The organism is Metapseudomonas otitidis (genome assembly GCF_900111835.1).
In the GTDB taxonomy this organism is placed as follows: Bacteria; Pseudomonadota; Gammaproteobacteria; order Pseudomonadales; family Pseudomonadaceae; genus Metapseudomonas; species Metapseudomonas otitidis.
On record NZ_FOJP01000002.1, the window covers coordinates 295,670 to 349,782 of the forward strand.

The window sequence follows — 54,113 nt, forward strand, 5'->3', positions numbered from 1 at the left end:
CGCCGCACCAGGGGGAAGTCCAGCTGCGGCAGGGGCGCGGCCACGGCTTCGTAGCGCTTGTGCACCTCGCGTTCGCGGAACAGCGCCTGGTAGTCGCCCCGCGTGCTCGGCTCGCAGGAGAACAGCACCAGCCCGGCGGTGTGCCGGTCGATGCGGTGGATGGGCACCAGGTGCGGGTTGCCCAGGCGCTTGGTGAGGCGCGCCTGGAGCGTCTGCTCGACGTATTCCCCGGCTGGCATCACCGGCAGGAAGTGCGGCTTGTCGGCCACCACCAGGTGATCGTCCTGGTAGAGCACGCGCTCCTCGAAGGGGATGTCGCGCTCTTGGGGCACCTCGCGGAAGTAGCGCACCAGCTCGCCGGCCCGGTACGGCGTATCGGCATCCAGCGCGTAGCCGTCGGCATCGGTTACCCGGCCCCGGGCCAGGCGGTCCAGCCAGGTGGCGCGGTCGATGGCGGGGAAGCGCGCGCACAGCCCGTCCAGCAGCGTCGACCAGGGGCCGGGCGGCAGGCGCAGGGTGCTGGGGCGTACGTTGGGGCTGGGCATGGCCGTCTCGGGGCGTCGGGGCGGGCGCGCATTAGGCCGCAGCCGCCGGCGCCGGTCAAACCCGGCGGACGGGCGCCGGGCGTGGGCTGCAGGACGCGCCGGCCGTGGGCCGGGTGTGATGGGCTGCGGTATTTCGCCCAAGGGGCTCCCGGCAGGGCGCCGGGCTCAGGCTACAATGCCCGACCCGCCGGGGAACGGCGGCCGTCGCAGCAGGTCGGATGCTCGCGCTCGGCGCCCGTCCCGGCCACCCGGATTCGGCTTTGCCTTCAACAAGAGGAACGCAGTATGTCTCGCACTTCCATCACCCTCGGCCTGGCCCTGGCGGCGGCCCTGCTGGCCGGTTGCAGCTCCACCAGCGCCCCGACCGACAAACCTGCCGAGACCAAGGCCGCTCCGGCCACCACCCAGGCGGACCCGACCACCGACGGCCGCTGCTCCTCGGCCCCGGCCCGCGCTCTGATCGGCCAGGCCGCCACCCCGGAGCGCGTCGAAGAAGCCCGCCGTGCCGCCGGCGCCGCCGACGTTCGCGTGCTGAAGCCGGGCAGCGTGATGACCCTGGAATACAACTCCCGTCGCCTGAACCTGGACACCGACGACGCCAACCTGATCAAGGGCGTCAGCTGCGGCTGACCCCGGGCGGCCCTGCACTGCGGGGCCGCTACCCCAGCTTCATCACCACCACGCCCATCGCGATCACCCCGCACGCCAGCAGCCGCACCGGCGGCATCGGCTCCTTGAGGAACACCCGCCCGATCAGCAGGGCGAACACCACGCTGGTTTCCCGCAAGGCCGAGACCATCGCCACCGGCGCCAGGGTCATTGCCCAGATGACGATGCCGTAGGCCAGCAGCGACATCGCCCCGCCCGCCAACCCGCTGCGCCAGTATGGCCCCAGCTGCCGCAACACCCCCGGCCCGCGCTGCACCACGATGGCCACCGCCATCACCGCCCCGTTCACCGCGAACAGCCACACCGCGTAGGACAGCGCATCGCCATTGCTGCGCGCGCCCTGGGCATCGGCCAGGGTGTAGCCGGCGATGAAGGCGGCGGTCAGCAGCGAGCAGGTCAGCATGCCCCGGCTCAACCCCACGCCGGTGCGCCCACCGCGCCAGGCCATCAGCCAGATGCCCGCCACCAGGGTCAGCAGCCCGGCCAGCTCCGGCAGGCCGAGGCCATCGTTGAGGAACAGCAGCGAGAGCAGCGCCACCAGCAACGGCGAACTGCCCCGGGAGATGGGGTACACCTGGCCAAGGTCGCCGTATTGGTAGGCGCGGGCGAGGAAGTTGTTGTAGCCGATATGCAGCAACGCCGAGAGCGCGATCCACGGCCACGCCGCCGCCTGGGGCACGGCGACGAAGGGCAGGGCGCAGAGCGAGATCAGCCCGGCGGCGAGCTGGATCAGCGTGGCGGTGAGCAGGCGATCGAGGCCGATCTTCAGCAGCGCGTTCCAGCCCGCATGCAGCGCAGCGGCGGCCATCACCACCAGGAATACCGAGGTGTCCAAGCGCGATCTTCCTTGTACCGACGAAGACGCAGCGCCCACCGGGGGCGCCGCCAGGGAGGCGCGATAGTGACACAGCACCTCAGCCCCTGTGAAACCGCCCCCGGCCTGATAGGCACCCTCCGTAGGATGCGGTGAGCTCAGCGAACCGCATCGCGCCCATGCCCTGCGCTGGCAGCACTCGGAGTGCGGGGCGCTCCCCGTAGCCCGGGCTTCAGCCCGGGAAGTCGGCATCAGGCGGGGCCCCGATGGTGGATGGAAAAAGCGCCATCCACCCTGCCGGAGCGGGCCACGGCGCTCGGCTTGATGGGCACGAACCGCATCACGTCCGTGGCCCGGCACCCCGTCTACTTGATCGGCAGCGCCACCGGGCGGATCGGGGCGGCGTCGGCGCCGCGGAACTTCAGCGAGGCGCCGATGAAGGCGAATTCGTAGACCTTGTCCCGCGACAGGCCTTCCAGGTCCACCAGCTCCATGATCGGCGCGCCCTGCTGGGCCAGCAGGTAGGTGTGCACGGGGATGTAGTTGTCCGGCACCTCGGTGGGGAAGGTCTCGAAGCTGAGGTTGTCCGCCCCCACCACCATGGCGCCGCCGTCCTCGACGAGGAATTTCGCCGCGTCCAGGCTCAGGCCCGGCGGGTTGGTCATGTAGCGCTGGGCGTCCTCGTAGGCGCGCATGCGCCCGGTGCGGATCAGCACCACGTCGCCCTTCTGCAGGCGCACGCCCTGTTTGCTCAATGCCTGCTGCAGGTCCTGGCGGGTGACGCGGTAGCTGTCCGGCAGCAGCTCCACGCCCTTGGCGGCGGGGATGTCGATCAGTACGCCACGGGCGACGATGGGCGGCAGCTTCTCCGCGCCGGTCACGTTCCAGCCGCGGTCGCCCAGGTGGTCGGCGGCGGCGTAGCCGTTCCAGATCTTGCCCTCCAGGCCGAAGTGGTTGAGCGCGTCGATGTGGGTGCCCATGTGGGCGTACATCGACACCGCCGAACCGGTGTAGCTGACGTGGCGGTTCATCGCCTCGCCGACGCCCATCGGGTCGGCCAGCAGGTTGCCGTGGGGCGTGTGGGTCATCCACATCTGGTAGGGCGGGTCGCCCGCCGCCTGCCAGCTGGGCATGCCGATGAAGTACTCCACGGCCAGGTCGTAGGCCTTGCCGCCGCTAAGGCGGCCGAGGATGGCGGCGCGGGACTCGGGGGTGATCAGGTTGAGGCGGCCGATCTCGTCCTTCGGCCCCCAGGGGCTCTTGCCGACTTCCTCAGCGGCGAGGGCGCCCTGGGCCAGGGACAGCAGCAGGGGCAGAGCGGCGAGGCGGGAAAGGGGGCGTGGCAGGTGCATGGCGGTATTCCTTGTGGGTGATGGATGCCGCGATGGTATTTGTCAGCCCTGAAGAGATAATCTCCGTCTCCACTGAAAGACATTCAACCCAAGGGAAAATATGGACCTGCTCGTTGCCATGCGGACCTTCCGCCGCGTCGTCGAACTCGATGGCTTCAGCAAGGCCGCCGTCGACCTGGGCCAGTCCACCGCTGCGGTGAGCAAGCAGGTGCGCCAGCTGGAGGCGCGTCTGGGCAGCCTGTTGCTGCTGCGCACCACCCGGCGCATGAGCCTCACCGACACCGGGCGTGCCTACTTCGCCGAGTGTTGCCGCCTGCTGGACGAGCTGGATGCCCTGGAGAACGCCACCGCCCTGGGCACCGGGGAGGTGAGCGGGCGCCTGCGGGTCAACGCGCCGCTGTCGTTCAGCCTCAAGGTGCTGTCGCCGCTGCTGGTGGAGTTCATGGCGCTGTACCCGCAACTACACGTGGAGCTGACCCTGGACGACCACCTGCTGGACCCGGTCTCCGAAGGCTTCGACGTGTCGCTGCGCATCCGCTCCAGCCTGCCCGACTCCAGCCTCATCGCCCGGCGCCTGGGCGAGGTGGAGCAGGTGATCTGCGCCGCCCCTGGCTACCTCGCGGCGCGGGGCACGCCCCGGCAGGTGGAGGACCTGTGCGGTCACGATTGCCTCGCCTACCGCCTGGCCGACAACCCCGGCGGCTGGCGCCTGGACGGCCCCAAGGGGCGCGGCGTGGAGCTGCGTACCCGGCTTTCGGCGGACAACAGCCTGATGCTCGGCGAGATGCTGGTGGCGGGCCTCGGCATCGGCGCGCTGCCGTCCTTCATCGCCAACCCGCTGCTTGCCAGCGGCCAGTTGCAGCGGGTGCTCCCGCAACAGCAACTGGCCCGGCGCACCATCTACGCCCTGTACGCCAGCAACCGCCACCTGCAGCAGAAGGTGCGGGTGTTCGTCGACTTCCTCGCCGAACGCCTGGCAGGCGAAACGTAGCCCGGGCTTCAGCCCGGGAAATCGGCGTCAGGCGGGGTCTCGATGGTGGATGGAAAGAGCGCCATCCCCCCTACCGGAGCGGGCCACGGCCCCCGGCCTGATGGCACGCCCCGTAGGATGCGGTGAGCTCGGCGAACCGCATCGCGCCCATGCCATGCGCTGGCACACATATCGCCTCGAAGCGTGGCGGGGCGCTCCTCGTAGCCCGGGCTTCAGCCCGGGATATCGGCGTCAGGCGGGGCCCCGATGGTGGATGGAAAAAGCGCCATCCCCCCCTACCGGAGCGGGCCACGGCGCTCTGCCTGATGGGCACCCTCCGTGGGATGCGGTGAGCTCGGCGAACCGCATCGCGCCCATGCGATGCGCTGGCACGCATGTCGCCTCGGAGCGTGGCGGGGCGCTCCTCGTAGCCCGGGCTTCAGCCCGGGAAATCGGCGTTAGACAGGGCCTCGATGTACCGGTGCAGGCGCCACGGCGCGATGCGGTGGTGTGCCGTCAGGCGTGGCCGAGCAGGAGGAAGACGCCGAGGGCGAGCCCCAGCAGGGCGATGCCGAAGTTGATCAGCGGGCCGGAGTTGACGCTGTAGCCCTCGGGGATCTCGATGGGCCTGAGGGTGCGCAGCACCTTGCGGTACTGCAGCGAGGACCAGCAGGCGCACCAGGCGCCGAGCAGCAGCAGGGCCAGGCCGACCCAGTAGGACGCGCGGTTCTGCAGGCTTTGGGCGTGCTCGGGCTGCAGCAGGTGCAGCAGCAGGCCGGTGCGCTCGATGGCGAAACCGAAGGCCATCAACGCGAGGCTGGTGCGGTTCCAGGCGAGCAGGGTGCGCTCGGCGGCGAAGAAGACGCGGGGGTCGTTGAGGTCGGACATCGTCACTCCAGGGCAAGACGGGACCGGGCAAGCCTGCCATGTCCGGGCCGCTACGGCGACCCGGCCGGCTTCAGCGCCGGTGCAGCCAGCTGAGGAAACCGCCCTTGCGGATGGCGGTGGGTTTCTCGGTCAGCAGGGACTGGCTGGCCTGGGTGCGGAAGGCCTGCAGCTTGTCGAGCGCGGTGCGCACTTCGCTGCGTTGCGCCAGGCAATCGCGGATCTCCGCTGCGTCGATGCGGTACAGCCGGCAGGAGGTGAGGGCGGTGAAGCGGGCGCTGGAGGGCGCGTCGCCGTTGATGCCTTCCTCGCCCATCACTTCGCCCGGGCCCATGCGCCCGGCCTCCAGCCAGCCGTCGCCGTCGGGCAGGGCGGCGGACACCACGCCGCTGCCGATCACCAGGAGCTGCCCGGCCACGTCGCCGCGCTCCAGCAGCACCTGGCCGGCGGGGTGGTCGCTGACGGTCATCAGCCGGGCCAGGCGCTCCTTCTCCTCGTCGCCCAGGGCGCGGAAGACCTTCACCTCGTCCAGCAGCAGGCGCTCGCGCGAGCGCGGGTGTTCGGCCGCTTCGCCCACCCGCTGCAGGCCGGCGGCCTCCAGGTTGCGGTGGGCCAGGTCGAACAGCAGGTTGCGCACGTCCACCTTGCTGGCGCCGGCGCCGATGAAGCCGCTGATCTCGTACTGGTTGACCTCCACGCCGGCGCTTTTCATCGCCACCTTGGGTGCGGGGGTGGCCAGCAGGTCGCGGCAGCCGCGCAGGGTGCGCTCCAGGGCGTCCAGCACCCGGCGCGGGCGGATGCTGGCGGGCACCTCCAGGGTGATGGCCACGCCATGGATCTCCCGGGGGCGGCTGTTGTTGATGATCTTCGCCTTGGCCGCCAGGGAGTTGGGGATCACGGCGGTGCTGCCCTGGCTGGTGAGCAGGTGGGTGGCGCGCCAGTCGATCTCGATGACCTTGCCTTCGAGGCCGTCGATGGCGATGGAGTCGTCCAGTTGGTAGGGGCGGGTGGTGTTGAGGATGATCCCGGAGAACACATCCGCGAGGGTGCTTTGCAGCGCCAGGCCGACCACGATGGCCATGGCGCCGGAGGTGGCCAGCAGGCCCTTGACCGGCAGTTGCAGCACGTAGGCCGCCGCCGCCACCAGGGCGAGCAGGAAGATCAGCGCGCCGAGCACGTCCTGCAGCAGTCGCCCGGTGTGGCCGCTGCGGCCGATCAGCACCAGGCCCAGCACCACGGTGAGGGTGCGGGCGCCGTACAGCCACCAGAGGATTTCCAGCGCGGTGCCGGCCAGGCCTTCGGCGCTGTCGGCCCCCGGAGGCGGCAGCAGCGGGCTGAGGCCGGCGCTGATCAGCACCCAGCTGTAGAGCAGGAACAGCCCCAGCCGTGCGGCCACGCGCCAGGGACGCGGGCTGGCCGGCAGCAGGCGCCAGGCGAGGATGTCGAGCAGCAACAGGGCGAGGCCGGCGATCAACGGATGGCTGGCGATGAGGGTGGGCATGGAGGTCTCGGGGCGATGGCGGCGGTGCGCCAAGATAGCAAGGGCGCCGGGGGTGACGGCAAGGGGCCAGCGTTTGACGTTGCCGGTGGGCTCCCCCAAGCTGCGCGCTTCTTTTTGCCAGCCAGGAACCCGACGTTTGATCCAGTCCCTTTCCCGCCTGCGCCGCCTGTGGCCCTTCGCCCTGGCTCCCTTCCTGTTGCTCGCCGGCTGCGACGACACCCCGAAACGCGAAGCCCCGGCGCTGCCGCGCTACCAGGGCGTGGCCTGGAGCGACCTGCCGCCGGTGAGCGATGCCGACCTGCTGGCCGGCTTCACTACCTGGCGCTCTGCGTGCGAACGCCTGGCCCGCGACCCGGTGTGGGGCCCGGTGTGTGCCGAGGCCGTGGGTGTCGCGGACGACCCGGCTGCGGTGCGCACCTTCCTGCAGGCGCGCCTGTCGCTCTACAGCCTGCGCTCCGGCGAGGGCGAGCGCGGGCTGATCACCGGCTACTACGAGCCCGTCTACCCGGGCAGCCTGGCCCGTTCCGAGCAGATGACGGTGCCGGTGCTGGGCGTGCCGGACGACCTGATCGTGGTGGCGCTGGAGTCCCAGTACCCCGAGCTGAAGGGCAAGCGCCTGCGCGGCCGCCTGGAGGGGCGTGTGCTCAAGCCCTACGACGATGCCGCCACCCTGCGCGAGAAGCCCGATGCCGGCCCGGTGCTGGCCTGGCTGGGTGACCCGATGGACCTGCAGTTCCTGCAGATCCAGGGTTCCGGGCGCATCCGTCTGGAGGACGGCAGCCAGATCCGCGTCGCCTACGCCGACCAGAACGGCCACCCGTACCGCCCGGTGGGGCGCTGGCTGGTGGAGCAGGGCTACCTGAAGAAGGAGGAGGTGAACATGGGCGCCATCCGCGACTGGGCCCGTGCCAACCCGACGCGGGTGCCGGAGCTGCTGGCGAGCAACCCCAGCTACGTGTTCTTCGTCACCCGCCCGGACAGCCCCGAAGGCCCCCGTGGTTCGTTGAACGTGCCGCTGACCGCCGGCTACAGCGTGGCCATCGACCGCAAGGTGATTCCCCTCGGCAGCCTGATGTGGCTGGAAACCACCCGCCCGGACGGCACCCCGGTCACCCGCCCGGTGGCGGCCCAGGACACCGGCGGTGCCATCGTCGGGGAAGTGCGTGCCGACCTGTTCTGGGGTACGGGGGATGAGGCGGGCGAGCTGGCCGGCCACATGAAGCAGGACGGCCGCCTGTGGCTGCTCTGGCCCAACGGTGTGCCGTTGCCCGAGGTGAAATAGACGCGGCAGGTAGAGTGAGCACCCCATCCCGCGCCAGGCGGGATGGGGCTGGGCTCAGAGGATGCGGCCGCGGCACTCGCCGAAGCCGATGCGGGGCAGGCCCTCGCGTTCGCACCAGGCCTTGAGGATCACTTCGTCGCCTTCCTGCAGGAAGGTGCGCTGCTCGCCGCCGGGCAGGGTCAGCGGCTGCTTGCCGCCGAAGGTGCTCTCCAGCAGGCTGCCGAAGGCATCCGGCTCGGGGCCGGACAGGGTGCCGGAACCGAACAGGTCGCCCGCTTGCAGCTTGCAGCCGCCCACGGCGTGGTGGGCCACCAGCTGCGCCACGGTCCAGTACATGTGCTGGGTGTTGGAGAGGGCCAGGCGCACCGGGTCGATGCCCTGCTCGCGCATGGCGGCGCTCTGCAGCAGCACTTCCAGCTTGATGTCGAAGGCGCCATTGGCCTGGTCGGCCGCGTCCAGCAGGTAGGGCAGCGGCTGCGGGTCGCCGACCGGGCGGGCCGGTTGCGGGGTGCGGAAGGGCTCCAGCGCCTCGGCGGTCACCACCCAGGGCGAAACCGTGGTGGCGAAGTTCTTCGCCAGGAAGGGCCCCAGCGGCTGGTATTCCCAGGCTTGCAGGTCCCGGGCGGACCAGTCGTTGAGCAGGCAGAAGCCGGCGATGTGCTCGGCCGCGCGGCCGATCTCGATGGCCTCGCCCATGGCGTTGCCCTGGCCGATCCAGATGCCCAGCTCCAGTTCGTAGTCCAGGCGCTTGCTGGGGCCGAAGCTCGGCACTTCGGCGCCCGGTGGCAGGGTCTGGCCGTTGGGGCGGTGCACCGGGGTGCCGGAGACGCACACGGTGGAGGCGCGGCCGTGGTAGCCGATGGGCACGTACTTGTAGTTGGGCAGCAGCGGGTTGTCCGGGCGGAACAGCCGGCCGACGTTGTTGGCGTGGTGGATGCCGACGTAGAAGTCGGTGTAGTCGCCGATGCGTGCCGGCAGGTGCAACTGGCAGTCGGCGGCCAGCGGCAGCAGCTCGGCGCCGAGGGCCTCCAGTCGGGCCTGGGCGGGGCTGCCTGCGGCGAGCAGTTCCTGCAGCTGGCGGCGCAGGGCGCGGCGGGCGTTGGCGCCGAGGGCGAAGAAGGCGTTGAGGTCTTCGCCGGCGGCGACGCGGGCGGCTTCGGCGGCCTCACCGTCGAACAGGCCGGCCGTGCTGGCGATCTTCAGGTCGAAGATGTGCGCGCCGATGGCGACGCCGCCCCGTGGGGTGCCGCCGGCCGGGCTGAAGATGCCCAGCGGCAGGTTCTGCAGGGGGAAGTCGGGGTGGCCGTTGGCCGATTCGATCCAGCTGGTGCGGGTGTCGTGTGAAGTCATCGATCAGATCCTGCCCTTGTCGAAGGTCTTGGCCATGCCGTCCCAGCAGGCATCGTAGTCGCTCTGCAGGGCGGCGCATTCGAGGGCGTAGCGGCTGGGGCGCAGCACGCGGCCGGTCTCGAACATGAAGGCCATGGTGTGGTCGAGCTTGTGGGGCTTGAGCTCGGCGGCGATGGCGGCGGTGGTGCTGGCGTTGTCCGGGCCGTGGGCGCTCATGCAGGTGTGCAGCGAGGCACCACCGGGGGCGAAGCCGTCGGCCTTGGCATCGTACGCGCCCTGGATGAGCCCCATGAACTCGTTCATCAGGTTGCGGTGGAACCACGGCGGACGGAAGGTCTTCTCGGCCACCATCCAGCGCGGCGGGAAGATCACGAAGTCGACGTTGGCCATGCCGGGGGTGTCGCTGGGCGAGGTGAGCACGGTGAAGATCGACGGGTCCGGGTGGTCGTAGCTGACCGTGCCGATGGTGTTGAACAGGCGCAGGTCGTACTTGTAGGGCACGTTGTTGCCGTGCCAGGCGACCACGTCCAGCGGCGAATGGCCGAGGGTGGTGGCCCAGAGTTCACCGAGGTACTTCTGCACCAGTACGGTGGGGGCTTCCAGGTCTTCGTAGCGGGCCACGGGGGCGAGGAAGTCGCGGGGATTGGCCAGGCCGTTGCTGCCGATGGGGCCGAGGTCGGGGATGCGCAGGGCCGCGCCGTGGTTCTCGCAGATGTAGCCCCGGGCACTGGCGTCCAGCAGCTCGACGCGGAACTTCATGCCGCGGGGGAGGACGGCGATCTCCAGCGGCTCCACCTCCAGCACGCCCAGTTCGGTGACCAGGCGCAGGCGGCCCTGCTCGGGGACGATCAGCAATTCGCCGTCGGCGTTGAAGAACACCCGCTCCATGGAAGCGTTGGCGCAATAGAGGTGCACGCTGACACCGCTGGCCTGCTCGGCATCGGCGGTGGCGACCAGGGTCAGCAGACCGTCGATGAAGTCGGTGCGGGCCTGGGGAATGGGGTGGGGGTTCCAGCGCAGGCGGTTGGGGTTGACCGGGCCCATCTCACGGCCGGGAATCTGCCGCTCCAGGCGCTCGAAGCGCGGGTGCGCGGCAGAAGGACGGATGCGGTACAGCCAGGTGCGGCGGGCTTCGGCGCGCGGCACGGTGAAGGCGGTGCCGGAGAACTGCTCGGCATACAGGCCATAGGGCGCGCGCTGCGGGGAATTCTGGCCGACGGGCAGGGCGCCCGGCAGGGCCTCGCTGGCGAACTCGTTGTTGAAACCGCTCAGGTAGTGCAGGTCGGAGGAGGGCAGCGCGGGTGACATGGATGGCCTCTGATTTTTGTAATTGAATTACGGATAACGTAATTTGAAAGGCGGAAGGGGTCAAGCTATAACAGCGGCCTCCTAAGCGAAGCGGGGCAGTGCATGGCCATCCAGAAGGACGACGCCGAGGCGTCCAAGCGACAGAAGGTGCAGGCGGCGGAAGTCGGCACCGAGATCCTCAAGGGGCTGGCCCAGCTGGCGCCGGCCACGTCGCTGTCACGGCTGGCAGAGCACCTGGGCATGCCGGCGGCCAAGGTCCATCGCTACCTGCAGGCGCTGATCGCCAGCGGTTTCGCCGCCCAGGACGCCACCACCAACCACTACGGCCTGGGGCCCGAGGCCCTGTTCGTCGGCCTGGCCGCCATCGGCGGTCTGGATGTGGTGCGTGCGGCCACACCGACGCTGTCGGCCCTGCGCGATGAACTCAACGAGACCTGCTTCCTGGCTGTGTGGGGCAACAAGGGGCCGACGGTGGTGCATGTGGAGCAGCCGCTGCGCGCGGTGACCCTGGTGACCCGCGTGGGCTCGGTGCTGCCGCTGCTGGGCTCCTCCACCGGCCTGGTGTTCGCCAGCTACCTGCCGGAGGCGGAATTCGCGCCGCTGCGGGACGAGGAAGCGCACCTGCCCGGCGTACCCGATGCCAAGGCCCTGGCGGCCCAGGTCGCGGAGATCCGCGCCAGCGGCCTGCACCACGTGCACGGCTTGCTGATGCCGGGGGTCAACGCGCTGTCCGCGCCGGTGTTCGCGGTCGGCGAGCAGATCGCCGGGGTGATCACGGTGGTGGGCGCCGCCAGCGGCTTCCATGCCGAGACCAGCGGCCGCGCGGCAGCGTTGCTGAAGCAGGCGGCCGAAACCATCACCGCGCGGATGGCGGGGGTTCGTCCGGCGTGAGCGAGGGCGTCCGGTAGGCCGCGTGCAGTTGTAAGGGCGAAGCGCTTTCGCGGTTGAAACCGCTCCCACAAACCGGCGCGGCGCCGTTCGGGCGTAGGGGCGGTGCCTGGATGGCAGTCATGAAAAAGCCCGCTTGATGCGGGCTTTCTCGTTAGGGCGATGGCTCACTCGGTGGCGAGCACGCCCCGGCGGATCTGGTCGCGTTCGATGGATTCGAACAGGGCCTTGAAGTTGCCCTCGCCGAAGCCGCTGTCGCCCTTGCGCTGGATGAACTCGAAGAACACCGGGCCGAGCAGGGTCTCCGAGAAGATCTGCAGCAGCAGCCGGCGTTCGCCGCCTTCGGAGGTGCCGTCCAGCAGGATGCCGCGGGACTGCAGGGCGTCCACCGGCTCGCCGTGGTTGGGCAGGCGGCCTTCGAGCATCTCGTAGTAGGTGGTGGGCGGTGCGGTCATGAAGCGCATGCCCAGGGCCTTGAGGTTGTCCCAGGTGCTGATCAGGTCGTCGGTGAGGAAGGCCACGTGCTGGATGCCCTCGCCGTTGAACTGCATCAGGAACTCCTCGATCTGCCCGGCGCCCTTGGAGGATTCCTCGTTGAGCGGGATGCGGATCATGCCGTCCGGCGCGGTCATGGCCTTGGAGGTCAGCCCGGTGTACTCGCCCTTGATGTCGAAGTAGCGGATCTCGCGGAAGTTGAACAGCTTCTCGTAGAAGTCCGCCCAGTAGGCCATGCGACCGCGGTACACGTTGTGGGTGAGGTGGTCGATGATCTTCAGGCCCGCGCCCTTGGGGTTGCGGTCCACGCCTTCGATGAACTCGAAGTCGATGTCGTAGATCGACGAGCCTTCGCCGAAGCGGTCGATCAGGTACAGCGGCGCACCGCCGATGCCCTTTATCGCCGGCAGGCGCAGTTCCATCGGCCCGGTGGGAATCTCGATGGGCTGGGCGCCCAGGGCCAGGGCACGGGCATAGGCCTGGTGGGCGTTCTTCACGCGGAAGGCCATGCCGCACACGGAGGGCCCGTGTTCGGCGGCGAAGTAGGCGGCCTGGCTCTTGGGCTCGTTGTTGAGGATCAGGTTGATCTCACCCTGGCGATACAGGTGCACGTCCTTGGAACGGTGGGTGGCCACCTTGGTGAAGCCCATGGCGGCGAACACCGGCTCAAGGACGTTGGGGGTGGGGGAGGCGAGTTCGATGAACTCGAAGCCCATCAGGCCCATGGGGTTTTCAAAGATGTCGGCCATGGCATGGCTCCTCGGATCAGGTTGCGGTCGCGCCGCGAAAGGTTGAAGGCGTCTGTCGGTCGATCAAACGCTTCGCGGCGGCGCGCAGGACACCCCGCGCACGCTGCGCGCGAGGTGATCGCCGATGGTGACCTTGAAAGCGAGGCTCTGCATGGGTGCGCTCCTCAGGCCGGCTTGTCGGCCTGGGCGTCCGGGTGGGCGGCGCGGAAGGCGGGGTGCTCCAGCGCCAGGCGTTCGACCCTCAGGATACGCGGGTAGCCGGAGAGGTCCACGTTGAAGCGGCGGGCGGCATACACCTGCGGCAGCAGGTAGACATCGGCCATGCCCGGTGCGTCGCCGAAGCAGTAGCCGGTGTCGCCGATCAGCGCTTCCACCGCCGCCAGGCCCTCGCCGATCCAGTGGGCGATCCAGTCGTTGACGGTGGTTTCATCGGCGCCCATCTGCCGCAGGCGGTTGAGCACGGCCACGTTGTGCAACGGGTGGATGTCGCAGCCGATCAGCGCTGTCACCTGGCGCTGGCGGGCGCGCTGCAGCGCATCGCCGGGCAGCAGGGCGGGCTCGGGGTAGTGTTCGTCGAGGTATTCGAGGATGGCCGGGGACTGGATCAGCACCGCGCCTTCGTCGGTACGCAGCGCGGGCACGCGGCCCTGGGGGTTGATGGCGCGGTAGGCCGGCTGGCGGTGTTCGCCGCCGTCCTTGATCAGGTTGACCGGGAGCATGTGGACCTCCAGCCCCTTCAGTGCCAGGGCGATGCGCACCCGGTAGGAGGAGGTGGAGCGGTAATAGGTGTAGAGGTCCATGGCAGGCTCTCGCAAGGTCACGCGCCAGTCGGGGAGACCGCCGACGCTGTTGTTTTCATAATCTATTTACACTCTGCGTAATTTTTCCCGTGACGGCAAGCCCGACGTTGCACCGATCGCCAGGCTTGCCGCCCCGTCCTCATTCGAGGTTCACGCGTTGGCGATGTTCCGCCACCGAGGCCGACCAGCCCAGCTCCTGGGAGATGCGCCGGCGCAGGCAGTCGGCGGCGTCCGGTTCACCGTGGACCACATAGGTGTGCTTCGGCGGCTTGGGCAACTGGCGCAGCCAGTCGAGGATCTCGTCGGCATCGGCGTGGGCGGAGAGGTTTTCCAGCTGGACCACCTCGGCGCGGATGGGCACGTCCACACCGTGGATGCGCACCTTGTCGGCGCCGCCGGCGATCAGCGCGCCACGGGTGCCGCCAGCCTGGTAGCCGGACAGCAGGATGGTGTTGCGCGGGTCGGGCGCCAGGGACTTCAGGTGGTGCAGCACCCGCCCGCCGGTGGCCATGCCGCTGCCGGCGATGATCACCGAGGGCGCGCGCATGTCGTCCAGGCGCTTGGATTCGTCCACCGAACGCACGATGTGCGCCACCTTGCACATGCCCAGGCAGTCCTCGGCATTGAGCCGGTGCAGGTCGCAATAGCGCTGGTAGAGCGCGGTCACGTCGGTGGCCATGGGGCTGTTGAGGTAGATCGGCAGGTCGGGGATGCGCCCGGCGCGCTTGAGCTTGTCGATCAGGTGCAGCAGCAGCTGCGCGCGGCCCACGGCGAAGGCCGGGACCACGGTGATGCCCCGGCGCAGGGCAGTGCGGGTGATCACCTCGGCCAACTGGTCCTCGGCCATCGTCGGGGTGTGGTTGCGGTTGCCGTAGGTGGACTCCACCAGCAGGTAGTCGGCGGCCTGCAGCGGCTGCGGGGGCAGCATCAGCGCATCGTCGGGGCGGCCGACATCGCCGGAGCAGCCCAGGGTGATGTCGCCGGCGCGCAGCTCCACGCTGGCCGCGCCGAGAATGTGGCCGGCCGGGCGCATGGTCACCCGCAGGTCGCCGAGGATGTCCACGCTGCGGTTGAAGGGCAGGGGGCGCAGCAGGCGCAGGGTGCGCTCGGCGTCCTCCTCGGTGTACAGCGGCAGTGCCGGGGCATGGCGGGAGAAGCCGTGGCGGTTGGCGAACTCGGCTTCCTCTTCCTGCAGCCGCCCGCTGTCCAGCAGGAGGATGCGCGCCAGCTCGCAGGTCGCCTCGGTGGCGTAGATCGGCCCCCGGTAGCCGGCCTTCACCAGCACCGGCAGGTAGCCGCTGTGGTCCAGGTGGGCGTGGGTCAGCACGATGGCATCCAGGCGCTGCGGGCGCACCGGGAAGTGGTCCCAGTTGCGCTCGCGCAGCTGCTTGTAGCCCTGGAACAGCCCGCAGTCCACCAGCAGTCGCTTGCCGTTGTGGTCCAGCAGGTACTTGCTGCCGGTCACCGTCCCGGCTCCACCCAGAAAGAACAGGCGCATGGTTTGCCTCCTTGTCGTTGATGCGCTGATTCTGGGGAAGCATAGGTGCTGCGGCGCTGCGCTGGATCAAGTCCGGGCAAGGCTTGAAGAGTTGCGCGGTTTGCTGCACGGTGCCGCCCCACCGTCGGGCCGTTCGACGCCCCAGGCACCCCGGAGACCCCATGCTGACCCTCACCCTCGGGCCTTTCACCCTGGCGCTTTCGCACCTGCTGATCCTCGCCAGCCTGCTGCTGGCCACCGTCGTTGGCGGGTGGCTGGGGCGGCGCAGCGGGCACAACCCCGAGGCGGTGCTGTTCAACCTGCTGCTGGTGGCGCTGGTGGGCGCGCGCCTGGCGTTCGTCGTCGCCTATGCCGAGCACTTCCGCGAGGCCCCCTGGCAGGTGCTGGACATCCGCGACGGCGGCTTCATCGCCTGGCCCGGCGTGCTGGCGGCCCTGGCGCTGGCCGGCTGGCTGCTCTGGCGGCGCCCGCCGCTGCGCCGGCCCCTGGGCGTCGCGCTGCTCAGCGGGCTGCTGCTGTGGGGCATGGGGCAGGCGCTGATGCAGGCCCTGGAGCGCGGCACCCGCCTGCCGCCGGTGGCCCTGCAGGACCGCAACGGCCGGCCGGTGCGGCTGGAGGACTACCAGGGCCAGCCGCTGGTGGTGAACCTCTGGGCCACCTGGTGCCCGCCCTGTCGCCGCGAGATGCCGGTGCTCGCCAGCGCCGCCCAGCAGCATGCCGACGTGCTCTTCCTGTTCGTCAACCAGGGCGAGGACGCCGAAACGGTCCGCCACTACCTGGCCAAGGAGGGGCTCAGCCTCGGCCACGTGCTGCTGGATGGCGGCACCCGGCTGGGGCAGCGGGTCGGCTCCCGCGCGCTGCCCACCACGCTGTTCTTCGATGCCGAGGGGCGCCAGGTCGGCAGCCACCTGGGCGAGCTGTCCCAGGCCAGCCTGGTCCAGGCCCTGGGCGTGCTGAAGCGCGACGTACCCCCCGCCAACACCGCGCCGTAGCGGCACAACGCCATTGAGTTTTCCGCCTCGAATCCGCACCATGCGCGCCGGGTTTTCAGGCCTGGTGGTCGGTGGCGATGGTGCAAGGCAGTGGACGGACCGTGGGCAGGGCAAGGGGGTGGCGCACACTGGCGCTGGCCGCGCCATGCCTGCTGGCGTTGCTGGCCGGTGCGCTCCACGCCGATTGGGATTTCGCCCTCATCAGCCGCCGTGCCGAAGCCCTCTACGGCCCCCTCGGTCCCGGCAAGGCCCGGGTCGATGAATGGCAGGCCCTGCTGGGCCGCCTGGCCGGCGCCGACGAGAAGAAGCAGCTGGAAGAGGTGAACCGCTTCTTCAACGCCAAGCTGCGCTTCACCGACGACCTCGCCACCTGGGGCCAGGTGGACTACTGGGCCACCCCGGTGGAGGCGCTGCGCAAGGGCGCCGGCGATTGCGAGGACTACGCCATCGCCAAGTACATCAGCCTGCGCCACCTCGGCGTGCCCAGCGAGAAATTGCGCATCACCTACGTCAAGGCCCTGCGCCTGAACCAGGCGCACATGGTGCTGACCTACTACGCCCGGCCCGACGCCGTGCCCCTGGTGCTGGACAACCTGGTGGGCGGCATCCTGCCGGCCAGCCAGCGCAGCGACCTGCTGCCGGTGTACGCCTTCAACGCCGAGGGCCTGTGGCTCGCCGGCAAGGGCGGCAAGCAGGTGGGTGATTCCAAGCGGCTGTCACGCTGGCAGGACCTTTTGAAGAAGATGAAAGCCGAAGGCTTTCCCACGAGCGAATAGCGGAGTCCGGATGTCCCTGTTCAAACAACTGTTGATCGCCATCTGCCTGTTCCTGGTCGTTGCCTTCAGCGGCAGCTTCATGGTCAGCCTGGAAAGCTCCCGGGAGCAGTACGAGAACCAGCTGCGTTCCCACGCCCAGGACGCCGCCACGGCGCTGGGCCTGTCGCTGACGCCGCACATCGACGACCCGGCGATGGTGGAGCTGATGGTCAGCTCGATCTTCGACAGCGGCTATTTCGAGCGCATCCGCGTGGTCGACACCGCCACCGGCCAGGTGATGGTGGAGCGCACCGGCGTGCCGGACGCGGTGGCGGCCAACGTCCCGCAGTGGTTCGTCGCCCTGGTGGGGCTGCAGTCCGCCGGGGGCGACGCCATCGTCAGCCGTGGCTGGACCCAGGCCGCACGGGTCGAGGTGCAGAGCCACCCGATGTTCGCCATCGCCAAGCTCTGGCAGACCGCCCTGGGCACCCTCGGCTGGCTGCTGGTCTGCGGCCTGGCCAGCGCCGGCCTGGGCGCCGTGCTGCTGCGTCGCCAGCTCAAGCCGCTGGACTACATGGTCGAGCAGTCCCACGCCATCGCCCGCCGCGAGTTCCTCAGCCTGCCGCAACTGCCGCGCACCCCCGAGCTGCGCCGGGTGGTGCAGGCCATGAACCAGATGGTGGAGAAGCTCAAGGCGCTGTTCCAGGAACAGGCCGAACGCAGCGAGCGGCTGCGCGACGAGGCCTACCAGGACAGCCTCACCGGCCTCGGCAACCGCCGCTATTTCGAACTGCAGCTGCAGGACCGCCTGGGCAGCGACGAGCGCGCCTGCAACGGCTACCTGCTGCTGCTGCGGGTCAACGACCTCGCCGGCCTCAACCAGCGCCTCGGTGGCCCACGCACCGACCAGTTGCTCAAGGCCGTGGCCGAGCAGCTCAAGCGTGCCGGTGCCGGCTTCCCCCTGGCCCGCAGCCGGGGTGGCGAGTTCGTCCTGCTGGGCGCGGGGCTGACCCGCGAGGAGGCCGAGCACCTGGCCGAGCGCCTCGACGCCGCGCTGGTCAGCCTGGCCGAGACCGGTGCCACCGACAGCCTGCCGGTGGCCCACATCGGCCTCGCGCCCTTCGCCCCGGGCGAGGCCCAGGACGAACTGATGCGCCTGGCCGACGAGGCCCTGGCCCGCGCCGAGCGCGAAGGCGGCCAGGCCTGGGCCTGCGTCGAGCACAGCGACGCGGCGCAGGGCGGCGAAGACCGCCACACCTGGCACCGCCTGCTGGACGAGGCGCTGGCCGCCCGGCGTTTCGAGCTGTACTTCCAGCCGGTGGTGGACAGCCGCGATCCCCAGCGCGTGCTGCACCACAAGGTGCTCTCGCGCCTGCCGGACGGGCAGGGCGGCAGCATCGCCGCCGGCCGCTTCCTGCCCTGGTTGGAGCGCTTCGGTTGGTCCGCCCGGCTCGACCTGGTGATGCTGCAGCGGGTGCTGGAGCAGATGGCCGGGCACGATCGCCCGCTGGCCCTGAACCTCTCTGGCGCGCTGCTGCGCGACCGCGTCGCCTTGGAGCGCGCCTTCGAGCTGCTGCGCCAGCACCCACAGCTGGGCCCGCGCCTGACCCTGGAGCTGGAAGAGGACCAACTGCCCGACCAGGCCGTGCTGGAGCGCCTCACCCGGCGCCTGCGCGAGCTGGGCTTCGCCCTCAGCCTGCAGCACTTCGGCGGGCGCTTCAGCATGATCGGCAACCTCGCCCGCCTGGGCCTGGCCTACCTCAAGGTGGACGGCAGCCACATCCGCGCCATCGACCAGGAGAACGACAAGCGCCTGTTCATCGAGGCCATGCAGCGCGCGGCCAACAGCATCGACCTGCCGCTGATCGCCGAGCGCGTGGAAACCGAAGGGGAACTGGCGGTGCTGCGTGAAATGGGCATCCAGGGCGTGCAGGGCCGGCTCTTCGGCGAGCCTGCACCCTGGGCCTGACAGGGCTCAGGGCAGTTGCACCTGCCCCGGGCCCGTCACCTTCGCCTCCAGCGGCTTGCGGCTGGAGGTGTTGCGCAGCTTGATGCGCTCGCCCTGGCGGCCATCCTCCAGCGCCTCGGCCTCCACCGAGGCGTTCAGCCCGCCCACCGCCGCCACCACCGTCACCCGCTGCCCACGCCGCACCAGCACCGGCGGCGCCAGGCTCGCCGGGCCGATCACCTGGCCCGCGCGCAGGCTGCGCCGGGCGCTCTGGCCGACCACCTCTGCCGGGGTCTGGTAGAAGCCCCGGCGCAGGCGCTCCAGCGGCATGACCTTGCGCTCCAGCTGGCGCGCCTCCAGCGTCGCGTTGCGCTCGATGGCAACGCGGCTGACCAGCACCGGCAGGCGCACGCTGGCCTGGCTCACCACCACCCGCTGCCAGCCTTCCGGGCATTTCACCCGGTAGCGCTGGCGGGCCAGCGGGTCGGGCAGGGTCGCTTCCGCCGTCACTGACAGGGGCCCGCTGCAGGGCTTCAGCGACGCGGTTTCTCCCAGCACCTGGCTTTCCAGTGTGTGCTCCAGGCCTTGCCAGCCCTTGCTGAGTGCGAGCGCGTCGAGGCGCGCGTCCTGCTGCTGGGCGACCGCTTCCAGCACCTGGCTGGCGACCTTGGTGTCGGCCTTGGCACAGGGCGCGACCACGCCCGCGAGCACGAGGAAGAGGGCGGAAGCGAGCCTTCCCGCGTGGGCACGGGAGGCGTTCGAAAGCGGAAGCCCGGGACGATTCTGGTTGGCTGATGAATTCATTCAACTGACTGAAAAATAAGAAAAATTTAGGGTGTGCCCGAACCCGGCACGCTTCCTGCGATAGGGCATCCGTCCCCATCCGTGAGGAGGCCGAGGGCCCATGAGTATACGAATCGAAGACAGCCTGAGGGTTCACGCCCAGGCGCTGGAATTGCGCATGCAGCGCAGCGAAATCCTCTCGTCGAACCTGGCAAACGAGTCCACCCCCGGCTTCCGGGCCCGGGATTTCGACTTTGCCGAGCAGATGCGCCAGGGCGCCGAGTACCGCCTGCCGGGCCTGGAGGACCAGGCGCCGAGGTTGAAGTACCGCGTGCCGTTCAACCCCTCCCTGGATGGCAACAGCGTGGAGCAGGGCGTGGAGCAGGCGGAATTTTCCCGCAACGCCATGGATTTCCAGACGAGCCTGACCTTTCTCACCATGAAGTTCCGAGGCCTCAAGCAGGCCATCGAGGGCCGTTGACCATGTCCTTCGACGCCATCTACCGCATCGCCGGCTCGGCCATGAACGCCCAGACCGTGCGCCTCAACACCATCGCCAGCAACCTGGCCAACGTCGAATCCGCCGCCGGCAGCCGCGAGGCCGTGTACCGGCCACGCAAGCCGCTGTTCGCCGCCATCTACGAGAACGGCGAGCTGTCCCGTCCCGCGGGCCTGGGCGGCGCCCGGGTGCAGGTGCTGGACGTGATCGCCAGCCAGGCCGAGCCGCGCCGGCGCTACGAGCCGGGCAGCCCGCTTGCCGACCGCGACGGCTACGTGTTCTACCCGGACGTGAACCCCATCGAGGAGATGACCGACATGCTCTCCGCCTCGCGCGGCTTCGAGACCAACGTCGAGGTCCTCAACCGCGTCAAGAGCATGCAGCAAGGCCTGTTGCGCCTGGGAGAAGCCTGATGAACCGCATCGACAACGAAACCGCCAGCCGCACCCCGGCCGGTCGCGAGGTGCAGGCCAACCCGGCCTTCGACCTGCGCGACGTGGCCCAGATGGAGAACACCTTCATCACCCTCATGAGTGCGCAGATCCAGAACCAGGATCCGACCAACCCCGCCGACAGCAGCCAGTACATCAACCAGTACGCCAACCTCGCCCAGGTGCGCAGCATGGCCAACCTGACCCGGGTCGCCCAGGGCAGCCTGGTGCTGGTGGACAACCTGCAGACCCTCACCGCCGCCGGGCTGGTGGGCCAGCAGGTCAAGGTCGCCAGCGACAGCGTGACCCTCGCCGGCCGCGTGATCGACGGCGAGATACGCCTCACATCCCCCTCGGGCAGCACCCAGCTGGAACTGGTCAGCGAGAGCGGCCGGCGCACCACGCTGCAGCTCGGCCCCCAGCAGCCCGGCCGCGTGCCCGTGCGCATCGACCCCGCCGCCCTCGGCCTGCCCGAGGGCCGCTACCGCCTGGAGGTGCGCACCGACAGCGGCGAGATGCCGCCGGTTGAGCTGGCCGGCCGCGTGGTGCAGGTCCGCACCAGCGCCACCGGCCCGGTGCTGGAGGTGGCCGGCCTTGGCCAAGTGCCCTTCTACAACGTCGTCGAATTCGGCGGCGCCTGATCGTCCCTGTGAGGTAGACCATGAGCTTCAACATTGCCCTGACCGGGCTGAATGCGGTGAACCAGCACCTGAACGCCGTCAGCCACAACATCGCCAACTCCGCCACCACCGGCTTCAAGTCCTCCCGCGCCGAGTTCGCCAGCCTGTATTCCTCCGGCCAGCCCATGGGCGTGGAGGTGCAAGCGGTGACCCAGAGCATCAGCCTGCGCGGCTCCATCAACGCCAGCGGCCGTGACCTGGACCTGGCCATCGGCGGGGGCGGCTTCTTCATCACCCGCAGCGCCGGTGGCGAGACCCGCTACACCCGTGCCGGCATGTTCGGTACCGACGAGCAGGGCTACCTGACGGCGGGCGGTGGCCGGCTGCAGGGCTACCCGGTGGATGCGGCCGGCGTGCTGCAGGCGGGCGTGCTCGGTGACCTGCAGCAGAAGACCGGCAACCTGCCGGCCCAGGCCAGCAACCGGGTGGACTTCGCCGCCAACCTCGACGCCAACGCCACCCCGCCCAAGGTCACCCCCTTCGACCCGAGCAACCCGGACACCTACACCTGCACCCAGACCACGCCGGTGTATGACTCCCAGGGGAAAAAGCACAGCCTCACGCAGTACTTCATCAACACCGGCAGCAACCAGTGGGACGTGCGCTACTTCGTCGACGGTGCCGGTGTCGGTGCCGCCCAGCCCCTTAGCTTCAGCACCAGCGGCACCCTGGCCGCCCCCGTGGGGCCGGTGACCATCACCCACCCGCTGCCCGGCGTCGAGCCGCTGAACCTGGCCCTCAGCTACGCCGGTTCCACCCAGTACGGCTCGCCCTTCGTCATCGGCACCAACCGCGCCAACGGCTATGCCACCGGCGAGCGCACCGGCATGGCGGTGGAGAAGGACGGACGCCTCTACGCCACCTTCAGCAACGGCCAGCGCCTGCTGGAAGGCCAGCTGGTGCTGGCGGGCTTCACCAACCCCGGCGGGCTGGCCAACCAGAACGGCACCAGCTGGAGCGAGACCAGCGCCTCCGGCACGCCGCTGCTGGGCACGCCCAACAGCGGCCAGTTCGGCCCCATCAGCAGCAAGGCCCTGGAGGGCTCCAACGTCGACCTCACCCGCGAGCTGGTGGGGCTGATGGAAGGGCAGCGCAACTACCAGGCCAACACCAAGGTGGTGAGCACCAACAAGGAACTCATCCAGGCGCTGTTCGCCGCCGTCTGAGGAACACGCCATGGACCGACTGGGCTACACCGCCATGACCGCCGCGTACCGCACCCAGGCCGCCCTGGACGTACGCGCCAACAACCTCGCCAACGTCAGCACCCCGGGGTTCCGCGCCGACCTGGAGCGGGCCGAGGCCGTGGAGGTGCCGGGTACCGGCTACGCCAGCCGCCACCTCGCCCGGCTGCAGCCGAGCGCCCTCGACCTCAACCCCGGCCCGCTGATGGCCACCGGGCGCGACCTGGACCTGGCCATCCGCGGCCCCGGCCTGATCGCCGTGCAACTGCAGGACGGCCGCGAGGCCTACACCCGCCAGGGCAGCCTGGCCGTGGACGCCGAAGGCCGCCTGAGCCTCGGCGGCCGGCCGGTGCTGGGGGACGGCGGCCCGCTGCAACTGCCCCCCTACGACCGGCTGTCCATCGGCAGCGACGGCACCGTCTCGATCCAGCCGCGCGGCGACTACCTGATGGCCGAGGTCGGCCGCATCAAGCGCGTCGACATCCCCGCCTCCGGCCTGCGCAAGGACGCCACCGGCCTGCTGGTGACCGTCGACGGCACCCCGGCCGCCGACAGCGAGACGGTGCAACTGGCCGCCGGCTACCTGGAGGGCAGCAACGTCTCGGCCATCGAGCAGCTCACCGGCACCCTCGGCCTCAGCCGCCTGTTCGAGACCCAGGTGAAGCTGCTCAAGGCCGCCGACGACCTCGCCGCCAACGGCAACCGCATGATCCGCGGCGCCTGAGCGCGCCGCCCCCACACCAAGGAGAACCCCCATGAGTTCCGCCCTCTGGGTCAGCAAGACCGGGCTCGCCGCCCAGGACACCGCCCTGGCGGCGGTGGCCAACAACCTGGCCAACGTCAACACCGTCGGCTTCAAGAGCGACCGCGTCGTTTTCGAGGACCTGTTCTACGCCATCGAACTACCCCCCGGTGCCCAGGCCGACCAGGTCAATACCGTGCCCTCGGGTATCCAGCTCGGCAGCGGGGTGCGCGTGGCCGGCACGCAGAAGGTGTTCACCGAAGGCAACATGCAGCCCACCGGCCAGCCGATGGACCTGGCCATCGTCGGGCCCGGCTTCTTCCAGGTGGAGTCGCCCAACGGCGAGACCTGGTACACCGAGAACGGCCAATTGCAGCTCAACGGCGAGGGCATGCTGGTGACCGCCCAGGGCCTGCCGCTGCTGCCGGCCATCCAGGTGCCCGCCGGGGCCACTCAGTTCACCGTCAGCCGCGACGGCCTGGTCACCGCCGTGCTCCCCGGGGCCGCCCAGCCCAGCGAGCTGGGGCAGATCATGCTCGCCAACTTCACCAACCCCGGCGGCCTGGAGGCCCTGGGCGGCAACCTCTACAAGGAAACGGTGGCCAGCGGCGAGGCGGTGGAGGGCGTGGCCGGCCAGGAGGGCCTTGGCGACATCAAGCAGAAGGTGCTCGAAGGCTCCAACGTGCAGGTGGTGGAGGCCATGGTCAGCATGATCGCCATCCAGCGTGCCTACGAGGCCAACGCCAAGGTGCTGGATGCCGCCTCCGGCATGCAGCAGTTCCTGAACCAGACCGTATGAACACCGTGATGCGCGTCCTGCTGTTGTTGCTGCTGCTGATCGCGACGCTGGTCTCGGGCGGCTGCCAGAGCGCCCGCGAGCTGCTGCCCGACGAGGACTCCTCGGCCTTCCAGCCGCCGGAGCTGGACTACGCCCGGCAGCCGGCCACCTCCGGCGGGCTGTTCCGGTCCGGCTACGGCGGCTCGCTGCTGCGTGACAAGCGCGCCATCGGCGTCGGCGACATCGTCACCGTGGTGCTGGACGAGTCCACCCAGTCCAGCAAGAGCGCGGGCACCAGCTTCGACAAGAGCTCCTCGCTGAACATCCCGCTGCCGACCCTGCGCAACCGGCCCTACAACCGGTTGAACAACCAGGCCAGCGCCGAGCGCGACTTCTCCGGCTCGGCCAAGAGTTCCCAGCAGAACACCCTGCGCGGCGCCATCGCCGTGACCGTGCACCGGGTGCTGCCGGGCGGGGTGCTGCTGGTCAGAGGCGAGAAGGCCCTGCGCCTCAACCAGGGTGACGAGTACATCCGCCTCACCGGCCTGGTGCGCATCGACGACATCGACCGCGACAACCGCGTGTCCTCCCAGCAGGTGGCCAACGCGCGGATCTCCTACGCCGGGCGCGGCGTGCTCAACGACAGCAACAGCGCCGGCTGGCTGACCCGCTTCTTCACCTCCCCCCTGTTCCCCCTCTAACGGAGTGCCCCCATGCGCATCCCCGCCACCCTGTTGCTCGGCCTGCTCGGGCTCGCCTGGCAACCCGCCAGCCTCGGTGTCCCGCTGATGGACCTGGTGGACGTCGAAGGCGTCCGCGACAACCAGCTGCTCGGCTACGGCCTGGTGGTGGGGCTCGACGGCACCGGCGACAAGAACCAGGTGAAGTTCACCAACCAGTCGGTGGCCAACATGGTCAAGCAGTTCGGCATCAACCTGCCGCCGGGCACCGACCCCAAGCTGAAGAACGCCGCCGCGGTGATGGTCACCGCCAGCGTGCCGCCCGGCTACGGGCCGGGGCAGACCCTGGACGTGACCGTGTCGTCCCTCGGGGATGCCAAGAGCCTGCGCGGCGGGCTGCTGCTGATGACGCCGCTGCAGGGCATCGACGGCGAGGTCTACGCCGTGGCCCAGGGCAACCTGCTGGTGGGCGGCGTCAAGGCCGAAGGCCAGAGCGGCTCCAGCGTGACCCTCAACAGCCCCACCTCCGGGCTGATCCCCAATGGCGCCAGCCTGGAGCGCAGCATCCCCAGCGACTTCGCCGAGCGCCCCGAGGTGCTGCTGAGCCTGCGCGAGCCCGGCTTCCAGAGCGTCAACCGGGTGGTGGAGTCGCTCAACCAGACGTTCGGCGACAACACCGCCAGTGCCCTGTCCTCAGCACGCGTGGCCGTGCGTGCGCCGGTATCCGCCAGTGCCCGGATGGCCTTCATGGCCCAGCTCGAAGCGCTGGAGGTGGACCCCGGACGCATCCGGCCCAAGGTGGTCTTCAACAGCCGCACCGGTACCGTGGTGGTGGGGCAGGGGGTGCGGGTCAAGGCCGCTGCCGTGGCCCATGGCACCCTCAGCGTCACCATCACCGAGAACCCCCAGGTCAGCCAGCCGGCACCGCTCTCCGGCGGGCGGACCACGGTCACCCCCAACTCCGAGGTGGGTGTGGAGCAGCAGACCAATCCGATGTTCCAGTGGCCCGAAGGCACGAGCCTGGAAAGCATCATCGACACCGTCAACCGCCTGGGCGCCACTCCCGACGACATCATGTCCATCCTCCAGGCGCTGCAGCGCGCGGGAGCCCTGAACGCCGAGCTGGTAGTGATCTAAGGAGGCCTCATGGCATCGACCCTTCCCCCTTCGCTGGCGCTGCGGGCCGGCCGGGACCTGAATCCGACCCGTGCACCGCGCAGCCAACTGCAGGCCGCCTCGGAGGACTTCGAGGCGCTGTTCCTCCAGCAACTGCTCAAGGAGATGCGCAAGGCCGGCGATGTGCTGTCCGAAGGCAACCCCCTGCGCAGCCGCCAGCTCGACACCCTGCGCGACCTGCATGACGAGGCCCTGGCCCGGCACCTGGCCGGCAGCGGCCAGGCCGGCATCGCCGGGCTGCTGGTCAGCCAGCTCGGCGGCGAGCCGCCCGAGCCTGGCGTGTTGCCTGCTGCACCGGCCGGGCACCTGCCGCCCCCCATGCCGCACCCGGCGCAACCTGCCCGCAGCCGGGCCATGGGCACCTGGCTGGCGGGGGCCGCCGGGCTCGCTGCCAGCACTGCCACGCCGCTGTCGACCCTGGCCAGGGGCAGCGCAGGACTCCGCGCACTGGTGGGCAGCGTGGTCCGCCACGAGTCCGCCGGCGACGCGCGAGCGGTCTCGGCCAAGGGCGCCCTGGGCCTGATGCAGCTGATGCCGGACACCGCCCGGGACATGGCCCAGGCCCTGGGGCTGCCGTTCGACCCGCAGCGCCTGCTGGACGACCCCGGCTACAACCTGCGCCTGGGGCGCGCCTACCTGGAGCAGTTGCTGGCGCGCTACGACCAGCAGCCGGCCCTTGCCCTGGCTGCCTACAACGCCGGGCCCGGCCGGGTGGACGAGTGGCTGCAGCGCTTCGGCGACCCGCGCCTGGGCGAGGTGTCCACCGAGGCCTGGGTGGAGTCCATCCCCTTCGCCGAGACCCGCGCCTACACCCGCAGCATCCTCCGCGACCTTAACGGCCCGAGCCGGCCGGTCGCCCCTTCTCCCGTAAGAGGCAGCCCGCCGGCCCATTCGGCGGCCTTCGCCCCCAGCATCCGAACCGGGCACGAGGAGAACGACGCGTGAGCCTGATCAGCCAGATCGCCCTGACCGGCCTGCAGGCGAGCCAGATCGCCCTGGCCGCCACCGCGCAGAACACCGCCAACCGCAACACCGCCGGCTACAGCCGCCTGGACCCGGTGCTGCAGTCGCGGGCCGGGCAGGGCACCTCCCCGGGCGCCGGCGTCGACGTGGCCGCCATCCGCCGCATCGCCGATGCCTTCCAGAACCGCCAGCTGTGGCGCGCCGGTGCCGAGCAGCAGCTGCAGGCGGGCGCACGACCTTACTTCCAGGCCGTGGAAAGCCTCCTGGCGGGCGAGGGCTCCAACATCAGCAAGGGCCTCGACCAGTTCTTCGCCGCCGTCAGCGAGGCCAGCGCCACCCCGTCGTCCCAGGCCCTTCGCCAGCAGTTGCTGACCGAGGCGGGCAACCTCGCGCAGCGCTTCAACAGCCTTTCCAACGGGCTCCAGGCCCAGCTCGACGGCCTGGCTGCCCAGCGCGAGGCGGTGGTGGTGGACATCAACGCGCTCACCGCCAACCTGGCCCTGATGAATCGCCGCATCACCGAGGCGAAGGCCGTGGGCGGCGACATCGCCACCCTGCAGGACCACCGCGACGAAATGGTCAAGGCGCTCGGCCAGCATGTGCGCCTGCAGGTCCGCGAGAGCGCCGAGGGTGCCTACGACATCGCCCTGGACAGCGGCCAGCCGCTGGTGATCGGCGGCACCCCCAGCCGGTTGGAGGTGGTGCGCGACGGTGATGGCCGCCAGCGCATCGAACTGCAATTCGCCACCACCCGTGCCGGCCTCTCTCCCAATGGCCTGGGCGGCACCCTGGGGGCGTTGCAGACCAGCGAAACGCAGTTGCTGCGGCCCAAGCAGGCGTTGCTGCGGGAAATGGCCGGAGCCTTCGCCAGCCGCGTCAACGACGTGCTCACCACCGGCTATGACCGCAACGGCGACCCGGGCCAGCCCCTGTTCCGCCACCAGCCGGGCAGCATCAGCCAGCTGCTGGTGCTGACCGGAATCACCCCTGACCAACTGGCGTTCTCCGACACCCCCGGCGAGGCCGGCAACAACCGCACCCTGCTGGCGCTGTTCGAGGTGCGCCGCCAGCCGGTGCTGCTCGGCGGCTCGTCCACCACCTTCAACGAGGCCTACGCCGGCCTGCTCGGCCAGGTGGCCAGCGCCAGCCGGCAGAACCAGGACGACCTCGCCGCCGCCACCCAGGTGACCCGGCAGGCCCAGGCGCTGCGTGACGGCACCAGCGCGGTCAATGACGACGAGGAGGCCGCCAACCTGATCGCCTACCAGCAGGCCTACCAGGCCAACATGAAGGTGATCGCCACTGCCAACACCCTGTTCGACGCCATGCTGGCGAGCTTCTGAGGAGATCCCCATGCGTGTCACCAATGCCCAGACCCGCGCACTGATGGGCGAAGCGCTCAACCGCAACGGCCTGGAAGTGGGGCGGCTGATGCAGCAGGTCTCCAGCAACCGGCGCATCCTGCAGCCCTCCGACGACCCCATCGCCAGCGTCCGCCTGCTGCGCAACGCGCGGGAGGAGGCGGGCCTGGCCCAGTACCGGCTCAACATCGGCAGCGTCTCCTCCAGCCTCGGCGCCCAGGAGACCCAGCTGCGCTCGACCTCGAATGCCTTGCTCAGCATCCGCGACATGCTGCTCTGGGCTCGCAACGGCACCCACTCCGAACAGGATCTGGGCGCCATCGCCGCGGAGATGAAGACGCTGGAAGGCCTGCTGGCCAACCTGCTCAACAGCCGCGACGAGTCCGGGCGCTACCTGTTCTCCGGCACCCGCATCGACCAGCCGGCCCTGCTGCAGGACCCGGCCACCGGGCGCTACAGCCCCGGCGGCAATGCCGGCGTACGCCAGGCCGTGGTGGGCAGCGGCGTGCTGCTGGACGAGAACGTCACGCTGCTGGCCATGCTCGGCCCCGACCTGCCGGTGCTCAATGGCCTGCACGCGTTGCAGCAGGCCTTCCTCGCGCCCGGCATGCAGAGCGGCGACCCGGCCCTGGTGAAGCAGACCGGTGAGCTGCTGGATGTGCTCGACCGCAGCCTCGACGGCGTGCTCGCCGCCATCACCGAACTGGGAGGGCGGCAGGGAACCCTGGACCTGCTCACCCAGGCCAACGAGGACCGCTCGCTGGTCAACCAGCGGCTCGAGTACGACCTTTCCCACCTGGACTACCCCAGCGCCACGCTTGACCTGGAGAACTACAAGCTGTCGATCAAGGCCAGCCAGAAGACCTACCTGGCGATCCAGGACCTGTCCCTGTTCAACCTGCTCTGACCGAGGCCGAACCATGAAGGTCGACCCCACCGCACTCTCACCCACCACATTGCCGCCCCCCCGTGAGCGGCAGCAGACGCCGGCAGCCCAGCCCACCAGCGCCCCGTCGCGCACGGTGGCGCCCGACCGTTCGACGGCGCGCAGCCCGGCCCAGCGCTCGCCCGGCAAACCGTCCAGCTTCAACCTGCAGCTCAACCAGCAACTGAGCCAGATGCAGGCCGCTGACCAGTACCTGGGCGAGCTGGCCGGACGCCTCGACCACCTCAAGCTCAACCTCGGCCGCGAACTGGCCGCCTCGCGCCCCGCCGACCGCGAAACCCTGCGCCAGGCCACCCGCGAGGTGAATGCCCTGCTGCAGCAACGCGGTGCGCGCACCGCGCAGTCCCTGGACGCCGACCTGCGGCTGCGCCTTGGCGAGCCCGTGCGCAGCCGCTTCCGCCTGGAGGGGCTGGACTCCCTGGAGGCCATCCGCGCCGCCGGCCGCGAAACCCTGGTGTTCAGCTTTACCCGCCAGCCGGGCGAAGCCCTGGCGGTGGCCCTGGACGAAGGGCTGGCCCCGGAACAGGTGCTGCGCCGCTTCAACCAGGGCCTCGGCGCTGCCGGCCTGCGCGCCGAGCTGGACAGTGACGGCGCCCTGCGCTTCAGCGCCCCCGAAGCCCAGTGGCGCACCCTGCAGGACCAGTTGCAGGTGCAAGGGGAGGGCGGCCTGTTCCCCCGCGAGCGGCGTGGCCTGGCCAGCCGCGAAGAGGGCCTGCAGGCCCTGTCCGAACCCCACGGGCAAAGCCCCCGGGAACTGCGCAGCCTGCTCGACTCCGTGCTCGGCGTGCTGGAGCGCATCGACACCCTGCGCGACCAACTGGCCCAGCGGCAGGAGGACATCCGCGAATTCCTCGCCCAGGCCGACGCCCGGGACGAACGCCAATGGGCCCAGGCCTTCGCCCGCTCCCTGTACGACCTGATGGGCCAGGGCCCGAACGCCTATGGCGCACTCGCCCAGGCCGTGATCGCCCAGGCCCAGCTCTCGCGCTTCACCGTGGTCAGCCTGCTGGCCTGAGGTTGCTCCTTGCCCGCCCCGGTGTTTGAGCCGCGCCGGGTGCGGGCTTTTTTATGCCCCCGCCAGACTCGTCAGCCTGCCCGTTTCCCTCGCCCTCGTACCCTCTGCATCTGCTGCTTCTGATCGCGCCGACAGGCGCTGCGTCGTTCTCGTCCATTTGCCAGGGGCGCCTCCGCACGTGCCTCTTTGCTGCCGACCTGCTCCTCGGGGAGAACCCGTCAGCACGTCCGCCAGTGGTTGGCGGATAAACGCCGAAACAGGAAGCAAGCGGAAACCTGCATTCCTCAGGGGACGTGCGCTTATCTTGTCGAGCTTCCTCCGCAAAAGGCTGGAAGCCCCGTGATCCGTGGCTTTCAGCAGTTGGCATCGGCCTTGCTCCGGCGCTGGTCACCATTGCCAGTTCCAAGGAGCCATCCCGATGAACATCGATACCGAATACGCCCGCCAGCAGGCCACCCAGCTGGCCACCTTCGAGGTGCAGGCAGCCCGGGCGCGGGCCAATCGCAGTCAGCAGGCCTACCGTGCCCAGGGCGATGCGCTGGCGAACCTCGACAAGGCGCTGCGCACCTTCAGCACGTCGATCCGCGAGTTCAAGAGCGAGACTCGGCCGATCCTGGCCAACGAAGCCGTGTTCAGTCAGGAGGGCCGGGCGACGGCCCAGGTCGGGGCGACTGCCAGCACGGGGCGCTACAGCTTCTTCGTCGAGCGCCTGGCCAGCGCCCACCAGGTGGCCCTGGAAGGGCTGACGGCGGACGGCATCGGCACCCAGGGGGTGCTGACCCTTCAGCAAGCCGGCAAGTCCTACAGCCTGGACCTGGCCAGCGTCGACCGCGACGGTGATGGCCGCAACAGCCCCGAGGAGCTGCAGCAGGCGCTGTCCACGACCCTGGCCGGCAGTGGCATCAGCACGACGCTGGTACGGGCGGACGGCAAGCTGTCCCTGGTGCTCAGTGCGCGGGAAAGCGGTGCCGCCCAGGCGATCAGTCTGTCCCTCCAGGGAGGCTCCGGCCCGCTGGCAGCCGCTGTTGCCAACCCGCGGACCCTGGCCGAGGCACGGGACGCCCAGGTCCGCCTGGGGGGCGAGGACGGCCTGTTGCTGACCCAGCCGACCAACCGATTCGACGGTGTGGTGGAGGGGGTTTCGCTCACCTTCACCCAGGCCCACCGCCCGGGGGAAAGCCCGCTGCAGGTCACCGTGCGCCGGGACGAGAAGGGCACCCGCGAGCGCGTGCAAGGCTTCATCGATGCCTTCAATACCTTGCTGGGCAGCTTCGACAGCCTCACCGCGAGCGGCGGAAGCGACGGCAGCGGTCGCGGGCCGCTGGCCGGTGACGCCACCGTGCGCAGCATCGAAAACCGGCTCAATGCCGTGCTGCGCAGCGGCTTCGGGGGTCGCAGCCTGGTGGAGTACGGCGTCAGTGCCGACCGCAACGGCAAGCTCACGCTGGACACCAAGCGCCTTGAGAAGGCCCTGGCCGAGCAACCCGGGGAGCTGGACAAGCTGTTCCGCGAACCCGGACGCCTGGTGGAAAGCCTGGAGCGCAGCCTCACGCCGTACATCGGCAGCACGGGTCAGCTGAAGAGCCGCCGCGATGCCATCGCCAGCAACATCCGTCGCATGGATGGCGTGTTCGAGAGCCTGCAGCGGCAGTACGACACCTCCTACCAGCGCTACCTGCGCCAGTACACGGCGATGACCCAGGCCCTGGCCTCGATGCAGCAGACCGGAGGGCTGTTCGCATGAACGGGTTCAACCTGGACGACAGCTACGGCGGCTACCGCGCCGTGGACCTGGAGGCCCGCACCGCCGCCGCGGCCCCCTACGAGTTGGTGCTGGTGCTGTTCGACGGCCTGCTGGACGAGCTGGCCCGCGCCCGTGGCCACATCGAGGCGCGCCAGTACCAGCAGAAGGGCCAGTCGCTGGAGAAATGCCTGAACATCCTCAACGGCCTGTCCAGCGCCCTCGACTACGAGGCCGGCGGCGAGCTGGTGCAGGGCCTGGCGCGACTCTACGACTACTGCATCTATCGCCTCTCCGAGGTCAGCGTGTCCCTTTCCCTGGAGGGGCTGGACGAAGTGGTGCGCCTGCTGGGCGTGCTGCGCGAAGGCTGGGAGGGGGTCAATGCCACTCGCCGCTGAACACCGCCGCCTCGCGGCGCTGGCCGATCGCCTGGTGCAGGTGCTCACCGGCCACGAATGGGAGGCCCTCGCACCCCTGGATGCCCAGATCGCCCGCTGCCTCCATGCACTGCGCCAGCAGGGGCACGTCGGCGTCGCCGACTGCCTGGTGTGCCGCCGCATGCGCCGCCTGCACCAGCAGGCTCAGCGGGATTGCCGCACGGAGCTGCGCCGCCTGGAGCGCCAGCTCAGCCATGACCTGGACGCCGCCGAGGGCCGCCAGGCCTACCTGACCACGGATTGCCAAACCGGAGCCTGACCCATGGACATCAACACCCTGGCGCCGCCCACCAGCGGGGCGGCGCAAGCCCCCGCCTTGCCGAGCGCCGCCCGTGCTGCCGACGAGCGCCCCGAGGTCGTGGAGGCCTGGGACCCGATCCTGGCGCTGCTCGCCCAGGAGGCGCCACCCCCGATGGCACCCGCCGTGGACGAGGCAGCGGGTAGCGCCCAACCCGCTGAGCTGATCGACCCGACCTCGCTGCTGGCCCTTGCCCAGGGCCAGCGTGACCTGCAGATAACCCTGCGGGACCCGGTACGCCATGACATGCCGGAGGGGCTGAACGAGCGCCTGGCCTTGCCGCGACAGCGCCCGGCCTGGGCAGGGGAGGCCATGCCTGCCCAGACGCTGCTGCCCGAGGGTGAGCCCGTACCCGTTCAGATGGAGCCAAGCACCCGCGAGCGGCAGGACTCGGCCCCCGGGCGCCTGCCCGTCGAGGCCAGCCTGCGCGAACCGCTGCTGGAGCTGCCACGGTTTGCCCCCTCGCCAGGGCGGCCGACCCAGGTGGCCAAGACCACGGCGGAACGACCGCTGGAGCGCACGGTGCACCTGCCCGGCCCCCAGGCGCGCTGGGGCGAGCAGATGCTGCAGGCCCTGCGTGACAGCGTGGAGTTGCAGCTGGGCCAGCGCAGCCAGAGTGCCCGGCTGCGCCTGGACCCGGCCGAGCTGGGCAGCCTGGAGATCGTCCTGCGCCAGGAAGGCGGCCAGCTCAGCGTGCAGATCGCCGCGTCCCAAGGCGACGTCGCGCGCCTGCTGCAGCAGGGCAGCGAGCGCCTGCGCCAGGACCTGGCCGGGCAGCAGGGCCTGCCGGTCAGCGTCTCGGTTTCCACCGAGGGCGGCTCCGGGCAACCGGGCCGCGAGCGGCAGGGGCGCGATGACGGCCCCGCCGTGCTGGCGATCCACGCCAACCCCCTCGACACCCAACGCCAGAGCGCCCGCCACGACGGCCGGGACGACGTGCTGGTAACCGTCTGATTCACCGAGTGAGGTCCCATGTCCACCAACCGCCTGATCCTGCTGATCTTCGTGCTCAACGCCGTGGCCGTCGCCGTCGGCGTTGCGGTCAACCACCTGCTGGTGCAGTCGGCCCTGGCCGCGCTGACCCCGGGTGGCGAGCCCCGCGAGGAGGCCGAGAAGAAGTCCGAGCCCTCCGTCGAGTTCGTCTTCCTGCCGGTGGAGAAAATCATCCTCAGCCTGCCGGGGCGCGAGCGCGAGCACTACTTCGTGCTCGACGTGGTGCTCCAGGGCCCGGCCGGCACCGACAAGAAGAAGCTCGAGCAGGTGGTGCCGATGGTGCGCAGCTCGGTCGCCGCCAACCTCTCCACCCTCCAGGCCGACGAGTTGCGCGCCCTGGGCTTCGAGGCCCTGCGCCAGCGCCTCGAGGAGGGACTCAACGCCGACTTCGCCGCGCGCAATGCCGCCAAGCCCTTCGACAACCTGCTGGTCAGCAAGCTGATCGCCCAATGAGGTCGCCCCCATGCACGCCATTCTTCCGCTCGATACCGACCAACCCGATTTCACCGCCGGCCCGCGCCGGCACTCCGCCGAGGCGGAGCAGCGCTGGCTGCTGCAGTACCTGCCGCTGGTCAAGCGCATCGTCCGCCAGCTCTCGCTCCAGGCCAGCCAGGTGATGGACCGCGAGGACATGGAACAGATCGGCCTGATGGGCCTGCTGGAGGGGTTGCGCCGCTACGGCGAGCCGGATGCGCAGTTCCCGCGCTTCGCCTCCCTGCGCATCCGTGGCGCCATCCTCGACGAACTGCGCCGCCTGGACTGGCGGCCGCGCCAGCTGCGCCAGCAGACCCACCGGGTGCGCGATGCCATCCGCGCCCTGGCCCGGCAACTGGGGCGGGTGCCCCGCGAGGCGGAGATCCTCGCCGCCACCGGGCTGGATTGCGCGGCCTACCAGGAGCACCTGCGCGCCGAGTGCGGCGAGGCCATCGAGAGCCTCGACGTGCTGCTGCAGGAGCAGCACCTGCAGTTTGCCGGCGAGACCCCCGGCCCGGAGGCCCGCGTGTTGCAGGAGCGTCTGCTGAGCCAGGCCCTGGCCCAGCTCAGCGAGCGCGAGCGCCTGGTGCTGACGCTGTACTACCAGCAGGACCTGAGCCTGAAGGAGATCGCCCTGGTGCTCGAAGTCACCGATGCGCGGGTCTGCCAGCTGGTCAAGCAGGCGCTTGGCCGCGCCTGCCAGTTCCTCACCGAAGCCGCCTAGGTCCCGACCATGCAGAAGATCATTGGAAGCCTGATCATCGTGGCCTGTGTTCTCGGTGGCTACGCCATGGCCCACGGCGACATGCGGGTGCTCTGGCAGCCGTCGGAGATGGTGATCATCCTCGGCGCCGCGCTTGGTGCGCTGATCGTCGCCAACCCCAAGGACGTGCTGGTGGAGATGTTCGCCCAGCTGAAGACGGTGTTCACCCAGGGACCTCGCGGCGAGGAGTTCCAGCGCCAGTTGCTGATGCTGCTGTACGAGCTGCTGGAGATGGTCGACGCGGGTGGCCTGAAGGTGCTCGACGAGCACATCGAGGCCCCGGAGCAGAGCGAGCTGTTCGCCCGCTACCCGCTGATCCTGCGGGAGGAGCACCTGATGTTCTTCATTGCCGACAACTTCCGCCTGATGGCCATGGGCAAGATCAGCGCCCACGAGCTGGAGGGTTTTCTCGAACAGGAGTTGGAGGCGATGGAGCACGCGTTGCTGCAGCCCTCCAAGTCCTTGCACAAGGTCGGTGAGGCGATGCCGGGCTTCGGCATCCTCGCCGCGATCATGGGGATCATCATCACCATGGGCAGCATCGGCGGTTCGGTGGCCGACATCGGCAACCACGTCGCTGCTGCCCTGGTGGGCACCTTCCTCGGCATCTTCTTCTGCTACTGCCTGATGGACCCGCTCAGCAACGCCATGGGCCAGCGGGTGAAGACCGAGCTGTCGGCCCTGGAGTGCGTGCGCACCACCCTGGTCGCCCACGTCGCCGGCAAGCCCACGCTGCTGGCGGTGGACGCCGGGCGCAAGCTCATCGAGCAGGACGTCAAGCCGCCCTTCAAGCAGCTGGAAACCTGGGTCAACCAGTACGAAGAGGAGCGCAGCAAAGCATGAGCCGCAGCGGCGACAAGGCCCACGGCCATGAAGTGATCATCAAGCGCAAGGGCAAGAAGGGGCACCACGACGAGCATGGCGGGGCCTGGAAGGTGGCCTTCGCCGACTTCACCCTGGCGATGATGGCGCTGTTCATGGTGCTCTGGATCGTCCAGCCCCAGGCGCGCTCCCAGAGCCCCAGCGCCGGGGAGCTGATGCTCAACCCGATGGTGGATGGCGGTGTCGGCGTGTTCGACGGCACCAGCCGGCTGCCGCTGGACCTGGAAGGCCGCCCGGCTTCCCTGGCCCCGCGCCGCGAGCCACCGAAGAAGCCCGAGGACTCCCCGGCGCCCCGGGCCGAGGCTGCTCCTGCCGAACGCAAGGTGGCCGAACGCCGCCCTGAAAACCCAGTGGCGAAGGGCAAGGATGCGTCCAGGTCGTCCCAGCTGTTCCGCACGGTGGAGGACCTGGAGCGCCTGGCGCAGATGATCCGCGACATGGCCGGCGAGGTGGATGCCCTGGCCAACCTGGAGGTGGACGTGGTGCCCCAGGGCCTGCGCATCCTCATCCACGACGACCAGCGCCGGGCCATGTTCGCCCGTGGCAGCGCACGGCTGGAGCCGCACTTCACCGGCCTGCTGCAGGCCCTGGCGAAGGTGTTGGCGGGGGTGGAAAACCGCCTGATCCTCAGCGGTCACACCGATGCGGTGCCCTATCGGCAGTCCGGCTACGACAACTGGAACCTCTCGGGGGACCGAGCCCTGCAGGCGCGCAATGCGCTACTGGGCGGCGGGCTGCCAGCGCAGCGGCTGCTGCAGGTCGCTGCCCAGGCCGACGTCATGCCGGTGCGGCCCGAGGCACCGGAGGATGGCGCCAACCGCCGCATCGAGATCCTGCTGCTGACCGAACACGCGGAGCGGCTCTATCGGGAGCTGTTCGGCGACAGCTATGCCCAGGCGCGTGTCGGCGCCGGAGGCGTGCGCTATCAGGGGCCTGCCAGCCCCTCCACCGAAGTCATGGGGGGCGGGGTGGGTGAGTCCACCCGGTAGGGGCAGATGACCCGATGGGTCTCGATGCCATAGAAACAACCGGCCACGGGCAGCACATGGACACGTGCCCCGGGCTGGGTATGACGCAGCAGGGTGTACGCCAGCTGGCCGTCCACCCCGTGTGTATCACCGGCCACGCCACCGTGCTCGACCTTCACTTCGATCGCCCCCAGCCAGTCCACTTCCACCCGCCCGGCCACCACCAGCACGCCGGTGCGGTCCTGCTTGATCGTCGAGTAGAAGCGCCCGTCGTGCAGCATCGAGGTGTGGGTGATCGGCATCACCCGGCCATCGGCCAGCACCGCCTCGCCCTGGACCTTGAAGCAGCCGGTGGCGGGCAGGTGGGGCTGGCGCTGCCAGGCGACCAGCCCGGCGCTGGCGAGCAGGGCCAGTGCCACCAGCGGCACGCCCCGTAACAGGGTGCGGTCGAGGCGCCGGATCATTGCAGGCACCTCCGCCACTGCTGGTCGGAGACCCGTCCCACCTGGTCCTGATGGACCATCAGCCAGTTGGCGCGGCCGTCCGGCTGAAGGCAGATCACCTCATAGAAGTCGGCGCTGCTGTACATCAGCAGGTCCGCCGGGCGGCGTGCCACGCGCGCGAGCTGGTCGCGAAAGATCAGGGCATTGCGCTTGAGCTCCGCCAACTGCTGGGCGTTGTCCTCCACCAGGAGGATGTCCAGCTGGCCCAGGCGCAGCGTCTCCGTGGCCATCGCCCGCAACTCCGGCGGCTGGTACACCTGCACCGCACCGATCAGCGACAGCCCCAGCACGCCAGCGCCCAGGGCCACGGGCAGCCGCTGCCGCCAGGAGCGCAGGGTGGGGCGTGCGGGCGCGAAACGTGAGGGGGCGGGCTGCAGCGAAGGCGCAGGGTCTTCCAGGGCCGTCACGGGCGCAGGGACGGCGAGGGGGGCCGGCACGGCCGGCTCCTCGGCGGAGGCAGGCACAGGCTCGGTTTCGTGGGTGATCTGCAGCAGGTAGCCCGGATTGAACATGTAGCCCCGGCGCGGCAGCGTCTGGATGATCTCCCGCTGGCGCTCGTCGTGCAGGAGCTGGCGCAGCGTGTAGATCTGCTGGTTGAGGCTGCCCTGGCTTACCACGCGGTCGTGCCAGGCGTATTGCAGCAGCTCGTCCCGGGAGACCACCTCGCCAGGGGACTGCAGCAGGCGCTCCAGCACCTTGCTGCCGGAGAACCCCAGTTCGATCCGCTCCTCCTGGTCGGCCTGGATCAACGAAAGCTGAAAACGCAGCGGATGGAAGCGGACCTGGCAGTCCGTACGACCGGTTCGCAAGTAGATGCAAGACATGTGGCCTCCACTCATTTTCTTGTTCTTTCCATGGGTAAGCAAAATCCGACATCTCGGTCAGAATTTCGGGGAAGGGCCGGGATGCGGGTGCGATTATTGAGGGTGGAGTCAGGTTTTTGGGAGGTGGTGGCGAGTATTGTCTTTGGCGAAATTTCCTATTGTCAGGTCAGCCTTTAAGGCTGCTTCCTCGGAATGCGAGAAGTAGCGGGTATGTGCGGCGAAATTCGCCAACTGGAAAGGTTTCGTGAAGGCTTCGTTGTGGCGGCTGGAGCGTCTTTGCAATGAGGTGCGTCAGGGCGTAATCGCTCTGAATAAGCCCTTTTGACGGGGGAGGGGCGAAGGGAGGAGGACGTTGCATTCAGGACGGAGGGGGTGAAGCCGGGGAAGACGTGGCTTCTACAGAGTTTGCGATTTTTTCTGTCGGTTTTTTCTCTGTTTCTGCGGTTGTACCGGAATCATTCCGTGCCAAGGGTTTGCGTAACCGGGTTCGGCGCGGATGAGGGGATAAACCGTCCAGCAGGCTCATCCGCCGCCAAAGCAAAAAAGACGCCCCGGTTTCCCGAGGCGTAAAGCCAGGCTCTGCTGGACAGCGCAGGCTGGAGGGGGAGGAACCGGTCAGCCGAGCAGCGACATCACCAGGGAGGGCATCTGGCCGGCCTGCTTGAGCATGGAGATGCCGGACTGCATGAGCATGGTGTTCTTGGTCATGTTGGCGCTTTCGGTGGCGATGTCGGCATCGAGGATGCGGCCGCGCGCCAGGTCGGTGTTGTCCTTCATGTTGGCCAGGTTGTTGGCGGTGTGGTTCAGGCGGTTGATGTTGGCGCCGAAGGAGGCACGCATGCTGCCGATGGCGTCCAGGGTGCTGTCCAGGGCAGTGATGCTGGCGGTGGACTTGGCGTTGTCCTCGAGTGTCAGCTTCGACAGCTCTTCGGTCAGGGTTTTCTTCAGGGTGGCCATGTTGGCGCTGACGTCCAGGGTCAGGGTCTCGGCGGCGGTGGCGCCAATCTGGAAGTTGACCGCCTTGGAGAATTTGCCGGTGTCGGAGAACAGGTTGTCGCCGGCGTAGGTGGTGTTGCCGAAGATGTTTTCCACTTCCTTGGCCAGTTGGTCGAACTCGGCCTGGATGGAGGTGCGGTCCTTGGCGCTGTTGGTGTCGTTGGCCGACTGGGTGGCCAGGTCCTTCATGCGCTGGACGATGCTGGTGATTTCGTTGAAGGCGCCCTCGGCGGTCTGCAGTAGGGAGATGGCATCGCCGGTGTTGCGGTTGGCGACGCCCATGCCGCGGGTCTGGGCATTGAGGCGGGTGGCGATCTGCAGGCCGGCGGCGTCGTCGGAGGCCGAGTTGATGCGCAGGCCGGTGCCCAGGCGTTGCTGGTTGAGGGCCAGGGTGCTGTTGGTGCGGTTCAGGCTGCTCTGGGTGACCAGCGCGGAATAGTTGGTGTGAATCGACAAAGCCATGGGTACTTCCTCTGCAAGTTGCCTGTGTGGCTGGCTGGACTGCCTGCCTGTGTCTGGAAAGCGACCGGCCCGGAGAGCACCTTAAACATCGATTTCCAGACCCCTTGCTCAACCCAGGGTGCCCACCACCTTGAGCCCCACGCGCTCGGGAATCTCGTTCTGCGAGAGCACGTGCAGCCCCGGGCTGAACACCCGTGCGTAGCGCGCCAGCAGCGGGCGCAGCTGTGGCATCACGGTGAGGATCGGCGGGTGGCCCTCGCGGCGCAGGCGCTCCTTCACCGCGGGCATGGCGCCTTGCAGCTGGTTGAGCAGGGCCGGTTCCACGGGGATCGCGTCCAGGCTCACCGGCCCGGCCTGCTGCGCCAGGCTCAGGGCGCCGAGCAGGGTGTTCTCCAGGGCCGGGTCCAGCAGGAACACCCCCAGCTCGCCGCGCTCCCCGGCGATCTGCGCAACGATGGTGCGGCGCAGCGCGTAGCGCGCATCCGCCGCCAGCAGCAGCGGGTCCTTGGTGCTCTCGCTGCCTTCCAGCAGGGCGGTGGCCAGGGTCACCACGTCGCGCAGGGGCACCTCGTCCTGCAGCAGGTGGCGGCAGGCGCGGTGAATGGGGCCGAGGCCCAGCTGGGCGCGCAGGGTCTCGGCCAGCTTGGGCGCCTCCAGGGCCAGGCGTTGCAGTAACAGTTCCACGTCGTCCAGACGCAGCAGGTCCGGCAGGTTCTGGCGGATCACCTTGTTCAGGTGGGTGGCGATCACGCTGGCGCAGTCGATCACCTGGTAGCCCAGGTTCAGGGCGCGGGCCTTCTCGGTGGGCTCGATCCACACCACCTGCATGCGGTACGCCGGGTCGGTGGCGAGGATGCCGTCGATCTCGCCGTACAGCTCGGGGGAGGGGATGGCCATCAGCCGGTCGGCGTGGATCTCGGCGGACTCGATGGTCTGGCCGTTGATCTGGATGCTGTATTGCGAAGCCTTCAGGCGCAGGTTGTCGCGGATGCGCACCTCCGGCAGGAGGAAGCCCAGGTGCTCGGACAGCGACTGGCGCACCCCGCGCACCCGCTGCGGCAGCGGCGCGCCGCCGGCCTCGTTGACCAGCCCCACCAGCTTGTAGCCCAGGGACAGCCCCAGGCGCTCGACGCCGGGCAGGTCCTCCCAGCCCAGCGGCGCGTTGTGCGGGCTGTCCATGGCCAGGGCCAGGGCCTCGGTGCGCTCCAGGGTGTGTGCCTCTTTCGGGGGGGCGCTGCGTGCCACCCGCCAGGCGACGAAGCCCACCAGCGCGGCGAAGGCCAGGAAGGCCAGGTGCGGCATGCCCGGCACCAGCGCCAGCACCACCAGGATGCCGGCCACCGTGGCCAGCAGCGAAGGCGAGGCGAGCAGCTGGCGTTGCACCAGGGCGGTGATGTCGGCGGACTCGTTGACCCGGGTGACGATGATCGCCGCCGCCGTGGACAGCAGCAGCGCCGGGATCTGTGCCACCAGGCCGTCGCCTATGGTCAGCAGGGCGTACTGGCGGAAGGCGTCGCCGCCGCTCATGCCGTGCACCAGCATGCCGATGGCGGTGCCGCCGAAGAGGTTGATCAGCAGCACCAGGATGCCGGCGATGGCATCGCCCCGGACGAATTTCGAGGCCCCGTCCATGGCCCCGTAGAAGTCCGCCTCCTTGGCCACCTCGCGGCGCCGGTCGCGGGCCTGTTCCTGGTTCAGCAGCCCGGCGTTGAGGTCCGCGTCGATGGCCATCTGCTTGCCCGGCAGGGCGTCCAGGGTGAAGCGCGCGGTGACCTCGGAGATGCGCTCGCCCCCTTTGGTGATGACCATGAAGTTGATGATCATCAGGATCACGAATACCACCAGGCCGACGATGAAGTTACCGCCGATCACCACCTCGCCGAAGGCCTCGATCACCTTGCCCGCCGCGCCGCTGCCGGTGTGGCCGTCCAGCAGCACCACGCGGGTGGAGGCCACGTTCAGCGACAGACGCAGCAGCGTGGTGACCAGGATCACCGTCGGCAGCAGGGAGAAATCCAGCGGGCGCTGGGACGAGACGCTGACCATCAGCACCAGGATCGCCAGGCCGATGTTGAAGGTGAACAGCGCGTCCAGCAGCAGCGGCGGCAGCGGCAGGATGATCATCGCCAGCACGCTGAGGATCACCAGCGGGATGCCGATCCGCCCGCTGCGCAGGCTGGCCAGGAAATGGGACAGGGTGGGCATGGGTCAGCCTCGTTTCAACAGGTCGTCGGGAATCGGGAAATGCTGTGGCGGCACCGGCCGCGCGCGGCGGCCCTGGCGCCAGGCGCGCAGTTGCAGGATGTAGTGCAGCACCTGGGCCACCGCCCCGTAGAGCGGTGCCGGGATCTGCTGGTTGACCTGGGTGGTGAAGTACAGCGCCCGCGCCAGCGGCGGCGCCTCCAGCACCTCCAGGCCCCGGGCGGTGGCCAGCTGGCGGATGTACAGCGCCGTCTCGTCCACGCCCCGGGCGATCACGTAGGGCGCCCGCGCCCGGTGCGGGTCGTAGCGCAGCGCCACGGCGTAGTGCTCGGGGTTGACGATGACCACGTCGGCCTGGTCGATCACCCGGGTGATCTGGCGCTGGGCCATCTGCCGCTGCAGCTGGCGGATGCGCCCCTTCACTTCGGGGCGGCCTTCCTGCTGCTTGTGCTCTTCCTTGCGCTCCTGGCGGGTCATGCGCTGCTTGCGCAGGAAGAAGAAACGCTGCAGCGGCACGTCCAGCACGGCGAACACCACGAACACCGTCACCAGCGCCAGCGCCGTGTCGCCCATCAGCCGCAGCGCCCCGGTAATGGCCCCCAGGGTGTCGCCGTGCTGCAGCGCCAGCACCTCCGGCAGGCGCAGGGCGAAGGTGAACCAGGCCACCGCGGCCAGCACCGCCATCTTCGCCAGGGACTTGAGCAGCTCCGTCCAGTTCTGCCAGGCCACCAGCCGGCCCAGGCCCTTGATCGGGTTGAGCCGTGAGCCCTGGGGCTGCACGTTGCGCCAGGCGAACATCCAGCCCCCGGCCAGCAGCGCCAGCGGCACCACCAGCAGCGGCACCACCAGCAACGGCAGCAGCACCCCCACCAGGGTGGCGATGGCGCGGCCGGCCAGCGCCTTCAGGTCGTCCGCGCCCTGGTGGCCGGGCGCCGGCAACTGGTGCACCTCGCGGAACAGCTGCTCCAGGCCGTCGAGCATGCCCGGCAGTGCCGAGCGCAGCGCCAGCACCGCCACCAGCAGGGTGGCGCCGGTGGCCAGGTCGCGGGAGCGGGCCACCTGGCCCTCCCGGCGGGACTTGCGCAGCTTGTGCTCGGTGGCCTCCTCGGTACGGTCCTGGGCGCTGGACTCAGCCATCGCGGGCCTCCAGCAGCAGGTTGCCGAGGCTGTCGAGGGTCGCCCGGGTCAGCTCCAGGTAGTTGCCCGGCAGGCTCGCCAGGGTCAGCGAGAGGCAGGCCAGGCCGATCACCACCGCAGCGGGAAAGCCCAGGGAAAACAGGTTGAGCGCCGGCGAGATGCGGTTGAGCAGGCCGAAGCCGAACTGCACCAGGCTCATGCACACCACCATCGGCAGGGCGATCAGCAGGGCGGCGGCGAACATCCAGCCCAGGCCGCCCAGCAGCGCATCCAGGCCGGCGTAGTGCAGGCCGCTGCCCACCGGCCAGTAGAGGAAGCTCTTGTACAGCACGCTGACCACCAGCAGGTGCCCGTCGATGGCCAGGAACAGCAGCATCAGCAGGATGAAGTAGAGCTGGTAGATCGCCGAGCTGGAGGACACGCCGTTCAGCGGGTCGTTGTACACCGCCATGCTCAGCCCCAGCAGGGTCGAGACCAGGTCGCCCACCAGGCTGAACACCGCGAATACCAGTTGCAGGCTCAACCCCAGCAGCACGCCCACGGCGATCTGCTCCAGGGTCGCCAGCACCCCGGGGGCCGACAGCGGCTCCAGCGTCGGTGCAGGCGGCAGCACGCCGCCCAGGGCCCCGGTCAGCACCAGCGCCAGCAGCACCCGGGCGCGCACACTCAGGGCGCGGTGGCCGAAGCCCGGTGCCGTGGCGAACAGCGCCAGGGTCCGGCACAGCGGCCACCAGTAGCGGGCCAGGCCTTCCAGGGCGGTGGTGGCCTGCAGCAGGGGATCGCCGGCCATGTTCAGCCCACCAGCCGCGCGGCCTGGCGGAAGGACTCGATGAACAGATCACCGAGCCGGGTGAGGATCCAGTGCCCGGCCAGCACCAGCATCCCCAGGGTGATGAGCAGGCGCGGCAGGAAGCTGAGCATCTGCTCGTTGATCTGCGTGGCGGCCTGGAAGATGGCCACCACCAGCCCGCCCAGCAGGCTGGGCACCACCAGCACGCAGACGATCAGGGCGATCACCTCCACGGCGTGGGCGATGATGGCGACGGCGGTATCGGGGGTCAGCATGGCGTGCTCCTCGTCCGTCAGTAGGGCTGCACGCTGCCGGCGAGGGTGCCCACCGTCAGCGCCCAGCCATCCACCAGCACGAACACCATGAGCTTGAACGGCAGCGAGACCATCATCGGCGAGAGCATCATCATGCCCATCGCCATCAGCACGCTGGCCACCACCAGGTCGATGACCAGGAACGGCACGAAGAGCATGAAGCCGAGCTGGAAGGCGGTCTTCAGCTCGCTGAGCACGAAGGCCGGCAGCAACAGCAGGAAATCCACCTCCTCGCGGCGCTCCGGCAGGGTCTCCCCGGCCAGCCCGGCGATGGCCTCCAGGGAGGCCTCATGGGTCTGCGCCAGCATGAAGCGGCCGAGGATGTCGCGGCCCTTGCCGAGGGTTTCCTGCAGGGTCAGTCGGTCCTCCTCGAAGGGCAGGTAGGCCTCGTCGTGCAAGGCCTGCCACACCGGCCGCATCACCAGCAGCGTGAGCACCAGGGCGATGCCCACCAGCACGTTGTTCGGCGGGCTCTGCTGCAGGCCCATGGCCTGGCGGAGGATGGACAGCACGATGATGAAGCGGGTGAAACAGGTCATCAGCATCAGCATGGCCGGCAGCAGGCCGAGCAGGCTCATGAGGATCAGCACCTGCAGCTTGACGCTGAAGTCCTGCCCGCTGGGGGTGTTCTCCAGGCTGAACAGCGTCAGTTCGCCGCCGGCCGCACCCGCCAGCCCCGGCATCATCGCCAGCACGGCGATGAGGGTGCGCAGCCGGCCGCTCATGCGGTCAGCCCCTGGAGCGGGTTGCCGGCCAGTTCGAGGATGCGCAGGCCGTAGTTGCCGTTCATCACCACCACTTCGGCCTTGGCGAACAGCGCGCCGTTGACCTTCACGTCCAGCGGCTCGCCGGCGAGCTTGTCGAGGATGATCACGCTGCTGGCGTCCACATCCAGCAGCTCGTTCAGGGCCACCTCCACCGAGGCCACCTCCAGGGTGACGTTGACCGGGATCTTGCCGAAGAAGCGCAGGTCCGGCGCGGTGGCGGCGGCGGTCACCGGAGTGACGTCATCCAGCGGGCCCAGGGCCAGGGCATCGTTCGCCAGCAGGGCGCCGTCGTCGTTGTCGAGCGGGGTGTCGTTCATGCGGATTTCTCGCTTTCCAGGAAGGTGAGGAAGAGGGTGCCCTGGTCATCGAACAGGGCGCCGCGGAACAGCTTCTGGCGGTTGATGCAGACGTCGACCCGCTCCTCCATGCGGATCAGCATCACATCGCCCACCTGCAGCCCCAGCACGTCGGCCAGGGACAGGCGCGCCCGCGCCAGCACGCAGTCCAGGCGCACCGGCAGGTGCTGGATGGCCCGGGCCGGGTCGCCCAGCTGGCGCGGTGTGGTCGGCGCCGAGACCCGGCGGATCAGTTCGTCCGTCCAGGCCGCGTCCAGGTAAAGGCGCAGGTCGCCGGGGCGCTGGCTGAGGTGGCTCAGGTAGCGCAGGGTCACGACGTACTCCCAATGCACCTCGGCGTAGCTGTCGTGCTGGCGCTCCAGCGGGCCCGGTGCGTCACCGGCCAGCAGTGCCTGGCCGAGGCGCGACAGCACCTGGCCGCCGATCCGCTCGCGCATGCGCGCCTCCGAGCTGCTTTCCGGCGGCAGTTCCTGGTTGGCCGGCGGCGTGCCGCCGTAGTAGCTCTCCAGCACCTCGCCCAGCAGGCTGCGGTCGATGCCGAAGCCCAACTGGCCGATGGGGGACTGGTAGATGCATTCGGGCGGCGTCTCGACCTGCTCCTCCACCTGCACCTCCTGCAGCTCCAGGTTCAGGCGGTAGTGGCCGAGGAAGTAGTCGCTGACCAGGCGCGGGTAGCGGAAGGCGGTGTCCCGCACGTAACCCGGGATCCGGTGGTAATGCCGACCCAGCTTCTGCGGCTGCAGGGTCGTGATGCATTCGGCAGACACGTCGTTATGGATTTTTCGGCTTGTGTTCATGGGCATCCTCTGCGGCCGTTCGGGCGCCAGGTTCTTTAGGAAACCTGGCAGAGCGTTGTCGGTCCTTTCGCAGCGGATGCCTGGATCGCAGGTCGCGGCCCGGTTTTATCCGGGCGTTGCAGTAAAGAAGGCTCCTGCATCCGCGTGCGATTCGGATACTAGGAGCCGGCGAAGAAGGCTTTAAATCAATTGATCTCAAAAACCCCGCATTGATGAATTCTTGTCGTGACTGACAGGAAATAAGGCCATTTGTGTGTGGACTTTTCTGATGCGGTGCTAGCGTCGTTTCCAGGCCAACGAGTCGACGCCCTTGCGTCCTCCCGAGCCCTCCGATCCATCACCTACCAACAACAGGCGAACACGCCCGGCGTCGATCCGACGCCAGGGCGCGGGGACGACTGCGCCCCGAGGTTTCGCGAACAGGACGTTTCGAATGGGGGTTACCACCGTGAACATGATGAGCGCTCTCCGCTTTCCCGGGTCCGACCCGCTGCCGGGGCCGGACCGGCCCGATGCCGCCGCCTGGCGCCAGGCACTGGTGATCGGCATGCCCTGGAGCGAGCACCACGCACCGCTGCTGGAGGCCCTGTGCCTGGGCGGCTGCGAGGTGCGCACCGCCCTCGACCTGGCCCAGGCCCGCGACCAGCTGCGCGACGGCGGCCTGGCCTTCCTGCTGCTGGGGGACCTGCCCGTCGAGCAGACCTGCCAACTGGCAGGCGAGCTGCTGCAGCGCCACCCGAACCTGACCCTGGTACCGGTGGTGGGCTACGCCGACCAGGAGCGCGCCGCCGCCCTGCTGGAGCTGGGTTGCACCGACTACCTGCTGGCGCCCTTCGGCGATGGGCAGGTGGAGGCGCTGCTGTGCCGCCTGGCGCGTGCCGCGCGGGCCGACCAGGGCTTCGTCACCCGCTCGCGCACCGGCCGCCGCCTGCTGGCCCTGGCCCAGCGCATGGCGCTGTCGCGTACCCCGGTGCTGATCACCGGCGAGACCGGCACCGGCAAGGAGCTGATGGCGCGCTACGTGCACCGTTTCTCCGCCACCCCGGATGCGCCCTTCGTCGCGGTCAACTGCGCGGCGATTCCCGAGTCGATGCTCGAATCCATCCTCTTCGGTCATGAGCGTGGCGCCTTCACCGGCGCCGTCAGCGCCCAGCCCGGCAAGTTCGAACTGGCCAACGGCGGCACCCTGCTGCTGGACGAGGTGGGCGAACTGCCCCTGGCGTTGCAGGCCAAGCTGCTGCGGGTGCTGCAGGAGCAGCGCGTCGAACGCCTGGGCGGGCGCCGCGAGATCGAGCTGGACGTGCGCATCATCGCCGCCACCAACCGCGACCTGCAGACCGAGGTGGCCGCCGGGCGCTTCCGCGCCGACCTGATGTTCCGCCTCGACGTCCTCGCTCTGCACATCCCGCCGCTGCGCGAGCGCCCCGAGGACGTGCTGCCCCTGGCCCAGGCTCTGCTGGCCAAGCACGCGCCCCAGGACGCCGGCCGCGAACTGCTCACCGCCGAAGCCAGCCGCCTGCTGCTGCAGCACGACTGGCCGGGCAACGTGCGCGAGCTGGAGAACTGCCTGCAACGCGCCCTGGTGCTGCGCAACGGGCTCTACATCCAGCCCGGCGACCTGCGCCTGCAGGGCGCCCAGCCGGTGCCCCGCGATGCCCTGCGCGGGCTCGGCCTCGACGAAGGCGGACGTGCGGCCCTGCGGGCCAGCGCCAAGCTCGCCGAGTACCAGCACGTGATCGACACCATCCGCCGTTGCGGCGGCCACAAGAGCAAGGCGGCGGCCAGCCTGGGCATGACGCCCCGGGCCCTGCGCTACCGCCTCAGCGCCATGCGCCAGCAGGGCGTGGTGCTTTGAACCGGAAGGAGACCGCCATGCCCAGCATCGCCAGCGTCCAGCAGCACCTGCTGGACCTCCAGCACACCCTGGCCGAGGCCAGCCGCGGTGGAGTGTTGCCTGCCAGTCCCTTGCCCGAGGGGCTGTCCCCCGGCCCGGCGGACAGCTTCACCGCCGCCTTGCGCGCAGTGGACGCCCAGCAGCACGCCGCCGGCCAGGCCATGGCGGCGGTGGACAGCGGCCGCAGCACCGACCTGGTGGGCGCCATGTTGCAGAGCCAGCGGGCCAGCGTGTCCTTCAGCGCGCTGCTGCAGGTGCGCAACAAGCTGGCCACCGCCTTCGACGACATCATCCGCATGCCGGTGTGATCCGGACTGGGAGTTCTAGCGTGCTCGACAACATTCGCGACAGGCTGCCCGCCGGTGGCCTGCGACTCGACCCCCGCCTGGGCATGGCCGGCCTGGCCGCCGCTGCCGCGCTGCTGGCGGCAATGGTCGTCTACTGGCTGTGGCGCGACAGCGTCGGCTACCGCGCGCTGTACGGCGCCCACGAGGCGTTTCCCGCCGCCGACGTGCTGCAGGTGCTCGACGGCGAAGGAGTGGACTACCGCCTGCACCCGCAGACCGGCCAGGTGCTGGTGCGCGAGGCCGACCTGGCCGCGACCCGCCTGCTGCTCTCGGCCAAGGGCGTGCAGGTGGCGGTGCCCCCCGGCTATGAGCTGTTCGACCGCGAGGAGCCCCTGGGCAGCAGCCAGTTCGTCCAGGACGTGCGCCTGCGCCGCAGCCTCGAAGGTGAGCTGGCGCGCACCATCGCCGAGCTCAAGGGCGTCGACCAGGTGCGCGTGCACCTGGCCCAGGAGCCCAGCCATTCCTTCGTCATCGGCCGCCGTGAGCCGGCCAAGGCCTCGGTGATGCTGCGCATGGCCGCCGGCCAGCGCCTGGCCCCGGAGCAGGTGGCGGCCATCGTCAACCTGGTGGCGGCCAGCGTGCCGCAGCTGGCCCCCGAGGCGGTCAGCGTGGTGGACCAGAACGGCGTGCTGCTGTCGCGCCAGGGTGTGGTCAACGGCGCGCTGCAGGACAGCCAGGTGGCCGAGGGCTACCGCCAGCAGGCGCTGGCCAACCTCGATGCGGTGCTGGCCCCGGTGCTGGGTGCCGGCAACTACCGGGTCAGCGTCAGCCCCGACTTCGACTTCAGCCAGAAGGAGGAGACCATCCAGGCCTACGGCGACACCCCGCGCCTGCGCAACGAAGTGGTGCGCAGCGAAAACACCCTGGACCAGTTGGCCCTGGGTGTACCGGGCTCCCTGAGCAACCGCCCACCGCCGGCCCAGCCCGCCCCGCCGGCCGCGCAGAAGCCGGCCGCCGGCACTCCGCCGCCGACGGACAACCCGGCCTCCACCAGCACCCGCAGCGAGAGCACCCGCCAGCACGAGCTGGACCAGCGCATCACCCACGTGCGCCACCCCTCGTTCCAGCTGCGCCGGCAGAGCGTGGCGGTGGTGCTCAACGCCGCCGCCGCGCCGGAGGGCGGCTGGAGCGAGGCCGCGCGCAAGGAGCTGGAAGAAACCTTGCGCGGTGCCGTGGGCTTCGATGCCGAGCGCGGCGACCAGCTGATCCTCAGCGTGATGCCCTTCGTGGCCCTCAAGACGCCCGAGGAGCCGGAGGTGGCCTGGTGGGAGAGCCCGCAGCTCTACGAATACGCCCGCTTCGGCGTAGTGGTGGTACTCGCCTTGCTGCTGCTGTTCCTGGTGCTGCGGCCGGCCCTGGCCGGGCTGCGCCGTCGCCAGGACGCGCCGCCAGCGGCCCTGGCGGACGGCTTGCCGGCAGGGGAGCAGGGGTTATTGCCCGGCCGTGGACCGGGCCAGGCCCTGGGCGGGGGGGTGTTCGGCGAAGCCAACCCTTTGGCCGAGGTGCGCCTGCCGGCGCCCGGCTCGGGCCTGGAGATGCAGGTGGAGCACTTGCAGCTCCTGGCCAGGAACGACCCGGAACGGGTTTCGGAAGTCATCAAGCATTGGATAGGTCGTCATGAACGAGACAACGACTCCGCCTGAAGAAGGCGCGAACCAGGCGGTACGCAAGCGCGTGCCCCCGGGGCGCGCCATGAGTTCCCTGGAGCAAGCGGCGATCCTTCTGCTGAGCATGGGCGACGACATGTCGGCCAGCGTGCTGCGGCAGTTCGGCCGGGAAGAGATCGTCGCCCTCAGCCAGGCCATGGCGCGGCTCTCCAACGTCAAGCAACCCATGGTGTCGGAGGTGATCGGGCGCTTCTTCGACGACTACCGCGAGCAGAGCAGCATCAAGGGCGCCTCCCGCCAGTACCTGTCCGGCATGCTCGGCAAGGCCCTGGGCGGGGACATCACCCGCAGCCTGCTGGACAGCATCTACGGCGAGGAAATCCGCGCCAAGATGGCCCGCCTGGAGTGGCTCGACCCGCGCCAGTTCGCGGCGCTGATCGCCAAGGAGCACGCGCAGATGCAGGCGGTGTTCCTCGCCTTCCTGCCGCCGTCCATGGCCACCGACGTGCTGGAGTCGATGCCGGCCGAGCGCCAGGACGACCTGCTGCTGCGCATCGCCAACCTCACCGAAATCAACGCCGACGTCATCGCCGAGCTGGAGGCGCTGATCGAGCGCAGCCTGTCCGTGCTCGGCACCCAGGGGTCCCAGGTGCGCGGGGTCAAGCAGGCCGCCGACATCATGAACCGCTTCAAGGGCGATCGCGGGCAGATGTTCGAGCTGCTGCGGGCCCGCAGCGAGTCGCTGGTGAGCCGCATCGAGGACGAGATGTACGACTTCTTCATCCTCTCCCGGCAGAACCCGGCGGTGCTGCAGACGCTGATGGAGAGCATCCCGCTGGAGGACTGGGTGGTGGCGCTCAAGGGCGCCGAGGCCGAACTGGTCAAGGCGGTGCAGGGCGCGCTGCCCAAGCGCCAGGCGCAGCAGATGGAATCCATCAGCCGGCGCCAGGGCCCGCTACCGCTGAGCCGTGTGGAGCAGGTGCGCAAGCAGATCATGGGCGTGGTGCGGGAAATGGCCGCTGCCGGTGAGCTGCAGATCCAGCTGTTCCGCGAAGAAACCGTGGAGTGAGTGATCCATGAACAGCCGAGTCATCAAGGGAGACAGTGCGGGATGGCGGCCTTACCGCTTCCCGCCGCGCAGTCGTCTGGCCGGGGTCATCGGCGAACGGGAGGCCGGCCTGGGTGGCCAGGCCGGCCTGTCCAACGGCTACCAGGCGGCCGTGGAGCAGGGTTACCAGGAGGGCTGCGAGCAGGGGCGCGCGGCCGGCCATGCCGAAGGCGTGGCGCAGGGCCTGGCGGAGGGACGGCGCCAGGCCCGGGAGGAGATCCGGGCGGCCGCCCAGCAGCGCTTCGAGGAGGCCAGCGCGCCCCTGCAGCAGTTGATCGAGGCGCACCGCACGCTCAACCGCGACCTGGAGCGGCGGCGCCGCGAGGAGTTGCTGGAGCTGGTGCGCAAGGTGGCCCAGCAGGTGATCCGCTGCGAGCTGACGTTGAGCCCCATGCAGCTGCTGAGCCTGGCGGACGAGGCCCTGGCCGGGCTGCCGGGGGACCCGGGGGAGGTGGAGCTGCGCCTCAACCCCGAGGAGTGCGCACGGCTGCGGGACCTGGCTCCCGAGCGCACCGCCGCCTGGCGCCTGGTGCCGGACGAGGGCCTGGGGCAGGGCGAGTGCCGCCTGGTCACCGCCCAGGCCGAGGCGGACATCGGTTGCCAGCAGCGCCTGGAGGCCTGCCTGGAGACGCTTTCCGACCACCTGATCAAGGAGCATTGAGGTGATGGGACTGGATGAACGATTCGACCTGGACCAGGCATTGCGCTCCCTGGACGGCGTCCAGCTGGCCACCGTCAGCGGCCGCCTGGTACGGGTCTCCGGCATGCTGCTGGAGAGCCTCGGCTGCCGCCGCATGACCGGCCAGCGCTGCCGGGTGGAGACCGCCGACGGGCGCGGGTTGGAGGCCCAGGTGGTGGGCTTCGACCGCGACATCACCTACCTGATGCCGTTCAAGAAGCCCGAGGGGCTGATGGCCGGCTCGCGGGTCTTCCCGGTGCGTGACGGCCAGCGCGTGGGCATCGACGACAGCTGGCTGGGGCGGGTGGTCAACGGCCTCGGCGAGCCCATCGACGGGCGCGGGCGGCTGGCCGGGCGTGACCCGCTGCCGCTGGGCCTGCCCAGCGTCAACCCGCTGCTGCGCCGACCGGTGACCGAGCCGCTGGACGTGGGCGTGCGCGCCATCAACGGCCTGCTGACCCTGGGCAAGGGCCAGCGGGTGGGGCTGTTCGCCGGCAGCGGGGTGGGCAAGAGCGTGCTGCTGGGGATGATCACCCGCCAGACCAAGGCCGAGGTGGTGGTGGTCGGGCTGATCGGCGAGCGTGGCCGCGAGGTGCAGGAGTTCATCCTCCACGCCCTGGGGCCCGAGGGCCTGCGGCGGGCGGTGGTGGTGGTAGCGCCGGCCAGCGAATCGCCGCTGATGCGCCTGAAGGCCACCGAGCTGTGCCACACGGTGGCGGGCTACTTCCGCGACCAGGGCCACGACGTGCTGCTGCTGGTGGATTCGCTGACCCGCTACGCCATGGCCCAGCGCGAGATCGCCCTGGCCCTGGGCGAGCCGCCGGCCACCAAGGGCTACCCGCCGTCGGTATTCGCCCTGCTGCCGGAGCTGGTGGAGAGCGCCGGCAACGGCGCGCACGGGCAGGGCAGCCTGAGCGCCATCTACACCGTGCTGGCCGAGGGCGACGACCAGCAGGACCCGGTGGCGGACTGCGCCCGGGCGATCCTCGACGGGCACATCGTGCTGTCGCGGCGGCTGGCGGACATGGGCCACTACCCGGCCATCGACGTCGCCGCTTCGGTCAGCCGCTGCATGGCCCAGGTCACCAGTGCCCGCCACCAGGGCGCCGCGCGGCAGTTCAAGGAGCTGCGCGCGGTGTACGAGCGCATCCGCGAACTGATCCCCCTGGGCGGCTACACCCCGGGGCAGGACCCACGCACCGACCGGGCGGTGCAGCTGGCGCCCAGCCTGGAGGCCTACCTGCGCCAGGACACCCATGAAGCGGCCGAACTGGAAACCACCCTGGACAACCTGTTGCACCTGCTGGGAGGCCTATGAAGCAGCGCATCGAATCCCTCGACCGTCTGGCCCTGTTGCGGGCCGGCAAGGTCCGCGACGTGCAGGCACGGCTGGCCCACCAGGCCGACCTGTGCCAGCGCTGCCGGGCCAACATCCAGGCCCTTGAGCAACTGGCGGCCGCGTCCAGCGGCGGTGCCTCGCCCCTGGAGCGGGACAACGCCCAGCGCTACAAGCTCACCCTGCACCGGGCCCTGGCCTGGCAGCGCCGCGAACTGGCCACCTTCGAACAGATGCGGGAGCGGCTGCAGGCCGAGCTGCAGCAGGCGCGCTTCGACGAGTTGCGCCTGGCCCATGTGCGGGATGACCAGCTGGCCCAGTGGCACCAGCTGCAGGCCCGCCAGGAACAACGCCAGCAGGACGCCATGGCCACGCAGAGCTGGCTGCGCGGCCGGTATTGACGGGGCCGTCTGCCCGGCGGTGCGCGTACCCCGTTCCGGGCTGAAGCCCGGGCTACGCCGTGCGCGCGATTCACGGCGGCGTTTAAGCGGGGGCCGATGCGGGTCGCCCAGTGGGAGGGAACCCGTTTGCCCCACTGGAGGCCCCATGGAAATCAATCGAACCCTGCCCGCAGCCCCTGTGACGCCACTGGAGGCGACGTCCCGTCATGATCGGGAGCCGTCCTCGGTGCCGGCAGGCGTGGCGAGCCTGCGTGCCCGGGAGGCGTCGATGCCGCTGGAGGCGCTGCAGGAGGCCCTGCGCGAGCTGCCGGAGATCGACCTCGACCGGGTACTGGCGCTGCGTGAGCTGCTGCGGGAGAAGGGCCTGGACACCCGGCCCGAGACCCTGGCCCGCAGCATGCTGGGCCATCACCGGGGTCAGGAGGGGTGAGCGCGGCGAAGCGCCAGCAGGTGCTGGCCACCCTGGAGGCGGACCTGCTCGCGGACCACCGCGCCATGCCGGCGCTGCTGGAGCACCTGGAGGCCCTGCATGCGGCCCTGGGGCGGCATGACCAGGGCCAGGTGGACGCGCTCAACGGCTACATCCAGCAGGCGGTGGATGCCATGGCCGAGCGCGCGCAACGACGTGCCCGGGTGCTGCGGGCCAACCGCCTGGCCGAAGGGCGCGGCGGCATGGCGCGGCTGCTGGCCTGCTACCCGGCGGAGCGCGCGAATGCCCTGCGGATGGTCTGGGGGGAGCTGGGGGAGATGCTGCAGCAGTGCCGCCGCCTCAACGAGCGCAACGGGCGCCTGCTGGCCGCGCAATGCGAGCTGATGGACCGGTGGCTGGAGCCGTCGCTCTACACGCCGGCCTGAGGCGTGGGGCCGCGCTGCCGGCGGCAGCGCTCGGAGCAGTAGCGCACTTCGTCCCAGCAGCGCGCCCATTTGCGCCGCCAGGCGAAGGGCAGGCCGCAGGCGGCACAGGTCTTCTGCGGCAGGTGGGCCTTCTTCACAGCGCC

Annotated in this window: 59 protein-coding genes (2 of these 59 running past the window's edge); 36 read left to right on the top strand and 23 right to left on the bottom strand. The window is 69.9% G+C overall.

Annotated features, from left to right (window positions below):
- Positions 1-545: the 5' portion of a pseudouridine synthase gene (locus BM198_RS03835; protein WP_074967913.1), read on the bottom strand. 343 nt of this gene lie to the left of the window's left edge; 545 of the gene's 888 nt are visible here — the first part of the coding sequence; its start codon is at positions 543-545; its stop codon lies beyond the left edge, outside the window.
- Between the two features lie 285 nt (positions 546-830).
- Between BM198_RS03835 and BM198_RS03840 the strand changes: the two genes are divergently transcribed.
- On the top strand, positions 831-1,175 hold the full coding sequence (locus BM198_RS03840) for an I78 family peptidase inhibitor (RefSeq protein ID WP_044407066.1): 345 nt from the start codon (positions 831-833) through the stop codon (positions 1,173-1,175).
- A 28-nt stretch (positions 1,176-1,203) separates the two neighbouring features.
- Here the strand turns inward: BM198_RS03840 and BM198_RS03845 are convergent, their stop codons facing one another.
- Together BM198_RS03845 and BM198_RS03850 are read right to left on the bottom strand one after the other, a co-directional pair.
- The gene (locus BM198_RS03845; RefSeq protein WP_044407063.1) at positions 1,204-2,049 is read right to left on the bottom strand and encodes an EamA family transporter; all 846 of its coding nucleotides are present in this window, start codon (positions 2,047-2,049) and stop codon (positions 1,204-1,206) included.
- A gap of 344 nt (positions 2,050-2,393) precedes the next feature.
- Positions 2,394-3,380, bottom strand: coding sequence for a cyclase family protein (locus BM198_RS03850; RefSeq protein ID WP_074967915.1), 987 nt, complete (start codon positions 3,378-3,380; stop codon positions 2,394-2,396).
- 100 nt (positions 3,381-3,480) lie between these two features.
- Between BM198_RS03850 and BM198_RS03855 the strand changes: the two genes are divergently transcribed.
- Complete coding sequence (locus tag BM198_RS03855) at positions 3,481-4,371, top strand: LysR family transcriptional regulator (protein ID WP_074967917.1); 891 nt, start codon at positions 3,481-3,483, stop codon at positions 4,369-4,371.
- A gap of 495 nt (positions 4,372-4,866) precedes the next feature.
- Here BM198_RS03855 and BM198_RS03860 read toward each other — a convergent pair whose 3' ends face one another.
- Both BM198_RS03860 and BM198_RS03865 read right to left on the bottom strand, forming a co-directional pair.
- Positions 4,867-5,238: a YidH family protein gene (locus BM198_RS03860; protein WP_074967919.1), complete on the bottom strand. Its 372-nt coding sequence runs from the start codon at positions 5,236-5,238 to the stop codon at positions 4,867-4,869.
- A gap of 70 nt (positions 5,239-5,308) precedes the next feature.
- Complete coding sequence (locus tag BM198_RS03865; protein ID WP_044407098.1) at positions 5,309-6,736, bottom strand: mechanosensitive ion channel family protein; 1,428 nt, start codon at positions 6,734-6,736, stop codon at positions 5,309-5,311.
- A 136-nt stretch (positions 6,737-6,872) separates the two neighbouring features.
- Between BM198_RS03865 and mltA the strand changes: the two genes are divergently transcribed.
- A complete protein-coding gene (gene mltA, locus BM198_RS03870) occupies positions 6,873-8,018 on the top strand; it encodes a murein transglycosylase A (protein ID WP_244165666.1) in 1,146 nt (381 codons plus the stop codon).
- A gap of 54 nt (positions 8,019-8,072) precedes the next feature.
- Here the strand turns inward: mltA and fahA are convergent, their stop codons facing one another.
- On the bottom strand, positions 8,073-9,368 hold the full coding sequence (gene fahA / locus BM198_RS03875) for a fumarylacetoacetase (RefSeq protein WP_074967921.1): 1,296 nt from the start codon (positions 9,366-9,368) through the stop codon (positions 8,073-8,075).
- Positions 9,369-9,371: 3 nt separating this feature from the next.
- Positions 9,372-10,676 (bottom strand): homogentisate 1,2-dioxygenase, encoded by a 1,305-nt coding sequence (gene hmgA / locus BM198_RS03880; protein WP_074967923.1) that lies wholly within the window; start codon positions 10,674-10,676, stop codon positions 9,372-9,374.
- A gap of 102 nt (positions 10,677-10,778) precedes the next feature.
- On the opposite strand from hmgA, the gene BM198_RS03885 reads away from it, so the two are divergent.
- Positions 10,779-11,567 (top strand): IclR family transcriptional regulator, encoded by a 789-nt coding sequence (locus tag BM198_RS03885; RefSeq protein ID WP_074967925.1) that lies wholly within the window; start codon positions 10,779-10,781, stop codon positions 11,565-11,567.
- Between the two features lie 164 nt (positions 11,568-11,731).
- Here the strand turns inward: BM198_RS03885 and hppD are convergent, their stop codons facing one another.
- The 3 genes from hppD to BM198_RS03900 form a co-directional block, all read right to left on the bottom strand.
- Positions 11,732-12,808: a 4-hydroxyphenylpyruvate dioxygenase gene (hppD, locus tag BM198_RS03890; RefSeq protein WP_074967927.1), complete on the bottom strand. Its 1,077-nt coding sequence runs from the start codon at positions 12,806-12,808 to the stop codon at positions 11,732-11,734.
- Positions 12,809-12,972: 164 nt separating this feature from the next.
- Positions 12,973-13,608: a maleylacetoacetate isomerase gene (maiA, locus tag BM198_RS03895; RefSeq protein WP_074967929.1), complete on the bottom strand. Its 636-nt coding sequence runs from the start codon at positions 13,606-13,608 to the stop codon at positions 12,973-12,975.
- 139 nt (positions 13,609-13,747) lie between these two features.
- The gene (locus BM198_RS03900) at positions 13,748-15,106 is read right to left on the bottom strand and encodes an MBL fold metallo-hydrolase RNA specificity domain-containing protein (protein WP_074967931.1); all 1,359 of its coding nucleotides are present in this window, start codon (positions 15,104-15,106) and stop codon (positions 13,748-13,750) included.
- A 161-nt stretch (positions 15,107-15,267) separates the two neighbouring features.
- Here BM198_RS03900 and BM198_RS03905 point away from each other — a divergent pair, with 161 nt between their 5' ends.
- The 3 genes from BM198_RS03905 (at position 15,268) to lapD (ending at position 18,822) form a co-directional block, all read left to right on the top strand.
- Positions 15,268-16,098: a TlpA disulfide reductase family protein gene (locus BM198_RS03905; protein ID WP_074967933.1), complete on the top strand. Its 831-nt coding sequence runs from the start codon at positions 15,268-15,270 to the stop codon at positions 16,096-16,098.
- A gap of 77 nt (positions 16,099-16,175) precedes the next feature.
- Entirely contained in the window at positions 16,176-16,874 is a 699-nt protein-coding gene (gene lapG / locus BM198_RS03910; RefSeq protein WP_082078233.1) for a cysteine protease LapG, read from the top strand.
- A gap of 10 nt (positions 16,875-16,884) precedes the next feature.
- A complete protein-coding gene (lapD, locus tag BM198_RS03915; RefSeq protein WP_074967935.1) occupies positions 16,885-18,822 on the top strand; it encodes a cyclic di-GMP receptor LapD in 1,938 nt (645 codons plus the stop codon).
- A 6-nt stretch (positions 18,823-18,828) separates the two neighbouring features.
- Here the strand turns inward: lapD and flgA are convergent, their stop codons facing one another.
- Complete coding sequence (gene flgA, locus BM198_RS03920) at positions 18,829-19,500, bottom strand: flagellar basal body P-ring formation chaperone FlgA (protein ID WP_167368447.1); 672 nt, start codon at positions 19,498-19,500, stop codon at positions 18,829-18,831.
- A 205-nt stretch (positions 19,501-19,705) separates the two neighbouring features.
- On the opposite strand from flgA, the gene flgB reads away from it, so the two are divergent.
- From flgB to BM198_RS04020, 20 genes are all read left to right on the top strand, one after another.
- A complete protein-coding gene (gene flgB, locus BM198_RS03925) occupies positions 19,706-20,065 on the top strand; it encodes a flagellar basal body rod protein FlgB (protein WP_044407025.1) in 360 nt (119 codons plus the stop codon).
- A gap of 2 nt (positions 20,066-20,067) precedes the next feature.
- The gene (gene flgC, locus BM198_RS03930; protein WP_044407022.1) at positions 20,068-20,496 is read left to right on the top strand and encodes a flagellar basal body rod protein FlgC; all 429 of its coding nucleotides are present in this window, start codon (positions 20,068-20,070) and stop codon (positions 20,494-20,496) included.
- Positions 20,496-21,155, top strand: coding sequence for a flagellar hook capping FlgD N-terminal domain-containing protein (locus BM198_RS03935; RefSeq protein ID WP_074967940.1), 660 nt, complete (start codon positions 20,496-20,498; stop codon positions 21,153-21,155). The genes flgC and BM198_RS03935 overlap by 1 nt, the downstream gene beginning before the upstream one ends.
- A 20-nt stretch (positions 21,156-21,175) precedes the next feature.
- Positions 21,176-22,360, top strand: coding sequence for a flagellar hook protein FlgE (gene flgE, locus BM198_RS03940; RefSeq protein ID WP_074967942.1), 1,185 nt, complete (start codon positions 21,176-21,178; stop codon positions 22,358-22,360).
- Between the two features lie 10 nt (positions 22,361-22,370).
- On the top strand, positions 22,371-23,102 hold the full coding sequence (locus tag BM198_RS03945; RefSeq protein ID WP_074967943.1) for a flagellar basal body rod protein FlgF: 732 nt from the start codon (positions 22,371-22,373) through the stop codon (positions 23,100-23,102).
- Between the two features lie 31 nt (positions 23,103-23,133).
- On the top strand, positions 23,134-23,919 hold the full coding sequence (gene flgG / locus BM198_RS03950; RefSeq protein WP_044407011.1) for a flagellar basal-body rod protein FlgG: 786 nt from the start codon (positions 23,134-23,136) through the stop codon (positions 23,917-23,919).
- Positions 23,920-23,927: 8 nt separating this feature from the next.
- Positions 23,928-24,599, top strand: a complete 672-nt coding sequence (gene flgH, locus BM198_RS03955; RefSeq protein WP_074968064.1) for a flagellar basal body L-ring protein FlgH — start codon at positions 23,928-23,930, stop codon at positions 24,597-24,599.
- 12 nt (positions 24,600-24,611) lie between these two features.
- A complete protein-coding gene (locus BM198_RS03960) occupies positions 24,612-25,715 on the top strand; it encodes a flagellar basal body P-ring protein FlgI (RefSeq protein WP_074967945.1) in 1,104 nt (367 codons plus the stop codon).
- Between the two features lie 9 nt (positions 25,716-25,724).
- The gene (locus BM198_RS03965; RefSeq protein WP_074967948.1) at positions 25,725-26,699 is read left to right on the top strand and encodes a lytic transglycosylase domain-containing protein; all 975 of its coding nucleotides are present in this window, start codon (positions 25,725-25,727) and stop codon (positions 26,697-26,699) included.
- The gene (flgK, locus tag BM198_RS03970; protein ID WP_074967950.1) at positions 26,696-28,060 is read left to right on the top strand and encodes a flagellar hook-associated protein FlgK; all 1,365 of its coding nucleotides are present in this window, start codon (positions 26,696-26,698) and stop codon (positions 28,058-28,060) included. The genes BM198_RS03965 and flgK overlap by 4 nt, the downstream gene beginning before the upstream one ends.
- A 10-nt stretch (positions 28,061-28,070) precedes the next feature.
- Positions 28,071-28,985, top strand: coding sequence for a flagellar hook-associated protein FlgL (gene flgL / locus BM198_RS03975; protein ID WP_074967952.1), 915 nt, complete (start codon positions 28,071-28,073; stop codon positions 28,983-28,985).
- A gap of 13 nt (positions 28,986-28,998) precedes the next feature.
- Positions 28,999-30,039: a hypothetical protein gene (locus tag BM198_RS03980; protein WP_074967954.1), complete on the top strand. Its 1,041-nt coding sequence runs from the start codon at positions 28,999-29,001 to the stop codon at positions 30,037-30,039.
- Positions 30,040-30,457: 418 nt separating this feature from the next.
- Positions 30,458-31,783, top strand: a complete 1,326-nt coding sequence (gene fliD, locus BM198_RS03985; RefSeq protein WP_074967956.1) for a flagellar filament capping protein FliD — start codon at positions 30,458-30,460, stop codon at positions 31,781-31,783.
- On the top strand, positions 31,780-32,178 hold the full coding sequence (gene fliS / locus BM198_RS03990; RefSeq protein ID WP_044406994.1) for a flagellar export chaperone FliS: 399 nt from the start codon (positions 31,780-31,782) through the stop codon (positions 32,176-32,178). The genes fliD and fliS overlap by 4 nt, the downstream gene beginning before the upstream one ends.
- Positions 32,162-32,476 (top strand): hypothetical protein, encoded by a 315-nt coding sequence (locus BM198_RS03995; protein WP_074967958.1) that lies wholly within the window; start codon positions 32,162-32,164, stop codon positions 32,474-32,476. The genes fliS and BM198_RS03995 overlap by 17 nt, the downstream gene beginning before the upstream one ends.
- A 3-nt stretch (positions 32,477-32,479) precedes the next feature.
- The gene (locus tag BM198_RS04000) at positions 32,480-33,469 is read left to right on the top strand and encodes a flagellar hook-length control protein FliK (protein WP_074967960.1); all 990 of its coding nucleotides are present in this window, start codon (positions 32,480-32,482) and stop codon (positions 33,467-33,469) included.
- A gap of 18 nt (positions 33,470-33,487) precedes the next feature.
- Complete coding sequence (locus tag BM198_RS04005; protein ID WP_074967961.1) at positions 33,488-33,961, top strand: flagellar basal body-associated FliL family protein; 474 nt, start codon at positions 33,488-33,490, stop codon at positions 33,959-33,961.
- A 10-nt stretch (positions 33,962-33,971) separates the two neighbouring features.
- Positions 33,972-34,706, top strand: coding sequence for a FliA/WhiG family RNA polymerase sigma factor (locus BM198_RS04010; RefSeq protein ID WP_074967963.1), 735 nt, complete (start codon positions 33,972-33,974; stop codon positions 34,704-34,706).
- A 9-nt stretch (positions 34,707-34,715) separates the two neighbouring features.
- Positions 34,716-35,588, top strand: coding sequence for a flagellar motor stator protein MotA (motA, locus tag BM198_RS04015; RefSeq protein WP_044406983.1), 873 nt, complete (start codon positions 34,716-34,718; stop codon positions 35,586-35,588).
- Complete coding sequence (locus tag BM198_RS04020; protein ID WP_074967966.1) at positions 35,585-36,616, top strand: OmpA family protein; 1,032 nt, start codon at positions 35,585-35,587, stop codon at positions 36,614-36,616. The genes motA and BM198_RS04020 overlap by 4 nt, the downstream gene beginning before the upstream one ends.
- Here BM198_RS04020 and BM198_RS04025 read toward each other — a convergent pair.
- The 10 genes from BM198_RS04025 to BM198_RS04070 form a co-directional block, all read right to left on the bottom strand.
- The gene (locus BM198_RS04025) at positions 36,553-37,059 is read right to left on the bottom strand and encodes a hypothetical protein (RefSeq protein ID WP_074967968.1); all 507 of its coding nucleotides are present in this window, start codon (positions 37,057-37,059) and stop codon (positions 36,553-36,555) included. The two genes, BM198_RS04020 and BM198_RS04025, sit on opposite strands and share 64 nt — an antisense overlap.
- Positions 37,056-37,922 (bottom strand): transcriptional regulator, encoded by an 867-nt coding sequence (locus BM198_RS04030; RefSeq protein ID WP_167368448.1) that lies wholly within the window; start codon positions 37,920-37,922, stop codon positions 37,056-37,058. The genes BM198_RS04025 and BM198_RS04030 overlap by 4 nt, the downstream gene beginning before the upstream one ends.
- Positions 37,923-38,537: 615 nt before the next feature.
- Positions 38,538-39,380, bottom strand: a complete 843-nt coding sequence (gene lafA / locus BM198_RS04035; protein WP_074967972.1) for a lateral flagellin LafA — start codon at positions 39,378-39,380, stop codon at positions 38,538-38,540.
- 108 nt (positions 39,381-39,488) lie between these two features.
- Entirely contained in the window at positions 39,489-41,585 is a 2,097-nt protein-coding gene (locus BM198_RS04040; protein WP_074967974.1) for a flagellar biosynthesis protein FlhA, read from the bottom strand.
- A gap of 3 nt (positions 41,586-41,588) precedes the next feature.
- A complete protein-coding gene (flhB, locus tag BM198_RS04045; RefSeq protein ID WP_074967976.1) occupies positions 41,589-42,719 on the bottom strand; it encodes a flagellar type III secretion system protein FlhB in 1,131 nt (376 codons plus the stop codon).
- The gene (gene fliR / locus BM198_RS04050) at positions 42,712-43,509 is read right to left on the bottom strand and encodes a flagellar biosynthetic protein FliR (protein ID WP_074967978.1); all 798 of its coding nucleotides are present in this window, start codon (positions 43,507-43,509) and stop codon (positions 42,712-42,714) included. The genes flhB and fliR overlap by 8 nt, the downstream gene beginning before the upstream one ends.
- Before the next feature lie 2 nt (positions 43,510-43,511).
- The gene (locus BM198_RS04055; RefSeq protein WP_044399931.1) at positions 43,512-43,784 is read right to left on the bottom strand and encodes a flagellar biosynthetic protein FliQ; all 273 of its coding nucleotides are present in this window, start codon (positions 43,782-43,784) and stop codon (positions 43,512-43,514) included.
- A gap of 17 nt (positions 43,785-43,801) precedes the next feature.
- On the bottom strand, positions 43,802-44,548 hold the full coding sequence (fliP, locus tag BM198_RS04060) for a flagellar type III secretion system pore protein FliP (protein ID WP_074967980.1): 747 nt from the start codon (positions 44,546-44,548) through the stop codon (positions 43,802-43,804).
- Entirely contained in the window at positions 44,545-44,907 is a 363-nt protein-coding gene (locus BM198_RS04065) for a FliM/FliN family flagellar motor switch protein (RefSeq protein WP_044399925.1), read from the bottom strand. The genes fliP and BM198_RS04065 overlap by 4 nt, the downstream gene beginning before the upstream one ends.
- Positions 44,904-45,743, bottom strand: a complete 840-nt coding sequence (locus BM198_RS04070; RefSeq protein ID WP_074967982.1) for a FliM/FliN family flagellar motor switch protein — start codon at positions 45,741-45,743, stop codon at positions 44,904-44,906. The genes BM198_RS04065 and BM198_RS04070 overlap by 4 nt, the downstream gene beginning before the upstream one ends.
- 433 nt (positions 45,744-46,176) lie before the next feature.
- Here BM198_RS04070 and BM198_RS04075 point away from each other — a divergent pair, with 433 nt between their 5' ends.
- From BM198_RS04075 to flgN, 9 genes are all read left to right on the top strand, one after another.
- Positions 46,177-47,598 carry a sigma-54-dependent transcriptional regulator gene (locus BM198_RS04075; RefSeq protein WP_243899404.1) on the top strand — a complete coding sequence of 474 codons (1,422 nt, stop codon included), beginning with the start codon at positions 46,177-46,179 and terminating at the stop codon, positions 47,596-47,598.
- Positions 47,599-47,615: 17 nt separating this feature from the next.
- Complete coding sequence (locus tag BM198_RS04080; protein ID WP_074967985.1) at positions 47,616-47,945, top strand: flagellar hook-basal body complex protein FliE; 330 nt, start codon at positions 47,616-47,618, stop codon at positions 47,943-47,945.
- A gap of 20 nt (positions 47,946-47,965) precedes the next feature.
- Positions 47,966-49,627 (top strand): flagellar basal-body MS-ring/collar protein FliF, encoded by a 1,662-nt coding sequence (gene fliF, locus BM198_RS04085; protein WP_074967987.1) that lies wholly within the window; start codon positions 47,966-47,968, stop codon positions 49,625-49,627.
- On the top strand, positions 49,602-50,660 hold the full coding sequence (locus tag BM198_RS04090) for a FliG C-terminal domain-containing protein (protein WP_074967989.1): 1,059 nt from the start codon (positions 49,602-49,604) through the stop codon (positions 50,658-50,660). The genes fliF and BM198_RS04090 overlap by 26 nt, the downstream gene beginning before the upstream one ends.
- Before the next feature lie 7 nt (positions 50,661-50,667).
- The gene (fliH, locus tag BM198_RS04095; protein ID WP_074967991.1) at positions 50,668-51,360 is read left to right on the top strand and encodes a flagellar assembly protein FliH; all 693 of its coding nucleotides are present in this window, start codon (positions 50,668-50,670) and stop codon (positions 51,358-51,360) included.
- Positions 51,361-51,364: 4 nt separating this feature from the next.
- A complete protein-coding gene (gene fliI / locus BM198_RS04100; RefSeq protein ID WP_044400008.1) occupies positions 51,365-52,696 on the top strand; it encodes a flagellar protein export ATPase FliI in 1,332 nt (443 codons plus the stop codon).
- Entirely contained in the window at positions 52,693-53,115 is a 423-nt protein-coding gene (locus BM198_RS04105; protein WP_074967993.1) for a flagellar FliJ family protein, read from the top strand. Before fliI ends, BM198_RS04105 begins: the two co-directional genes overlap by 4 nt.
- A 145-nt stretch (positions 53,116-53,260) precedes the next feature.
- Positions 53,261-53,545, top strand: a complete 285-nt coding sequence (locus tag BM198_RS29490; RefSeq protein WP_044399902.1) for a flagellar biosynthesis anti-sigma factor FlgM — start codon at positions 53,261-53,263, stop codon at positions 53,543-53,545.
- Positions 53,542-53,970, top strand: a complete 429-nt coding sequence (flgN, locus tag BM198_RS04115) for a flagellar export chaperone FlgN (protein ID WP_074967995.1) — start codon at positions 53,542-53,544, stop codon at positions 53,968-53,970. The genes BM198_RS29490 and flgN overlap by 4 nt, the downstream gene beginning before the upstream one ends.
- Here the strand turns inward: flgN and BM198_RS04120 are convergent.
- Together BM198_RS04120 and BM198_RS04125 are read right to left on the bottom strand one after the other, a co-directional pair.
- Positions 53,955-54,107 carry a DUF2256 domain-containing protein gene (locus BM198_RS04120; RefSeq protein ID WP_074967997.1) on the bottom strand — a complete coding sequence of 51 codons (153 nt, stop codon included), beginning with the start codon at positions 54,105-54,107 and terminating at the stop codon, positions 53,955-53,957. The two genes, flgN and BM198_RS04120, sit on opposite strands and share 16 nt — an antisense overlap.
- Positions 54,104-54,113, bottom strand: the final stretch of a protein-coding gene (locus BM198_RS04125; RefSeq protein ID WP_074967999.1) for a cryptochrome/photolyase family protein. The gene runs 1,529 nt beyond the window's last position; only the last 10 of its 1,539 coding nucleotides appear in the window; the start codon falls outside the window, past its right edge; the stop codon is at positions 54,104-54,106. The genes BM198_RS04120 and BM198_RS04125 overlap by 4 nt, the downstream gene beginning before the upstream one ends.

Excerpts from the sequence above, each read along its gene's own strand:
- BM198_RS03840 (WP_044407066.1), top strand. The coding sequence starts at position 831 with ATGTCTCGCACTTCCATCACCCTCGGCCTGGCCCTGGCGGCGGCCCTG.
- BM198_RS03850 (WP_074967915.1), bottom strand. The coding sequence starts at position 3,380 with ATGCACCTGCCACGCCCCCTTTCCCGCCTCGCCGCTCTGCCCCTGCTG.
- BM198_RS03855 (WP_074967917.1), top strand. The coding sequence starts at position 3,481 with ATGGACCTGCTCGTTGCCATGCGGACCTTCCGCCGCGTCGTCGAACTC.
- BM198_RS03860 (WP_074967919.1), bottom strand. The coding sequence starts at position 5,238 with ATGTCCGACCTCAACGACCCCCGCGTCTTCTTCGCCGCCGAGCGCACC.
- BM198_RS03865 (WP_044407098.1), bottom strand. The coding sequence starts at position 6,736 with ATGCCCACCCTCATCGCCAGCCATCCGTTGATCGCCGGCCTCGCCCTG.
- fahA (WP_074967921.1), bottom strand. The coding sequence starts at position 9,368 with ATGACTTCACACGACACCCGCACCAGCTGGATCGAATCGGCCAACGGC.
- hmgA (WP_074967923.1), bottom strand. The coding sequence starts at position 10,676 with ATGTCACCCGCGCTGCCCTCCTCCGACCTGCACTACCTGAGCGGTTTC.
- BM198_RS03885 (WP_074967925.1), top strand. The coding sequence starts at position 10,779 with ATGGCCATCCAGAAGGACGACGCCGAGGCGTCCAAGCGACAGAAGGTG.
- hppD (WP_074967927.1), bottom strand. The coding sequence starts at position 12,808 with ATGGCCGACATCTTTGAAAACCCCATGGGCCTGATGGGCTTCGAGTTC.
- maiA (WP_074967929.1), bottom strand. The coding sequence starts at position 13,608 with ATGGACCTCTACACCTATTACCGCTCCACCTCCTCCTACCGGGTGCGC.
- BM198_RS03900 (WP_074967931.1), bottom strand. The coding sequence starts at position 15,106 with ATGCGCCTGTTCTTTCTGGGTGGAGCCGGGACGGTGACCGGCAGCAAG.
- BM198_RS03905 (WP_074967933.1), top strand. The coding sequence starts at position 15,268 with ATGCTGACCCTCACCCTCGGGCCTTTCACCCTGGCGCTTTCGCACCTG.
- lapG (WP_082078233.1), top strand. The coding sequence starts at position 16,176 with ATGGTGCAAGGCAGTGGACGGACCGTGGGCAGGGCAAGGGGGTGGCGC.
- lapD (WP_074967935.1), top strand. The coding sequence starts at position 16,885 with ATGTCCCTGTTCAAACAACTGTTGATCGCCATCTGCCTGTTCCTGGTC.
- flgB (WP_044407025.1), top strand. The coding sequence starts at position 19,706 with ATGAGTATACGAATCGAAGACAGCCTGAGGGTTCACGCCCAGGCGCTG.
- flgC (WP_044407022.1), top strand. The coding sequence starts at position 20,068 with ATGTCCTTCGACGCCATCTACCGCATCGCCGGCTCGGCCATGAACGCC.
- BM198_RS03935 (WP_074967940.1), top strand. The coding sequence starts at position 20,496 with ATGAACCGCATCGACAACGAAACCGCCAGCCGCACCCCGGCCGGTCGC.
- flgE (WP_074967942.1), top strand. The coding sequence starts at position 21,176 with ATGAGCTTCAACATTGCCCTGACCGGGCTGAATGCGGTGAACCAGCAC.
- BM198_RS03945 (WP_074967943.1), top strand. The coding sequence starts at position 22,371 with ATGGACCGACTGGGCTACACCGCCATGACCGCCGCGTACCGCACCCAG.
- flgG (WP_044407011.1), top strand. The coding sequence starts at position 23,134 with ATGAGTTCCGCCCTCTGGGTCAGCAAGACCGGGCTCGCCGCCCAGGAC.
- flgH (WP_074968064.1), top strand. The coding sequence starts at position 23,928 with ATGCGCGTCCTGCTGTTGTTGCTGCTGCTGATCGCGACGCTGGTCTCG.
- BM198_RS03960 (WP_074967945.1), top strand. The coding sequence starts at position 24,612 with ATGCGCATCCCCGCCACCCTGTTGCTCGGCCTGCTCGGGCTCGCCTGG.
- BM198_RS03965 (WP_074967948.1), top strand. The coding sequence starts at position 25,725 with ATGGCATCGACCCTTCCCCCTTCGCTGGCGCTGCGGGCCGGCCGGGAC.
- flgL (WP_074967952.1), top strand. The coding sequence starts at position 28,071 with ATGCGTGTCACCAATGCCCAGACCCGCGCACTGATGGGCGAAGCGCTC.
- BM198_RS03980 (WP_074967954.1), top strand. The coding sequence starts at position 28,999 with ATGAAGGTCGACCCCACCGCACTCTCACCCACCACATTGCCGCCCCCC.
- fliD (WP_074967956.1), top strand. The coding sequence starts at position 30,458 with ATGAACATCGATACCGAATACGCCCGCCAGCAGGCCACCCAGCTGGCC.
- fliS (WP_044406994.1), top strand. The coding sequence starts at position 31,780 with ATGAACGGGTTCAACCTGGACGACAGCTACGGCGGCTACCGCGCCGTG.
- BM198_RS03995 (WP_074967958.1), top strand. The coding sequence starts at position 32,162 with ATGCCACTCGCCGCTGAACACCGCCGCCTCGCGGCGCTGGCCGATCGC.
- BM198_RS04000 (WP_074967960.1), top strand. The coding sequence starts at position 32,480 with ATGGACATCAACACCCTGGCGCCGCCCACCAGCGGGGCGGCGCAAGCC.
- BM198_RS04005 (WP_074967961.1), top strand. The coding sequence starts at position 33,488 with ATGTCCACCAACCGCCTGATCCTGCTGATCTTCGTGCTCAACGCCGTG.
- BM198_RS04010 (WP_074967963.1), top strand. The coding sequence starts at position 33,972 with ATGCACGCCATTCTTCCGCTCGATACCGACCAACCCGATTTCACCGCC.
- motA (WP_044406983.1), top strand. The coding sequence starts at position 34,716 with ATGCAGAAGATCATTGGAAGCCTGATCATCGTGGCCTGTGTTCTCGGT.
- BM198_RS04020 (WP_074967966.1), top strand. The coding sequence starts at position 35,585 with ATGAGCCGCAGCGGCGACAAGGCCCACGGCCATGAAGTGATCATCAAG.
- BM198_RS04025 (WP_074967968.1), bottom strand. The coding sequence starts at position 37,059 with ATGATCCGGCGCCTCGACCGCACCCTGTTACGGGGCGTGCCGCTGGTG.
- BM198_RS04030 (WP_167368448.1), bottom strand. The coding sequence starts at position 37,922 with ATGTCTTGCATCTACTTGCGAACCGGTCGTACGGACTGCCAGGTCCGC.
- lafA (WP_074967972.1), bottom strand. The coding sequence starts at position 39,380 with ATGGCTTTGTCGATTCACACCAACTATTCCGCGCTGGTCACCCAGAGC.
- BM198_RS04040 (WP_074967974.1), bottom strand. The coding sequence starts at position 41,585 with ATGCCCACCCTGTCCCATTTCCTGGCCAGCCTGCGCAGCGGGCGGATC.
- flhB (WP_074967976.1), bottom strand. The coding sequence starts at position 42,719 with ATGGCTGAGTCCAGCGCCCAGGACCGTACCGAGGAGGCCACCGAGCAC.
- fliR (WP_074967978.1), bottom strand. The coding sequence starts at position 43,509 with ATGGCCGGCGATCCCCTGCTGCAGGCCACCACCGCCCTGGAAGGCCTG.
- BM198_RS04055 (WP_044399931.1), bottom strand. The coding sequence starts at position 43,784 with ATGCTGACCCCCGATACCGCCGTCGCCATCATCGCCCACGCCGTGGAG.
- fliP (WP_074967980.1), bottom strand. The coding sequence starts at position 44,548 with ATGAGCGGCCGGCTGCGCACCCTCATCGCCGTGCTGGCGATGATGCCG.
- BM198_RS04065 (WP_044399925.1), bottom strand. The coding sequence starts at position 44,907 with ATGAACGACACCCCGCTCGACAACGACGACGGCGCCCTGCTGGCGAAC.
- BM198_RS04070 (WP_074967982.1), bottom strand. The coding sequence starts at position 45,743 with ATGAACACAAGCCGAAAAATCCATAACGACGTGTCTGCCGAATGCATC.
- BM198_RS04075 (WP_243899404.1), top strand. The coding sequence starts at position 46,177 with ATGGGGGTTACCACCGTGAACATGATGAGCGCTCTCCGCTTTCCCGGG.
- BM198_RS04080 (WP_074967985.1), top strand. The coding sequence starts at position 47,616 with ATGCCCAGCATCGCCAGCGTCCAGCAGCACCTGCTGGACCTCCAGCAC.
- BM198_RS04090 (WP_074967989.1), top strand. The coding sequence starts at position 49,602 with ATGAACGAGACAACGACTCCGCCTGAAGAAGGCGCGAACCAGGCGGTA.
- fliH (WP_074967991.1), top strand. The coding sequence starts at position 50,668 with ATGAACAGCCGAGTCATCAAGGGAGACAGTGCGGGATGGCGGCCTTAC.
- fliI (WP_044400008.1), top strand. The coding sequence starts at position 51,365 with ATGGGACTGGATGAACGATTCGACCTGGACCAGGCATTGCGCTCCCTG.
- BM198_RS04105 (WP_074967993.1), top strand. The coding sequence starts at position 52,693 with ATGAAGCAGCGCATCGAATCCCTCGACCGTCTGGCCCTGTTGCGGGCC.
- BM198_RS29490 (WP_044399902.1), top strand. The coding sequence starts at position 53,261 with ATGGAAATCAATCGAACCCTGCCCGCAGCCCCTGTGACGCCACTGGAG.